Source organism: Acinetobacter sp. 25-47-122 (assembly GCF_056779695.1).
On the sequence record NZ_JBWYIJ010000011.1, the window covers coordinates 57,672 to 115,342 of the forward strand.

Consider the following 57,671-nt stretch of genomic DNA (forward strand, 5'->3'; position numbering starts at 1 on the left):
TTCAACTTTTAGGCCCGAATACTGTTTTAGGTCATAACTCTGTAATTTTTATGATCGAATCTCAAGTGAATTACATTCTACAACTGATTGAAGCTGTAGAAAAATCCAAAACCAAAGCAATCGTGGTCAAAGATGTAGTCCAAGAAGAATTCAACCGTAAAATCCAAGAAAAATTTGCAGGCACAGTTTGGCAATCTGGCTGTGTGAGTTGGTATCAGCAAGAAGGCGGAAAGAATTTTTCACTTTGGCCGAGTTATACATGGAAGTATTGGCTAGAAACCAAAAATGCAAATCTAGCCGATTACCGTTTCTTGAATTAAATGAATAAAAAAATCAGCTCAATTGAGCTGATTTTTTTTACTGAGCCAGCGCTTTTTGAATATCATCTTCAATGCTTTCTGGTTTAGTTGTAGGTGCATATCGATTAAGCACTTTGCCATCTTTTCCAATCAAAAATTTGGTAAAGTTCCACTTAATTCCACTTCCTAAAATGCCTTTGCTGTTGTTGGTGAGATACCGAAAAATCACATGGGCTTCAGGACCTTTTACATCCACTTTAGCGAACATCGGAAAGGATACACCGTAATTTCTCTGGCAAAAACTACCAATTTCTTCGTGCGTACCCGGATCTTGCCCACCAAATTGATTACACGGAAATCCTAATACCTCAAAACCTTGATCTTTATACTTTTCATACAGCGCTTCCAACCCTGCAAATTGTGGCGTAAATCCACATTTGCTGGCTGTGTTGACTATCAATAGCACTTTACCTTCATAGTCCGAAAATTGCTTATTTTCCCCTTCTAGCAATTCTGCCTCAAATTGATAAATATTGGTCATGGATAGGTTTCCTCATCATTTTTTTCTTGGGTTTTTAATTCTAATGAAGCTGAGTTTACACAATAGCGAAGACCTGTAGGTTCAGGTCCATCCTCAAAAACATGACCTAGATGTGCGTCACAATGATGACAAACAATCTCAGTACGAATCATGCCATGTGAGTGATCGTCATGTTCTTCAATGACTGTTTGGTTGATTGGACGATAAAAACTAGGCCATCCACAACCACTGTCATATTTGGTTTCTGAAGTAAATAAAGGTTCGCCACAGCAACGACAAACATAAGTTCCTTCTTGTTTGGTATTCCAATATCGCCCTGTGAAAGCAGGCTCAGTTCCCTTTTGACGGGTAATGCGATACTCCTCTGGTGATAACTCTCTTTGCCATTCTCGGTCTGTTTTATTGAGTTTTCCCATGATTAACTCCTTTAAATCTTTGACATTCAATGTCATGCTTCAGTACCTTCATATTTACGCTAGAGCTTGAAAAATTTCTAGCTAAATTTCTACATAGATTGTGATATTTAGTAATCTATTTTTATTCACTCAAAAATAATTGGATGGGAATATGTCCGTTTTAGGTAACACTACTCCACGCGAAATTAAGAAATCGTCTAAGCTCGAGCATGTATGCTATGACATTCGTGGACCTGTGTTACGCGCCGCCAACGAAATGGAAGAAGCCGGACATAAGATAATTAAACTTAATATCGGCAACCCAGCGCCCTTCGGTTTTGAAGCACCTCAAGAAATTATCAATGATGTTGCGTTGAACTTACCAAATGCAATTGGCTATACAGACTCAAAAGGGATTTTCCCTGCCCGCAAAGCGGTTTGTCAGTACTATCAACAAAAAGGTATTTTCAATATGCATGTCAATGACGTTTATATTGGGAATGGTGTTTCTGAGCTGATTGTAATGGCTATGCAAGGCCTGTTAGATGACGGCGATGAAATGCTGGTGCCAATGCCAGATTATCCATTATGGACTGCTGCCGTTAATCTTTCTGGTGGTACTGCAATCCATTATAAATGTGATGAAGAAAACAATTGGTATCCTGATATTCAGGATATGGAAAACAAAATTACGCCTAATACTCGTGGGATCGTGATTATCAATCCGAACAACCCAACGGGTGCTGTTTATCCACGTCATGTCTTAGAAAAAATTGTCGCTCTTGCAAAAAAATATGACCTGATTTTATTTGCTGATGAGATCTACGATAAGATCGTTTACGATGGAATCGAACATGTATCGGTCGCTGCCCTTGCGGGTAATCAACTGTGTATTTCATTTAACGGATTATCTAAATCCTATCGAATTGCTGGATACCGTTCAGGCTGGATGGCAATTACGGGTGATAAGACACGTGCAGCAGATTATATTGAAGGTCTAGACATGCTCGCGTCAATGCGCCTGTGTGCTAACCATCAAGCTCAATATGCTATTCAAACTGCATTGGGTGGCTACCAGTCTATCAACGATTTAATTCGTCCAGGTGGTCGTTTGTATGAGCAACGCAATATTGCTTGGCAAATGTTGAATGAAATCCCAGGTGTAAGCTGTGTTAAACCTGAAGGTGCAATGTATTGTTTCCCTAAACTTGATCCTGAAATTTATCCGATTCAGGATGATGAACAGTTTATGCTTGACTTCCTCAAAGCAGAAAAAGTGTTATTGGTTCAAGGTACAGGATTCAACTGGCCTACCCCTGATCATTTCCGTGTGGTGTTCTTGCCTGCTGAAAATGAACTTCGTGAAGCGATTAACCGTCTAGGAAGATTCTTGGCGAAAATGCGTTAATTCAGTCGTTTTATGTGAATGATGTATTTAAAACCCCCAGATTTCAATCTGGGGGTTTTATATTTAATATTTTGATTATTTCATGATATTAATTTCATTTTGATTATATACAAGCACCCTTCTTTTCCTTTATCGTGATTAAGCATTATCCATGCACAATACTATAAAAAACATTTAGGAAAAAAGATGAAAAAGACGCTAACCGCACTGACTCTATCGATTGGCTTGTTATTACCCCTAACGAGCTTTGCTAAAAATAACGTTGTCGTCGTTGCAACTGGGGGAACGATTGCGGGTGCTGGTGCAAGCTCAACCAACAGCGCCACTTACACTGCCGCAAAAGTTCCAGTGGATGACTTACTGAATGCCGTTCCTCAAATTAAAGATTTAGCCAATGTGAGCGGCGTACAAGCAATGCAGGTTGCTTCTGAAAGCATTACAGACAAAGAATTACTTTCCCTTGCCCGCCAAGTCAATGATTTGGTTAAAAAGTCAGATGTAAATGGCGTTGTCATTACACATGGCACAGATACTTTAGAAGAAACCGCTTTTTTTCTTAATCTAGTCGTACAAACGGAAAAACCTATTGTTGTTGTCGGCTCAATGCGCCCATCGACGGCTTTATCTGCGGATGGCCCACTAAATTTATATAGTGCAGTTGCTCTGGCAGCAGACCCGAGTGCAAAAAATAAGGGGGTGTTCGTCCTTATGAACGATAGTATTTTTGCAGCTCGAGATGTGACTAAAGGCATTAATATTCATACTAATGCCTTTGTAAGCCAATGGGGAGCTTTAGGGACGTTGGTAGAATCTAAACCTTACTGGTTCCGAAGTTCTGTTAAGCGATTTAATCAGCGGTCAGAATTTAATATCGAGAATATTAAGGGTGATACACTCCCATTAGTTCAAATTGTCTATGGCTCTGGCAACATGATTCCTGATGCTTATCAAGCGTATGCCAAGGCTGGGGTTAAAGCGATTGTCCATGCAGGTACAGGAAACGGCTCAGTCGCGAAAAATATTGTTCCCACGCTGAATCAACTTCAGCAAAGTGGTATACAAATTGTACGTTCTTCACGAGTGCCACAAGGATTCGTTCTCCGTAATGCCGAACAGCCAGATGACAAATATGGTTGGGTAGTTGCACATGACTTCAACCCTCAAAAAGCTAAAATTTTAACCGCGCTTGCTTTAACCAAAACCAAAGATGCAAAAGAAATACAACGCATGTTCTGGGAATATTAAGCCCAATTTTCATGTTATAAAAAAGTGCCGAATGGCACTTTTTTTGATTGATATAAAATCGCCTTTATTCAAATCGAAGATAATTTGTGCGAATCATATAAAATATCGTGGATTCTCAGCTCTAAATCACTTTGCATGATAAAATACGCTCTGCTCTTGTAAAGGACTCATCTATGCAGTTTGTTCATCTCGGTGTTCATACAGAATTTTCTATTACTGAATCAATCGTACGTATACCTGATCTAATGAAGTCTGCTGTACAGGATTCTATGCCTGCACTCGCGATGACAGATTTATCGAACTTACATGCAGCAGTGAAGTTTTATACCTCGTGTCTTAAAAAAGGGATTAAACCTATTTTAGGAAGTGTGATTCGTTTGAATGATGAATCACATCGTATGACTTTACTGGCGATGAATAATGAGGGTTGGCGTAGTTTAACTGAAGTAGTATCGCGCGGCTTTATTGAAGGACAACAACTCAGTATCCCGTGTGTAAAAAAAGAATGGGTGTTAGAACAAGCGCCGGGCATGATTGCACTTTTAGGGATTAAAAGTGATGTTGGAGAAATGCTGTGTTCAAGTAGCCCTGAAAAAGCTGAACCCTTACTTGAAGCTTGGATCGAAAAATTTGGCAATCGTGTCTATTTAGCACTCACGCGCACCAATCGCCCACAAGAAGAAGATTTTATTATTGAAGCTGTTAAATTAGCCGCAAAATATCAAATCGGTGTTGTCGCTCATAATGATGTTCATTTTATTAGAGAAGAAGACTTTGAAGCCCATGAAGCGCGCGTCTGCATCGCAGATGGCTATGTTTTAGGTGATAATCGTCGTCCACGTACTTACAGCCCTGAGCAATATTTCAAAACAACAGCGCAAATGGTGGAGTTATTTGCTGATATCCCCAGTGCTATTCAAAATACAGTTGAAATTGCTAAACGCTGTAATGTGACACTTCGCTTAGGTAAATACTTTTTACCTGACTATCCAATTCCTGAAGGTCATACAATTGATACCTTCTTTGCCCATTTGTCTAAAGAAGGATTAGAAGAACGTCTTAATCACCTTTATCCTGAGGAGAAACGTGGAGAAGACTGGCCTGAAATTCGCAAAGAATATGACGATCGATTAGATTTCGAAATCAAGATCATTAACTCGATGGGATTCCCAGGTTACTTCTTGATTGTCATGGACTTCATTCAGTGGTCCAAGAACAATGGCGTACCTGTAGGCCCGGGCCGTGGTTCAGGTGCAGGCTCATTAGTTGCATACAGTTTAAAAATTACAGATTTAGATCCACTACCATACGGACTTCTTTTCGAACGTTTCTTAAACCCTGAACGTGTTTCGATGCCAGACTTTGACGTGGATTTTTGTATCGCAGGTCGTGATCGTGTAATTGATTATGTAGCACGAACTTATGGGCGTGACGCTGTATCTCAAATTGCAACCTTTGGTACGATGGCAGCGAAAGGTGCAATTCGAGATGTTGCACGAGTTTTAGGTAAGTCTTACGGCTTAGCAGATCGTATTTCTAAAATGATCCCGACTAAACCTTTGGGTTTAAGTTTAGAAGAATCTTTAGAAGCCGAACCACAACTTAAAGATATTGTAACCAACCCATCCAACCCAGATTATGAAGATGCATCAGAAATCTGGGAAATGGCGCTTAAACTTGAAGGAATAACGCGTAACACTGGTAAGCACGCAGGTGGTGTTGTAATCGCACCGACCAAGATTACGGACTTCTCAGCTGTACTGTGTGACGAAGATGGTACCGGTCGTGTCGCTCAATTTGATAAAGACGATGTTGAGGCGGCAGGACTTGTTAAATTTGACTTCTTGGGATTGCGAAATCTTACTGTAATTGAAGATGCTATTCAGCACATTAACCAACGATTGAAGTTTGATATACCTCTAAAGATTGAGAATATTCCGCTAAATGACAAAGCTGCATATTCGATATTTGCCGAAGCAAATACCACTGCGGTATTCCAATTTGAATCCGTGGGCATGAAAAAAATGCTCAAGGAAGCACGCCCAAGTAAATTTGAAGAAATTATTGCTTTCGTGTCATTGTACCGCCCGGGCCCAATGGATCTAATTCCAGACTTTATTCATCGTATGCATGGTGGAGAGTTCGAATACTTACATCCCCTATTAGAAGGTGTCTTAGAACCTACCTATGGGATTATGGTATATCAAGAACAGGTTATGCAAGCAGCTCAGTATTGTGCCGGATATAGTCTAGGTGGTGCGGACTTACTTCGTCGTGCGATGGGTAAAAAGAAACCTGAAGAGATGGTTAAACAACGCCAAATCTTTATTGAAGGTGCTGCAAAAAAAGATATCGATGAGCAAACGGCGAACCATATCTTTGACTATATGGAAAAATTTGCAGGCTATGGTTTCAACAAATCACATGCTGCAGCCTATGCATTGGTGGCTTATCAGACGGCTTGGTTAAAAGCACACTATCCTTCAGAGTTTATGTCCGCTGTACTTACTTCGGAAATGCAAAACACAGACAGTATTGTATTCTTGATTGATGACTGTCGTAACAATGGTCTCGACGTGTTACCACCTTCCGTTAATATGTCGATTTATCAATTCCATGCAATTGATGAAAAAACCATTGTGTATGGTCTAGGTGCAATCAAGGGTGTTGGTGAAGCAGCAATGCAATCTGTGATTGATTCACGTAAGCAGCTTGGACCATATAAAGATTTATTTGATTTCTGCCATCGCATTGATCTGAAAAAAATCAATAAACGTACACTTGAAGCTTTGATTCGCTCAGGAGCATTAGATTGTCTCGGACTTGAACGCGCGACTTTAATGGCTCAATTGCCTGAAGCTGTACAAGCTGCCGAACAAGCTCGTTCAAACCGTGAAACAGGCATTATGGATTTATTTGGTGAAGTTGAAGAAGTTCAACGTAAACCTACTAAACCTGTAAAACCTTGGTCTGATGAAGTCCGTTTAAAAGGTGAAAAAGACACCTTAGGTTTATATTTAACGGGACACCCAATCGATGTGTATCGCCCCGAGTTAAAAGCGTTTATTTCTAACAAAATTAATGAGCTGACTCCAACACGTCGTGGAGTAACTACTGTATTTGCAGGCTTGGTTGTGGATGTCGCAAATTTCCCTAACCGCATGATGATCACACTCGATGATGGTACTGCTCGAATCGAAGTCTCAGCAAATCATGAACGCTTCCAACGTTTTAAAGATATTATTGTGAATGAAAGAGTGATCGTGATTGAAGGTGAAATTTATGAACGTGAAGGCTTCGACCGTCCGATGGGACGCCTTACTAAGGCGTTTACATTAAACGAAATTCGTCAAAAACGTGCAAATCACATCCTCATCAAATTACAACCTGAGCATATTCAGCCAAATCTTGGTCAAGAGCTTTCACAGATCATTCAACCGTTTTGTAATGTAGATATGTGTCAGCATGTGCCATTACAAGTACAACTCGACTTTCCATATGCAACCGCTGATTTTCATTTACCACCGCAATGGAATGTCGCACCACTCGATGACTTATTGTTCAAACTGCGCGACTATTTTGGTAAAGAGGCCTTACATGTGGAGTATCATGTCAAGTCAAAAGCTGCACGTTCCCACGCCGCAGAACCAAAATCAGAACCAGTCATCACATCACATGCCTCTCCACCTGACCAGATCAGTATGGATGAAGCAATGGATCAATACATGACGGAAGTCAGTCAATACTCTTAATTTTGGAAGATTTATGAATTTAATTGATAATGCTGCTGTTTCAGCGCATTTGTCTCATGTGCGTATTGTCATGGTGAATACTACCCTGCCTGCGAATATCGGTAGCGCACTTCGAGCAATGAAAACCATGGGGCTTTCAAAATTGGTTTTAGTTGCACCTAAAATTTATCCTCATCCTGATATTGATGCACTTGCAGCCGGTGCAACCGATTTAATTGATCAAATTCAGATTGTAGAAACGCTTGAAGAAGCCATCGCAGATTGTCATTTAGTCTTTGGTACAAGTGCTCGTAGCCGAACTATTCCATGGCCTTTATTAGATGCTCGACCTGCTGCTGATAAATCTATGCAAGCGGTGATCAAAGAACAACAAGAAATAGCCGTAATATTTGGGCGTGAAGATCGCGGATTAACCAATGAAGAATTGGCTATGGCGAATTACCATGTGACCATCCCTGTGAATACAGACTATGGCGTACTCAATGTCGCTCAAGCCATTCAAATTATTTGCTATGAAATGCGAATGGCGACCACGGCTCTCATGGAACAAGTTGAAGATCCTCAAGCTGTTATGAAAGTGACTGATGAAGATTCTATGCATTGGGATGAGCCGTTGGTAACACATCAACAGATGGAACAATTTTATCCTCATTTTGAAAAAATGTTACACGAAATCGAGTTTTTAGACCCAGAAAATCCACGATTATTGCCTTTACGCTTGCGTCGCTTATTCGGACGTATACAATTAGATCGTATGGAGTACCATCTTCTTAGAGGTATTTTTAGTCGTGTTCAGGCATTGAACAATGGCACATGGAAAAAGTCAGATTCTAAAGAGAAATCAAAAGATGCTTAAACAGCTTAAAGAAGATATTCAAGCTGTGTTTGCCCGCGATCCTGCGGCGCGCAACACATTTGAAGTTTTAACCACTTATCCAGGAATTCACGCACTGATTATGCATCGTGTTGCGCATGAGCTTTGGAAAAAAGAGTGTAAAACTTCAGCCCGCATGCTGTCTTCTTTTAGTCGTTTTGCAACTGGTATCGAAATACACCCAGGTGCCAAAATTGGCAAACGTTTTTTTATAGATCACGGTATGGGTGTGGTCATTGGGGAAACAGCTGAAATTGGTGATGATGTGACGCTCTATCATGGCGTGACATTAGGTGGCACCACTTGGAATAAAGGCAAACGTCACCCAACGCTAGAAGATGGCGTAGTCGTTGGCGCAGGTGCGAAAATTTTGGGACCATTTACCGTACATAAAAATGCGAAAGTGGGTTCAAATGCTGTGGTCACCAAAGAAGTCCCTGAAGGTGCTACTGCCGTAGGTAATCCAGCGCGATTTATTATTAAAAATCAGCAAAAAGATTTGGACAAAGAATCAGAACGACGCAATTATGCAGAAAGCATCGGGTTTCAGCCTTACGCGACAACCCAAGATCAATCTGATCCAATGTTAGAAGGTATGCGGGTATTATTGGATCGTATACAGCACAATGAAAAGCGCATGAACACTCTATGTCAGCGACTTTCATTACTTGATCCAACATTTAATAACGCTCAAAGTAATGGACAACCATTTAGTGCTGAAGAGTTAAAAATCATTGACGAAGTTCGTCGTGAGTGCGAAGCTCAAACTGCACAATCAAAAGCTTAATGTATAAGTTTGACTAAGTTAGGTGAATCTGAGTTGCATGTTGTTTCGACTTTTCATAGACTCAGATACAACCTGAACTAGAATTTAAAAACATAATATTGGAAGAAAATATGACGATTAAGCCCCTCATTGCCACCATGATCGCTGTTTCATTATTGAGTGCTTGTAGCTCTCCAGCAGTAAAAAAACAATCTAAAACAAACGATCCAATCGTCTTTTCTGAGCCTGATTTAAGTGCGCCATTTTATGCATTAAATCCTTTTAATTATAGCCAACCACCAGTATTCGAGCTTGAACTAAAAAAAGCTGCTGCTGCACCACTTCAAAAACTTGAGGTGACTGATCCAAATAATCCAAACAGAAAGATGATCCTCGAACACAACAAATTAATCGTACCGACTGTGAATAGTTCACAACGTGCGATGAAATACACGGTTTTAGCGGGTCAAAATGAAATCGATATTACAGAAATTGATGACTTCCTCCAGATGGTTGAAGGTAAAGCACGTCACTATCCTCCTCGCTTTACAGATCGTCAAGAACGTCGCGGTTTTGAAGCTAAATTACGTGAAGTTTCAGCTCAACTAGATACTTTAGCAGCGAAAGATAACGCGTCATTCGATATCTTAATTCGTGCATTTAAAGCAAGTATATTGGGTCGTAACCTTGATCTTGGTTCTGCTTACACCACTAAATCTTTAAAATATGCACAACAAATCCTGAAGATCAACAAAGAAGACGCTGAAGCGAACTTCTGGTTTGGTTTCTCTTTGTCTGAAGGTGGTGGTCAAAAAGAAGCTATTCCATATATCGATAAGGCCATCAAAGCAGGTGTTCAAGAAGCTTATCTCGTAGCTGTTAACAACTACCTCGCATTGAGTCAAAAGAAAAATGCAATCACAACTTTAAAAAATTACAAAGTGAAATATCCTGAAGAAACTGAAGTTGCTGACCGCTTAATTCAAGAAATTGAGAAACAAGGTCGTTACAATGTTTGGCAGATTTTAAACAATCCAGCGAAATCATAATCTTATTTCATAAAAAATAGACTGATTATTCAGTCTATTTTTTTTAGCACTTATTTTTATCTCCCTAAAAATAACGTATGCTCAGCGTTAATGATTCATGCTGACAGTTGAAAATATGTTTATGATGAACAATAAATACATCGGCGCCCTACTGCTCGCAACACCACTATTTATGACAGGTTGCCAAGTCGTCAGTGTAAAAAATCAAGCGCTTAATGTCTCGATCGCGAATGAACGAGATAGCATATTAACGCGTAAAAAAATGAGTGAAGCGAGTCTGAATGTCCTCTCCATGACAGGCAGTGAGGCTGAAAGTTGTTCTAATGATCCCGATAAATGCGTATCTGATCTAAAAAAAATAAAACAAATTCAAGATGAACAACTTTATTCAACTGCAAGTGAAGCATATTTGACACGGGCATTAGCCCTCAGTAATTCTTCTGCTTGTAATACCAGTTTAATTAGTAAATATCAGTCAGAAGAAAAGAAAAAAATTCATCAAGAAAACTATAGTCAATGTCTTGACCAACAGTTAGCAATGCTTGATAAAAGTATTCGTTATAGTTATGCCTATCTATTCAAGACAAAACGCCAACCAAGCGACCGTATTTTCGATAATAGACAAGTTCAAATACGAGATTTCTACAATCAAGCCATGGCGAAAATGGTGATGACCTATGGTATGCGCTATACCGGTGAAAAAGTTCCCAAACAAATAAAAATTGGTGAAAGCATTTATACCATCAACTATGACCATTACCCTCAGATTGCTAATCAAAAATTAGATAGCCTGCTTTCAAGCTACAATCTCAATTTTAGTGGCTTGCGTTCGATTAACCGTCGGGATGGTTTCGGTGCGGAATTTGTCGCAACGCTTCCAGCGCCAGAGCGAAATAGCGATTCAGGTAAATATATTGTAGATCCATTAAATCACGCTTATAAAAATGGTCGTAATCCTAACATTCATCCACCACGTTATCTTTCAGTCACAATGACCGCTGAGCCTGCGCGTCAAAGTAGTCTAGAAGATATTCTGAATCACCCACATTTCACTCTGAATATTTATGATCCTTATGGATTAGATCAATTAAAAGTAGGTGGAAAAGTTTATCCCTTAGCTGCGAATTACTCTGCACCGTATGGTTTATGGCTTGCCGAAAATAACTTAGGTGCTGCTGCATATTTGAGTTTGATTGATCGTGACAATACAATCACAATGCCTCATCTCTTTATGCTCGAACCCTATAATCCAAACAAAAAAATTATTGTTTTGGTGCATGGACTTGCAAGCAGTCCAGAAGCTTGGATTGCATTAACCAATGACATTATGGGAGACAATGTTCTAAGAGAACATTATCAAGTTTGGCAAGTGTTTTACTCCACCAATATGCCAATTTTAGAAAGTCGCTTTCAAGTGAATGCGATCATTCAACAAGCATTTGATTCACTTGATCAATCGACGGCATCAGCTAAAGATGCAGTTCTGATTGGACATAGTATGGGTGGTATTATTTCAAGATTATTGGTGAGCCAAGCTGATTTAACACAACCTGCTTTGTCTCAATTAAAAAATTCTCAAATTAGCCGCTTTAAGAATGAGCCTTTATTTAAAGCTCGTTTACAAATCAAACCTGTGCCACAGTTTAATCGTGCAATTTTCTTAGCAGCACCTCATCGAGGGACAGATTATGCTGATCGTTGGTTTACACGAGCTGCTCGTAAAGTGATCAAGTTACCAGGTGCATTTTTGGGTGCATTTGCTGAATCGCTCTCAGATAAAGATATTAATATTAAACATTTTGTCAAAGACTTAGGTCATGGACTGATTCAAAATGGTCCGAGTGATCTGAGTCACAACTCTCCTTTCACCAAATTAACCTCACCTGTGACGCCGGTTAAAGGGTTTAAATTTCACTCCATCATGGGGAATGTGACTGAGAGTAAAGATCCTACTGTTATGTCAGATGGGATCGTGCCTTATCAGAGTGCGCATCTTAAAAGGGCACAATCTGAGATTATTATCAAAGGTGGGCACTCAATTCAGGAAACACCAGAAGCTGTGTTGGAATTAAGACGAATCCTCAGACTTCATTTGACAGAGCTTGGAATTGCCAAATAACGATTTCCTTTAGCTTTAATCAGCCGATGTATCAAAGATGCATCGGCTTTTTGTTTTTCTAGTCCCAAATGACGACTTTTGAATCCCACTCATATTTTTAATTACCTTCTCCATAAAATATTTGAGAAAAAATGGATAACGATTAGAACAAACTGGATAGCCTGACTCCCTTAATCACTGTTCAATAGATTCAAAGATAAATGAAATCAAGTGATATAAGGAGTTAGACCATGGGATCTCGTAGCAGCATCGAATGGCATGATTTTATTGAAGGATGTATCGATTTTCGACCAGAGGATGGCGTCTATCGTATCGCACGTGACATGTTTACTGAACCAGAACTTTTTGATCTAGAAATGGAAATGATCTTTGAAAAGGTGTGGATCTACGCGTGTCATGAAAGTGAAATTCCAAAACCAAATGACTTTGTCACTGTTCAAATTGGTCGCCAACCGCTCATCATTAACCGTGATGGTCAAGGTAATTTAAATGCAATGGTCAATGCCTGCGAGCACCGTGGTGCTACATTAACCCGAGTTGCTAAAGGTAATCAATCCACATTTACCTGCCCGTTCCATGCTTGGTGTTACAAATCGGATGGTCGTCTCGTAAAAGTTAAAGCTCCTGGTGAGTATTGTGATGACTTTGATAAATCATCACGAGGTCTAAAAAAAGCACGTATTGCCAGTTATAAAGGATTTGTCTTCGTTAGCTTAGATACAACAGCTACAGACACTTTAGAAGATTATTTAGGTGATACACGTGTTTTCCTTGATCTTATGGTTGAACAATCACCTACAGGTGAATTAGAAGTTTTACCGGGTAAATCAGCATATACCTTTGCAGGAAACTGGAAGCTGCAAAATGAAAATGGTGTAGATGGCTACCACGTAAGTACTGTTCACTATAACTATGTATCTACAGTTCAATATCGTCAGCAACTGAATGCACAAAAAGGGACAGGGCCAAAAGACACACTTGATTACAGTAAATTAGGTGCTGGTGATGACACAACTGATGATGGTTGGTTCTCATTTAAAAATGGTCATAACGTTTTGTTTAGTGACATGCCTAACCCAACTGTACGTCCTGGTTACGCAACTGTAATGCCATATCTGGTTGAGAAATATGGTCAAAAACGTGCTGAATGGGCAATGCACCGTCTCAGAAACTTGAACTTATACCCAAGCCTTTTCTTTATGGATCAAATCAGTTCGCAACTTCGTATTATTCGTCCAGTTGCGTGGAATAAAACTGAAGTCATTAGCCAGTGTATTGGTGTTAAAGGTGAGTCGGCTGAAGCACGTCGTAACCGTATTCGTCAATTCGAAGATTTCTTCAACGTATCGGGCTTAGGCACACCTGACGATTTAGTCGAATTCCGTGAACAACAGCGTGGTTTCCAAGCTCGTTTAGAACGCTGGAGTGACATTTCGCGCGGTTATCACAAGTGGAATTATGGCGACAGCCCGAATGCTCAAACATTAGGGATCAAACCAGTCATCACGGGTACTGAAATCACTCAAGAAGGTTTATATGTCAATCAACACCAAGTTTGGCGCGATCTCATGTTAAAAGGCTTAAAAAATAAAGCACTTAAACTCACTGAAGATACTTCTGAACCACACGAATGCCCTGCATCACAAGCGACAACTGAGGAGGCTTAATCATGACACAAGCTCTTGTACATCAAGTTTCTCAATTTTTATATGAAAAATCTGCGCTTTGTGACAACTATGAATGGGACGCATATCTAGAACTCTATGACGAAGACAGCGAATACCACATTCCACAATGGATTAGTGACCATGAATACGTCACTGATCCAAACCAAGGGCTTTCATATATCTATTATGAAAACCGTGCTGGCCTTGAAGATCGCGTATTCCGTATAGGAACTGGTAAAGCTGCATCAGCTACGCCCCTTCCGCGTCTCATGCATGCGATTCACAACATCCGTGTAAAAACACTTGAAGACGGATTATTAGAAGTTAAAGCGGGTTGGTCGACATTCTATAACCGCCAAGGTTTAGAAGGCTATTTTTACGGTCATGTCACTTATATCCTTCGTCAACATGAAGACACTTTCCGCATTCGTAAACAGCACACCATTTTGTTGAATGACAAAATTGATTCTGTGCTCGACTTCTACCACGTTTAAGGAGTAAAAGAATGAGTCATTCTGTTGCACTCAACTTTGCAGATGGTAAAACGTTCTTTATCTCTGTGAATAATGATGAGCTTTTACTTGATGCTGCGTTCCGTCAAGGTATCACATTGCCTTTAGACTGCCGTGAAGGCGTTTGCGCAACCTGTCAAGGGCAATGTGAAAGTGGCAATTACACTCAAGATTATGTCGATGAAGAAGCATTAACCGAACGTGATCTGGCAGAGCGTAAAATTTTAGCTTGTCAAACACGAGTGCAATCGAATGCTGCATTCTATTTCGATCATGACTCAAGTTTCTGTAATGCTGGTGAAACACTTCAACTCGAAACCAAAGTGACTCACGTAGAATTAGTCTCTGAAACTACGGCAATCATTCATGTAGATGCCAGTCAACATACGCAGAAAATTGATTATTTACCGGGTCAATATGCTCGATTAAAAATTCCTGGTGCAAATGATTGGCGTTCTTATTCCTTTGCCAATTTACCCAATGAAGGTAATCAATTACAGTTTTTAATTCGCTTACTCCCGCAAGGTCTCATGAGTGACTATCTGCGAGATCGAGCAAAAGTTGGGGATACAATTTTACTCGAAGCACCTTTAGGAAGTTTTTATCTTCGCGAAGTGGAAAAAGAAAAGCCATTAGTCTTTGTCGCAGGAGGTACTGGATTGTCAGCATTTTTAGGAATGCTAGATCAAATTGTGAAACAACCTCAAATTCCACCAGTACATCTATATTATGGTGTAAACAAAGAGCAAGATTTGTGTGAACAAGAAAGGTTAAAAGCATACTCAGCTAAGATTCCACACTTTGAGTATCATCCCGTAATCGGACAACCTTCTAATGATTGGACTGGAAAAAAAGGATTTATCCACGAACATTTAGATCAATCGCAATTAAGCGAATCAGCATTCGATATGTATTTGTGTGGTCCGCCACCAATGATCGATGCTGTCAAAAATTGGTTAGCTGATCACCAGATAGACAACGGACGTGTTTACAGTGAGAAGTTTATTCAAAGTCATAGCTCAAGATAATTAAATGAGCTGATGACAATCACTAAGGACTATCGTTAATATTCTTTGCAAACGATAGTCCTTTTTTGTTCTAACGTTTGAATATATGGAAATTTTAAATGCAAAAAATAATTGTAAATGACGTTATTGATCGGGAAAAAATGTCCCCTTTACAATGGACAGTTTTCTTTCTGGGGTTTTTGGTTTTTTTCTGTGATGGATTAGACACTGGCATCTTAGGCTTTATTGCACCAGCATTGTTAGATGATTGGGGTATTTCAAAACCAGATCTAGCACCTGTGCTCAGTGCGGCCTTAGTAGGCATGTCGATCGGCGCCATTATCTCAGGACCATTATCAGATAAATTTGGACGCAAGGGTGTCATCGTAATGACGACTTTGTTGTTTTCAATTTTCACCATCATGTGTGGATTTGCTTCTAACACGCAAGAACTTATGATCTATCGTTTTATTACAGGGGTCGGACTTGGTGCGGCTATGCCGAATATCAGTACAATGGTATCCGAATACATGCCTCTAAAACGTAAAGCATTCCTGACCGGATTAGCAGGTTGCGGATTTATGTTAGGGATCTCAAGTGGCGGTGTCTTATCTGCGTTCTTATTAGAGAATCAAGGGTGGGCAAATGTCATTATTATTGGCGGTGTAATCCCACTTATTGTATTGGTATTTTTGATTACCAAGTTACCTGAATCACCTCAATACCTCATCAAACAAAATCGTCAAGAAAAAGCAAAACCAATTCTTGAGAAAATTCACGGTCAAACATTTGATCAAAGTACTGTATTTGTTCTACCTGAAGCAGAAGTATTAGATCCTAAACAAAGCCCTGTTAAAATTTTGTTTAGCAAATACTTTTGGGGTTCGGCAATGCTTTGGCTGTGTTGCTTTACCAGCCTAATGGTGTTTTATCTGTTAACCAGCTGGATGCCAACTATTCTTAAAACCGCTGGATTCACAACAGAACAGTTTAGTTTAATTGCAGCGATTTTCCCATTCGGCGGTGTAATAGGTGCATGCTTTATGGGGTGGTATATGGACAAAGTCAATCCAAATACTGTGATTAAATATTCTTATCTCGCAGCATTTGTATTGTTCTTCGTTGCAGCATTTGTGAGTCAAAGTATTGTTTTACTCGGTATTGCAATTTTCTTAATCGGCGCATTATTAGTGGGTGCTCAATCATCATTACTTCCGCTAACAGCGCTGTTCTATCCTTCAGTTTGCCGTGGTGTAGGTGTATCATGGATGCATGGTATTGGTCGTATCGGTGCGATCTTAGGTGCATTCTACGGATCACTGATTTTTACATTTGAATTATCTCTTGCAGGTATTTTCTATGTCCTAGCAATTCCGACATTTATTTCATTTATTGCGCTTGCATTAAAAGGATTAAAAAAACCTGAATCAGCTAATACATCAACTGCTGAAATGACGCAGTAATTTAAAATCAGTCATTAAAAAGCCCCCAATAAAGGGGCTTTTTTTAAACCATAATTTTAAGAGTTTCACTCGGGAGAACCCCATATTTGGCTTTGTATTCTTGAGAAAATCGTCCTAAATGTCTGAATCCCCAGTCATAAGCCAATCTTGAAATGGAAATATTTGAATTGTTCTGCAGCAAAGCATGATGAATCTGTTCAAGTCTATAGTTTTTTAAATAATCCATAGGACTCATATGCAGCGCTTGTTGAAACTCACGGTATAAAGTCGATTTTGAAGTCCCCGATATCATGACTAAATCTGATGCATCCAACTCTTGATCAGCAAAACGATGAATAAACTCTCTGACCACCATGACTGGCTTCGGAAGCTGATACTCTTGGAGCGATCTTAATTCATTGGAATAATTATTGTGCTGGGTTAAAAGCAAAGCCTTAATCAAAAAACTTTCATAATCTTGAGAAAGCAGATTTAAACCATCAAAACGAGAATAATCTTGCCTGAGCGATAAACATTGTTGAATATTATTCCACCACAATCTTAGGAAGTTATCTTCACTAAATGGCATATCTGGCTCAAAAATCACACGCTCTTTAACAGGTTTAGAAAGCAAATTGGAAAGTACAGATTTGACACTTTCTTCAGGAATCACCACTTGAAATTTTTTACAATTACGGTGAATGATGAGTTCTTGCTGATCCTGACTAGAAACAATGATTCCATTATTACTATGTGATAAATGTGTTTCTCCATTCATACGCAATGTTTGCTGTCCATGAATAGGCAAACTGATACTATATGCACCTAGCTGCTGAATTTGAATAGACACATCTGTGCCATAACTGATACAGCCAATTGCCATTTTTTTACTCGGCAAGCGTATACCTGAATAATGAAAATCAAGCTGATCTTTACGAGCAGTTTCTAATTGATGTGAACCACAAATAAGGCTCATTAATCGTTGAGCAACATTCAATTCACGCGATGCGTGACTAAGATCCTTATGTTGGCTGAGTGTGATCATCCTGTTCACCTAGCTATTTTGAATCATGATAAATACTATAAAACATTTTTAATAATAATGTCGAAATAAAGTCTCTTTGCTTCGACTAAATATTTAAATATATTTTTGAACACAGATTAGTAAATTAAAAAATACTAATTTGGTATCTTATATTACTTAATAGGTATTTTTATTTTTATAATATTTTCATTAACTTATATTAAAATCATAATGGTAAAAAATTCGGTTTTATTTGACATTCAGCGATTATAGAGATAGATTTTTAAATAACGTCCTAAGGATAGGACTGATATAAATAAATGTAATTTTTTCAATTATCACTATAGCTATTAAATTTTAAAATTATTATTTCTGGTCTGAATATTGCTTCATTTATTTATATCGTAAATCTCATTCCATGATATCAATTTAACACTACTGTCATGGTACGGACTACTAATGAGCCAAAAGGATTCACAATGAACCAGCTTCATTCCTCTCAGCTAACTGGGCAAAATTTTAGTAATGAATCAATTTTCAACAGTCAAAACTTGGTCTTCAATCAAGCAGATTTGAGCGAAACTTGTAAAAATGTAGGGCAAATTTTTAAGCCTCATGCTCTAAAAGTGTTAAAATCAGCTAAAAATTTTAGTGCAAGCATGCATCATGTTCAAACTGGGGCTCTTTCTATCAGCCGCTTGGAATATGGCGCAGATGTATTGATCGAACCAGATCAACTTGAAAAGTTTTATCTTATTCAGATTCCTACTCGAGGCTATGCTGAAATTGAATTTGGTCAAGATAAATTTATTTCATACTCAGAAGTAGCGTCAATTATCTCACCTGACCAATCATTCAGAATGCGCTGGCGTGCTCACTCCCCTCAACTCATTCTCAAAATTTCAAAAGATGATTTTGCACATCATTGTCAGCAACATATCGTGAAATCTGAACAAAAAAATGTAATTTTTAATCCTCGACTTGATTTTACCACCCAATCTGGTGGTTATTTTCTGCAACTTTTGAGAACCATGATCGATGCACTTAAATGTGAGCATCATCCTCTCCACCACCCACTTGCATTTAAGCAGTTTGAATCAAATCTATTTAATGCTCTTATTTATGGACAACCAAATAATGCTTTTTTTAAAGCAAATTCTCATCATGAGAAAAAATTAGCGCCCTACTTTATCAAACGTGCTGAAGCATACATTCACCACCACTTACATGAACCACTCAACATAGAAGTCTTGGCTGAACAATCAGGTGTAAGTGCACGAACACTCTTTGCAGGATTCAAAAACCATTTTGGCATTACCCCTATGGCATATTTACGTGAGCTTCGTTTTGAACAAGCTCATCTTGAACTGATGAATAATGAACATGCCACGGTCACTGATGTTGCATTTAAGTGGGGCTTTACTCATTTAGGTCGTTTTTCACAAGAGTACAAACGTCGTTATGGCGAGCTGCCATCATCAACGCGTAAGATTACACAAAATTCACTCTTCTCTTAATTTTATGTCTGCCAATAAAAAAGCCTGTGAAATCACAGGCTTTTTTGATTAGAAATGATGAATGTATCGAATTTGGAATCGATCGCCTTCAGTTCTATTTTTTGCATCATGCTCAAAATATGCATTTGCGACTACATGATTTTTTGGCGAGTGGCTATACATAAGTCCAGGTCCAACTGCCCACACACTTTCTTTGCGACCATCGACTTTTACACCATCAACTTTAGTATCGGTAAGCTGTTTTAAGTAGTATCCACTTAGACCCAACCGAATCTGATCATGTACAGCATATTCAGATGCTAGGTTAATGTGTACTGCTTGCCCCGCTTGGATGTCATCAGCAGCACCAAAACCATAAGTTGGATCATCATTTTTAAAATTATACAAATAATGAGCGCGTGTCGAAGCTGTCCATTTCGGATTAAACCAATACGTTGCAGCCCAATATGGATTGAAGGAAAATGCATTATTACCCGGATTAATATCACGGTTTTGCTGATATTCCCCTGTTGGCAAATTTATCTGTAATTCTATTCGATGGACAAACTTTGGTCCCTGTTCACCCATGACTGGATCAAACTGGAGAAATGGACCAATCATCAAATCTCCAAATCCACTTTTAGCTTTTAAGGCTTGATTATTTAAACCATCGTCAACACTGATTTTACTTAAATAAGGGATAAGTAAATTCAGACCTAGACTTGAATGAGCAGTCGGTTTATAGGTCGACATGTAACTTAATTGCTCGACAATCACTTGATAATTTAAATCTGTTTTGGGCAACGGAAGCTTTTGTCCACTCGCATCTCTCAACTTGTCACTGTCATAATGTTGAAAATACGTTTGCGAATACCAACCAGGTCCAGCTGGTAGTCCACCATCTAGAAAACTGGTCATACCCAAATTCACAGTCGGTAAATCATAAGCAAGAACATGTGATGAATTTGCTGTAGTAAACAAGGTTAAAGCACTTAATATGATTTTATTTTTCATGTGTATTTCCCATAAAAAACCACGATTATTCATCGTGGTTTTTAAAGCAATGATTAAAGGTCTGGATGGCTCGCTGCAATTTGGTAACGACCAGCATGAAACACTAAGGGCTCACCAGCAGTTTGTTGATATTTTTGAATTTCACCGATAAAAATTAAGTGATCGCCACCTTCGTATTGCTGTACATTTTTACAGACAAGTGTAGCAAGTGCTTCGTTCAGTAATGGAACACCTGTATCACATTCACCATGATCAACTGTGGCAAACTTATCTTGTGCACCACGGGCAAAATGGGTAGAAAGCTGATGCTGCTCCTTCGTTAACATATGAATTGCAAAGTGCTCAGCTGCAACAAAATCGGGCAAACTTGGTGCTGTTTTCGACAAGCTCCACAATACCAGCGGTGGATCTAATGACAACGAAGAAAATGAATTGGCTGTCATACCCACTTTTCGTCCATCCGTTCCACGTGTGGTGATTACGGTAACACCTGTGGCAAACTGACCAAGAAGATTACGAATCTCGCGAGGATTACTGATGTCAATCTCTTGCAGATTAATTTTATCTAATACATCCATTTTTAACACCTCAGTTCCATCAAGCCACTTGAGAAACTTGATCTGTTTCTAATAATTCTTTCGCTGCGTTTTCGTCAAACCACCACGGTGAAAAGTTACGTGGATCATCAAAATTATTAACGATCTGAGAAGCTAAATTGTGATTTTGAGAGGCTGCACCTAGTAGCTCAACAACATGAGGTTGAGGTGGAACCAATAAACTATTTGTCCAGCTCACGACTTTTTCAGCATATGACCAATATTTCTCAAACGTTGACTCCATCCAATCTTCAGTAAACGCTTGATTACCGTGTGCTAAGATCGCATCGAAATAAACCTTGCTACACTTAGCTGCATTATTTGATCCTTGACCTGTGATTGGATCATTCACCACCAATGCATCTGCCATACCAAATATTTTTTTACCAGAAGCCAATGTCATGACAGGTTTACGTACTGTTGGCGGGAAACGTCCTGCTAAATATCCGCCATGATCTGTCAGCGTCACGTCTTGACAACGCTCATATTCCCACGGCAAATGTTGTTTCAGAATTTCTAAGCTTTTATTTAAATGTTCTTCTGGTGTTTTAACTTCAGCCCAGCAATCCATAGGACCATTAGGAATCCCTTCAAAAACCATAATGTCACATGGACCATTTACTGTAAGCGCAGGAAAACAAAAATACTCACCCACCCCAGGAATAATATTAAAGCTCACTCTCGAGTATGGCGAAATTGGCTTCATTCCATTCACATAAGTCAAAGCCAATGCACGCTGAGGTTTGTCAAAAGTGCTACGTTCTGCGTCACGTACAAACTCTTTAACCACTTCACCTTTACCCGCAGCCAAGAGCACTAATTCATACTCGTCAGCCAAATGTTCTAATTCGTTTAGACCGACGTCTTGGAGAACAAACTTGCCTCCACGGCGCTGAAACTCTTCAAGCCAATAAGGCATCTTGACACGTTGATCAACAGATTGAGCATAACGCTCTAATCGCGCACTCCATTTAAATGCTCTTTCACCACTTGCTGGATCAACCAAAGCAAAACTAATACCTTCTACCGCTGGACAATGCTCTTCCCAAAAATTTAATCCTAAATCACGCTCAGTCTGTAACGCAGTATGGAACATACATTGACTAGACATGACTTTACCTTGACGAATCTCATCAGGAGTTTTATTCGACAAAATCGTGATGTCATATCCCTTATCAAGCAGTCCTAATCCAAGTTGAAGTCCTGACTGACCTGCACCAACAATTGCAATTTTTCTCATCTTTATTCTCCAATATTTAATTTATTCTGCTAAACGTGGTATTGCGGGTTGATTCGTTTCAGGCCCCATGACTGAATACCCACCATCTACTGCATAGTCTGCGCCAGTCACAAAACTTGCAGCATCCGACAATAAGAATGTCACTACATTTGCCACTTCTGCCGGATTACCCAAACGTCCCAAGAGATGATAATCACTTGCTACAGCATCAGCTTTCGCACGATTTTGTCCACTCACTTCAGAAATCACTCTCGACCAAGTCCAACCTGGTGAAACTGAGTTGACACGGATACCATCTGGCGCAAAATCCATTGCCATCGATTTGGTCAGTTGTAAAATTGCCGCTTTAGAAACTGGATATAACCAACGTCCCGTTTGAGCACATTGCGCTGAAATCGAGGTGAAATTCACCACTGACCCTTTATTTTTTTGCAAATCTTCATATACGGCACGCGTTAGCTCAACAATAGACACCAAATTGATATCTAATGCTTTTAACCAATCTGACCTTGGTGATTTGAAGCCATCATCAAGATAGGTACATGCCAAGTTCACTAAATAACTGACTTCACCTAGATGATTTCTAATGCTATTCACCGCTTCCTGAATTGCGATGTCTGAAGTTAGATCAGTTTGTATAAACATCACTTCATAAGGATGTTGCGCAGCTATGGTTTTTCCGTAATCATCAATGTCTAAAATGGCAACTTTAGCCCCTAAATTCACGAGACTTTGAACCACAGCCTGTCCAATCAACGTTGATCCACCACTGACAATGGCAACTTTATCTTTAATATTTAATACCATTTTTTGCCCCATTTTTTTTTGATTATTCGATTGGCTTACCAACACTCGACTCCCAACTTGGCATCAAGCCATTTGAAGGAATATCTTCATCTAAAAGTTTTTTCGCTGTTTCTACACCTGCAACAGGCAATCCTTCTGGATTAAGTAGTCCGATTTGGACAAGTACAGAAGCTTGATCCCAATAAATATGTTCATGACAAAGTTTTGGACCTCTAAACTGAATGACCCCTAACATCGGAATTTCGACATATTTTCCAGTCGGTTTTACACCTGGTAATAACCAATCAATTTCAGTGTCGTGAGTGAAACTCATGATGAATTCATCCACAACCTGAGTAGATCCCACGGTTCTTGAAATTGAGGTGATTTTCATATCTTGAGGATTTTGATGTACAAAATGATATCGATAGAATCGTGCTAACTGGCTATATCCCACACCACCTGTCAATGTTGGAATGTGATTCACATATGGTTGAGCGACCATCGTTGCCATGGTTGCTGGTACATCGCGCGTGTCGAACTCATGTCTAATATGCTCTTCCCACAATGCAACTAAGTCATAGTGAGGGCCAACCGTTTCATGTAATGCTGTTACGGTACGTTCATGGGCAAATCGCGCCGATGGTTTGTGATAATGATCGCTGTTCGGTCGTGCAAATGCGTGATCAACACCTTCATAAACATAGGCATGAATGTGTTTAAATTGTGCGCATACTTCAGTGATTTGATTTCGCGCTTCAGCTGGACAGAATTGATCAAGTTCAGCCATGTGTAACACAAGCTTACCCTTCGCATTCGAGAGTTCATCGAGCGCTTTTTCAATGCCTACGCCGTAGTAAGCAACCGAACACGCTAAGTTATCAATACGGCATGCAGCCAAATATGCAAGTTTTCCACCAAGACAATATCCGACCACTGACTGACCCGTAGTCGTGTCACACGCATCTAAAGTCGTTAAAAAATCTAAACTTTCACGAATATCATTTACACCCTGATCTTCATCATATTGCTGATAAAGTTGAAAAGCTTTTTCAAAATCCTCAGGTGTATAACCTAGCTCAATGTTTGGTGCAGTACGCCAAAATAGATCAGGGACTAAAACGGTATAGCCTTCCTCTGCGAGAAAGTCAGCTTTTGCTCGCATCGCTGCATTAATACCAAATATTTCATGGCACAATACAATCCCTGGACCTTTCTTCGCTTCTGGGACTGCCAAATACCCTGAATAACGATTCCCCGATTTGGTAGTGATCTCAATCGTTTGACCTGTCATTTTTTCTTCCCTAAGACATCGAATATGATCTGATCATGAAAGGAAATGCGATAACAAACTGTCCAAAAGATGCGGAGACTATCCAGAGACTGCTGATTCTTTACACAAAGAATTTGCATAAATGGATATCGAATTTAATTATTCAATGAACGAAATTGAGTCGTTGGTTATAATATTGGTTCGACTCATTTTTCTTTTGCTAAAAATAGATCTTATAATCGATTTACGCACTTTTTCTCATGCTAAGCTTGAGCAGTACTTCTTCGTTTCAAAATTTAACTACAGGTTTTTTTCACACATGACTTTAGATCAATCCAATATCGATCTTTCAACATTGACGCCAATGATGCAGCAATACATGACGGTGAAATTACAGCACCCGCATTCGTTAATGTTCTATCGTATGGGTGATTTCTACGAGTTATTTTTTGACGATGCGCATAAAGCCGCCAAAATTTTAGGGATTACGTTAACCCACCGTGGTAAAGCGAATGGACAACCGATACCGATGGCTGGGGTTCCTTATCATGCAGCAGAAGGATACTTAGCGCGTTTAGTAAAAAAAGGTGAAACCGTTGTTATTTGTGAACAACTTGGGGAAGTCACTGGTAAAGGACCTGTCGAACGTGGTGTAGTCAGAATTATTACACCGGGGACATTGACAGACGACGCATTGCTGAATGCCCATCAGAGTTCAAATTTAGTATCCATCTGTATTAAATCTGATGAAATTGGTATCGCCCTATTAGATCTCAGTGCAGGTATTTTTAAAGTCCAACAACAAAGTTTTCAAGCTGAACAACTTCCTCTGGAACTTGCGCGTCTTATGCCAAGTGAAGTTTTGATTGATGAAGATTTCAAGTATCCAGAAGTGGTTGAACAGATTAAGCAAATTCTTGATTGTCCCGTTACAAAACGCCCAAATGTAGACTTCAATCTGAATAATGCGCAAAAAACTTTATGTGATCAATTTGCCGTAAGTACTTTATCTGGCTTTGGAATTGAACATCTTGAGTTAGCGAAAGCAGCCGCGGCAGCTTTAATTCATTATGCTAAAGATACCCAGAAAACAGCTTTGCCACATATTCGTTCAATTCGACTTGAACAAAGCTCCGATTTTATCGCTCTTGATCCTGTGACGCGACGAAATCTAGAGATCATTGATCCTTTGTTTGAGCATGGCACTTCATTATTTGATTTGACCAACCAATGTCAAACGGCTATGGGTAGCCGACTACTTAGTCGAACCTTAATGCAACCGATTCGTGATACTGCGTTGTTAGATCAGCGTTTAGATGCGATACAAACAATACTCTCTGGCTATCATGAATCTCCGATTCGTCTGGTATTAAAAGAAATCAGTGATATCGAACGCGTACTCAGCCGTGTGGCATTAGGAAGTGCGCGACCACGTGATTTAGTGCAACTACGTCAAGCCTGTGCTCAGATTCCGTATTTACGCCATGCATTAGCACCGATGACCTCAACACCGCAATCCGCTTTAATCAATCAATTGAATGAGGAATTGGGTGACTTTAATGGTTTACATCATCGCCTCATGTCAGCCATTGTGGAAAACCCACCTGTTCTACTCAGAGATGGTAATGTCATTGCAAATGGTTTTGATCATGAATTGGATGAACTTCGTCAAATACGCGATCATGCAGGACAATTTTTAATTGATTTAGAAATCAAAGAAAGAGAAACAACAGGTATAAACACACTAAAAATCGGTTATAACCGAGTGAGTGGCTACTATATTGAATTAACTAGAGCGCAAGCAGAACAAGCTCCTGCCCATTATATTCGTCGTCAAACATTAAAAAATGCTGAACGTTATATCACCCCTGAATTGAAGTCTTTCGAAGATAAAGTGCTTTCAAGCGAATCACGTGCATTGGCTCGTGAAAAACTTTTGTTTGAAATGTTATTGGATGAATTACGTCAAGATATCGCCAATCTTCAAATGATGGCGAGCGCTATTGCTCAACTGGATGTTCTTACAAACTTCGCACATCTATCAAGATTATATAATTGGAATCGTCCGGAATTTAGCCCTGAAATTGGAATACACATTCAAGCAGGACGCCATCCCGTTGTTGAATCACTGATTAAAACGCCTTACACCCCAAATGATACTTATCTAGATGTACAGCATCGTATGTCGATTATCACAGGCCCCAATATGGGTGGTAAATCCACATTCATGCGTCAGACGGCGTTAATTACGCTCTTAGCATATTGCGGTAGTTTCGTTCCAGCGAAATCTGCCAAATTGGGACCTATTGATCGGATCTTTACGCGTATCGGTTCAGCAGACGATCTTTCTTCTGGCAAATCTACATTTATGGTGGAAATGACGGAAACTTCTCAAATTTTACATCATGCCACTCAACAATCTTTGGTATTGATGGACGAAGTAGGTCGTGGCACAAGCACTTATGATGGTTTGTCATTAGCTTGGGCTTGTGTTCTTGATTTGACGCATCGCATTAAATGTTTATGTCTTTTTGCAACGCACTATTTTGAATTAACAGAATTAGACATGGATCCGTATATTGATAATTATCATGTCACTGCGCAAGAAGTGAATGGTCATCTCATCTTATTGCATAAGGTTCAAAAAGGTCCTGCAAGTCAAAGTCATGGTTTACAGGTCGCTAAACTAGCAGGTATTCCTCAAAACGTGATTAAAGAGGCTCAAGCTAAACTTAAAAAACTGGAGAAACTCCAACTGCAAACTCAACCTGTGCAAAAAGATCTGTTCTCTCAAGATTTATTTTCAAATAGTGAACCTGTAGAAAAAATTATTGAAGTTGAAAATGTGGTTGAAATTCATCAACCTTCTCAAGTTGAACAACTCCTTTCAGAAATTATTGTAGATGACTTAAGTCCAAGACAGGCTTTAGACCAACTCTACCAACTCAAACAATTACTCCAAAAATCTTAGTTCAAGCACACTCAATCAATAAGCCAGTCAACTGCTGGCTTTTTTTATTCATGATTTTTGAAATTCAGAGACAAAATGCCTAAGAATTTGGAAATCCAAGAGGTCTCATCATAAATATTACTGATTTAGTAGCATCCCCTATATTAAATATCAAGAAAAGGAATTGTTAGTTTCGTTCAATTTGCCTAAAATACAGCATTCGTTATTAGAACCATATTTTTTAGGTAGCTGACGCCATGACCTTTGTTGTCACTGAAAATTGTATTAAATGTAAGTATCAAGACTGTGTAGAAGTTTGCCCAGTTGACTGTTTCTATGAAGGTCCAAACTTTCTAGTCATTAATCCAGATGAGTGTATTGACTGCGCGTTATGTGAGCCTGAATGCCCTGCAAATGCCATTTTCTCGGAAGATGAACTACCTGAAGGTCAAGAAGTCTTTATCGAACTCAATGCTGAACTTGCAGAAAAATGGCCAAATATTACTCAGATTGGTGATCAGCCAGCTGACCGTGAAGAATGGAATGGCAAACCAAATAAATTGCAATATTTAGAAAAATAATCCAATGAGAGATCAGCTTCGGCTGATCTTTTTTATACCCAATTGGTACATTTATTTGCAATTTATACGCATTCTTGATAATCAATTAGCATAAAATAGAAACTTATTTGCTTTAGTAAAATTTATTTATAATGAAATTAATTTTGAAGGGCTTGTGCTCAATCAGTGCAATATCGTTGATATTGATTGGATGTACGTCCTCCCCTCAAAAAGGACGAACAATCGTCACCAATGATGGTCAACGCATATATATTCCACAAGAAAAAATAACCTATGAACGTCCAGCGCGACCAAAAGTCATGCCGAATTCTTATCGTGTTTGGCTGATGCAAGGAAATAACCAAGCTGAAGCACGAGAATATGAACAATACTTAGAACGTAATAATGTTGGCAATATTATCCCAAGTTTTGAACTCTTTAAATCAGCACGTGCTTGGCAGAAATGTGGTAAATCTGAATATATGGTTCCAAACCGTGAGCTATGGTCGAATCAGTTACCGACATTGAAAGTATTTAAATATCTCGTTGCAGCAAGGATTCTAACTGATTTTGAGGTTACATCTGTATATCGTGACCTTCCATTAAATCAATGTGCTGGTGGTGCAGGTTCGTCTCGACACTTGTATAACTCAGCCATTGATTTCAGAATTGGTCCTGAATTTCCTCAGGCTGAAGATTATGCCTTCATCGAAAATTCTAAATTTAAATTATGCCAATTTTGGCAAAATTATGGTCAAAGCTTAAATATGGGCTTAGGTTTGTATGCGACTGGTCAAATACATATTGATACTCAAGGTTACCGTACTTGGGGACCTGATCTGACTCGAAATACATCTTTATGCCATTATTAATTTTAGATGATCACATTTAATTAAGAGGTCTTTGACCTCTTTTTTTTGACTGATTTTTCAGCATCAAAGCATCAGAAATTTGCACATTCACTCGAAACGATTACAATGCACTGAACTCCCTAAAGGTACTCAGTTATGCAACAACAATGGTCAGATATTGATGCTTATATTGAATCTCATCTGATGCCAGAAGATCCAATTTTAACTCAGACTCTACAAAATACAGCTGATAAGGGTTTTCCTGACCATCTAGCAGTTGCTGCTAACCAAGGCATGTTATTACAAATGTTGATTCAAATGAATCAGTGTAAGCGTGTGTTAGAGCTTGGAACCTTTGCGGCTTATAGCACCATGTGGCTAGCAAGAGCTCTTCCTGAGGATGGATATATTCTCACGATCGAGGGTCGTGATACACATGCAGCACTCGGTCAAGAAAATATCGACAATGCGAAATTAAAGCAAACGGTTGAATTAAAAGTCGGTCGCGCTGCGGATATTCTCAAATCTTTACCTGAAAATTTTGAGCCATTTGACTTTATATTTATTGATGCTGATAAACAAAGTTACCCAGAGTATTTAGAACTATCACTTAAATTTTCACGCTCAGGTACCATTATTTTTTTAGATAATGTGATTCGCGCTGGTGATATTCTGGATGAAAAAAATGTCAAACCAAGCATCGAAGGTATTCGTGAAATGTACCGCCTTATGCAGAATCATCCTCGACTACTGTCGAGTACAGCCTTACAAACCGTCGGCAGTAAAGGACATGATGGTTTTGCACTGGCGATTGTCAAATAAATCTTAATACTAGTCATTAGTATCACCTAAAGGAGTATTCATCAATTTGAATACTCCTTTTTCTTGCACTAAAGCCCTGAAAAAGTTATCCCCGATTCCTGTTTGTATTCCTGTGGATAAAAATAAAATATTATGGCAAACACCTGATTTTCATACGTTTTAATCAAAAGATTATAAAATAATCAAACCATAAAACCCTATTATTCTAAAAATTTATCCACCTTCTACCAGTTAAGTTGACCGAATATTTATCAAGTAAAATTAATCAAAACTGATTGATCATTTAGCAACCAACAATGGAACGACTGAATTTCTAAATATATTGGTCGTAATACTGCCCAAGAAAAATTGTTTTACTTTACTGCGACTATAAGCGCCTAGCACAATTAATTGAATTTGATGTTGTTGCTGATAATCTAAAATATTCTCAGCGACATCTCCAAAACGATATTCAACAACCACATCCAATCCAGCTTCACGTAAATACTGAGCTGGGATATCAAGAATTTCAGGATGATCACCCACATAAAGCAAATGACACTGAAGTGTTCTTAATAAATCACTTTTAGCAACACGATGCATCATTTCTTTACAAGTCTGAGAATCTTCATAGGCGAAAATAAAACGTGTTGGTGGCTTAAAGGTTTCACCAACAGTTAAAACCGTACAACGAGCACCACGAATAAAATTCTCTACATTACTCCCTAAGCTTTTGTGTTTTTCCGCGGAGCGCTCACCTACTCGACCAATAATCGCAATATCATTTTCATTTAAAACATTGAAACTCTGTTCGAGGAAATCGCCTTTTTCTTGAATTTTTATCGGCGTAATACCATATTTTTCTTCAATCACTTCTGAAATATGTGAAAGAAGATTATTACTATAATCTAAAGCTAATTCACTTTGTTTTTGTTCTAATTCCGCGAGTTCTTTTAAGAGCATCGCATTACTTTCAAATCCAATCACACCACTAATTTCACCCAGATGATAACTTGCAGGATAGTAATCTAAAACCTGTAAAAGGACTAACTCACGTTTAGTTCGATCCGCAATCCAGGCTGCTGCTTCAGCTAAGGCATGAATACATGGGGATGAATCAATACACGCAATTACACGGTTCATGATTGCCTCACTTTGACATGATGTCTGATTGTTCTTTTCTTTAAACTATCATAGCTTTCGGGCAAATGAACATGGTTTATGTAATTTAATTCAATCTTTCGCGTTACGAATTATTCACGCATTCGTATAAATTGAGCTGGATTCCCTGCAACAACTTCTCTTGCCTGAATATCCTTAGTAACCATACTATTCATACCTACAATCACCTGTTCATGTATGGTCACGCCATCTTTAATGCCCACATGCGCCCCTAACCAAACATCACGATGAATCTCAATGCCTTTTGAGCGTACTGCTTGCTGGTAAATAGGTTGATCTAAACTCATGCCATGGTCAAATGCATAAAGATGACAATAAGCTGCGATCCGTACTTGGTCATGAATCTTAATCCCAACGCGTCCACCATCTAAAATACAATGATGATTAACGGCGACTTCAGACCCAATTTCTAAAGGACCATGCAAGGTACAATCCGCGGCAATAAAAGTATTATCTCCAATAATGATCTTCCGACCACGCTCAGCAAAAATATGGGCTAAAGGGGAAATGAAACAATTTTCTCCAATTTCAACAGTCTCCATGTCCATTAAATAGGCTTGATAATCTTTTTGCCAAGCTTCAGCCCATTCACGATGCTTTGCCTTGAGTGACCAATATAACCAAGGCATGTAATTCAAACGATGTTTATGCTGTTCTCGGTACTTGAGTAAAGGATCATGTTCCGTCACGTTCGACATCCTCTATATTCAATTGCTCACGTCCACGAGTCACATCTTGGATTTTCAGTTTAAACGGCTCAATTTCATGAATTTGCATACGTGCAGTAATCAACACCCCAGAGTCAACATATTCCTCAATATATTCAATTTTTTGTTGATTTAACTCATATTGAAAAATCGACCACTCATTAAATTGGCATTTAAAATTTACAGTTTTCTTTTCGATGAGTTCAATTTTTTCGACCTGTAATAAGCATTGCCCTGCTACACCTCCGTATGCTCGTACCAAGCCTCCAGTTCCGAGTTTGATACCACCATACCAGCGGTTTACCAATACAATAATATTAGTGAGCTCATTCCCTTCAATCGTTGCAAGTATAGGTCTTCCAGCTGTTCCTGAAGGTTCTCCATCATCATTAAAACGGACTTGCTGCCCAATTTTCCATGCCCAGCATTGATGGGTCGTCGAGGCATCAAAATACTGGTTTAAAAACTCTTTTACATCCTGTTCATTTTCCACAGGTGCGGTGATCGCCTGAAAACGGCTTTTCTTAATATCTTCTTCATAGATATAAGTCTGAGCAAGAGTAAATGGCATGGTAAATTACAACAATTGAACTCAAATACATTATGCGTGATTCAATCATATTAAAAAACCCAATCAAAAGATCATTGATTGGGTTTTAAACAGACTGAAAAAATAAAGATTATCGTTCGCGTAACGCTTCCTTCGCCTTATTGAATGGTTTCAACAGGTATTCAAGAATCGTTTTTTGACCTGTCTTAATATCAACCGTTGATACCATACCCGGCGTGATTGGGAAAGCTTGCCCAGCTTTGTTATAAAGTTTGTCTGAATCAGTACGAATATACACACGATAATAAAACTGATCTTGTTTAACTTCATCACGTAGCGTATCAGGAGAAATGACTGTTACCTCTCCTTTTAAGCCACCGTAAATTGAATAATCGTACGCAGTGATTTTAACTAAAGCTTCCTGTCCAGGATGAATAAATGCAATATCACGCGGTGAAATTCGCGCCTCAATTAAAAGTTGTTCATCCAATGGAACAATGGTCATCAACTTACCATTCTGAGGAATAACTCCACCCAAAGTCATCACATCAATTTCTTTCACTACACCGCGGACTGGTGCTTTAAAGATTGTACGATTCAGACTATCCGATTTACCTTTGATCACTTGTTGTTGAGTTTCGACATCCGTGCTCGCCTTAGATAATTCTTCACGTGCCTGAACATAGTACTGGTTACGAATATCGTTAATTTGGTTGGTCAATTCATTTGCTTGACGTTTTAAACGTAAAACTTCAACTTCACTCGCAGCACCTTTGGCAACAAGCGGTTCTGTCATTCTCAATTCTTGCTGAACTAACGTAAGTGCTTGCGTTAAGCCAGCAATGGATTCTTCCATATTGGCACGTCTAGAACGATAAAGCTGAGTTTCCTCAGCAACCAATTTTGGAATTTTTTGAACTGATTCTGGAAATACCAGTGGACCACCATTCACTTCCGCACGTAAACGCGCAGCTGTTGCTTGCGATGACAGTAGTAACGATTCTGATTCACCCACATTTGAAGCAAATCGTGTCGGATCAAGTTGAGCAAGGGTTTGCCCTTTTTCAACAATATCACCTTCTTTAACTTCAAGTTTGGTTAGAATCCCGCCCTCTAAAGATTGAATCACTTGTTCCTTAGAAGTTGGAACCACTTTACCTGTACCATTAGAAACTTCTTCAAGTTTGAAAATAGCTGCCCAAATAATGAGTGCAAGCAAACCCAGACCAATAATCCAAATCGTAATACTGACCTTCGGTAATGGTGGCTCTAACTGAGACACTTTTAATGAACGTTGTTGTTTTAATTCTTCGCTCATGATTTAGCCCCTGAATTTGCTTGTTGCTGGCCAGAATTATTTAAAATTTGATCACGTGGGCCATCCATAACGATACGACCATCATTCACCACAATAATACGATCCACTAACTCTAATACTGCACGGCGGTGGGTTGCCACAACCAATGTGCGATGTCCAAGCCAGTTCTTCATATGATCAATTAATTGTTTTTCAGATACATCATCAATCGCAGCTGTAGGTTCATCTAACAACAGAATATTTGGCTGACAAATGAGGAGTCTTGACAATAAAAGTGCCTGACGTTGTCCACCTGAGAAGCCGACACCACCTTCTAAAATAATATGATCCAATCCTTCTTTCTTTTCTTGAATGAAGTTAAGTGCACCGGTTACAGCAAGTGCTTTTAATAAATCATCATCGGTAGCTAAGGGTGCACCTAACGTTAAATTTTCTCTGACTGTACCAAAGAATAGGTGCGCATTTTGATTCAACAAACCTACGTCACGACGAACGTCCGATGGATCTAACAAGGTAATATCAATATTATCTAATTGAACCTTACCTTGAACTGCAGTTTGCATACCTGAAAGTAATTGAAGAATGGTCGATTTACCTGCACCGTTACGCCCAAGAATCGCAATTTTTTCACCTGGTTTAATTTCAAGTTTAGGAATAACGACACTTGGTTTAGGATCTTCTTCGCCGTATTTAAAGACCACACCATTTAATTCATAATGACCATCAAGTACTGATCGCTGAATCAATTGTGAACGCTCAGGATGGTCAACCTGTTTACTCATTAATTCATCAAGACTTTCTTTCGCTGTTTTAGCTTGCTGATAACGACCAAGAACACCTGTAACCTGTGCAATTGGCGCTAACATACGTGATGATAGAATCGAACATGCCACCAACGCACCGGTGGTCATTTCTCCATCCATTACCGCAAAACAACCCACCAATACTACAATTGCAAAGGTCAATCCCTGTAATTTTTGTGTCCAAAGATTCAATACGCCTACAATTTTACGTTGTTTCATGCTGATAGAAGCTGAAACATCATTCATGTGATTCCACTGATTTTGAAAGCGAGACTCTGCACGTAGCAGTTTAATATCTTCAATACCTTGAACAGCTTCAACGAGAATCGCATTTCGTATTGATGACTCACGCATACCCTCTTTAGCCAATTGCGCTAATTTTTTTTGCGCCAAAAGCCCTGGAATAATCATCAGCGGTACAACCACCAAAATTACCCAGAAAAGATTGCCACCAATAAGCCAAAAAATACCAAGAAACAGGAAGAAGAATGGTAAATCAGCAAAGGCGGTAATTGTTGTAGATGTTACAAGCTCACGCACACCTTCTAATTCACGAATTTGTGAAATAAACGTTCCCGTGGATTTAGATCGTTCACTATTTTTAATACGTAAAGCATGACCAAAGACCCGATCTGAGACTCTTAAATCCGCACGCTTACCAATCATATCTGAAAGAATTAATCGTGAGTATTTCAATGCGAATTCAAAGATTGCAGCAAGTAATACACCACCTGCCAGTACCCACAAGGTTGGAATAGATTGTGCTGGAATAACGCGGTCATACACATTCATCGAGAATACGATTGTCGCGAGTGCTAATACGTTTGCAAGCAATGATGCAAACATAATATCGATATAGCGTTTCCAATCGCGTAATACAATTTCCCAAAACCAATTTTTTTCGTACGGTTTAATGTATTCGTCAATACGCGCATCAGGTACTGAGGTTTCTGGTCTTAAAATATAGACTGAGTCGATGACATCTAACAATGTATCTACTGAAAATGTCTGTGCTAACCCTTCATCACCGCTCAGTTGAACACTTGCGTTACCTTGTGCATCTGCACGATCAATGACCCCAACTTGCCCATCTTTAAATCCGACCAATACCGGTAAACGCCACGGATTTAAAATATCGGGGCTAAAATCCACTTTACGGACATGCAAACCTACTTGGCGTGTCATAATTGCCAAGATGTCATCGACTGACTGGTTCTGATTCCAGTTTAGTTCTAAGCGAATACGTTCAGCAGAGGTTTCAATTCGATAATGACGTGCAACCGTCAGGACACCTTGTAACCATGGTTGATAATTTATTCTTGTATTCATGGTTTCAATTCTACCCCTTGAATGGTCAAATTATTAAGTTGATATACATCGCGGCTCTTACCAGAAGCGGCAATATATTGAACTAAGTTTTCATAAATATCATAACGTGCCGTTTCAATATCTGAATTTGAACGGTGAATCGCTTGTTCAGCATTTAAAAGATCAACAGCTGTACGAGTGCCAAGTTTATATTGTTCTTGATATAACTCTTTTGTTCTGACTGATGTCGCTTGTTGATCAATTAATACTTTCATTTGTCGCTGTTTATTTTCAACTTGTTCTTGAGCACGACGAATTTCATCAATTGTTTCTAAATAAACTGCATTTACTTTTGCTTTAGCAGCTTCTTCTGCAAACGATGCCGCACGACTGCGTGAACTAATTGCACCACCTTGGAAGAAAGTACTATTTGCTTCAAGCATAATAGAACTATCTGTTCCATCGTCTTGATTGTTATTCGGATTACGTCCGTTGACTGCTTGACTCAATGTACCTTTAACATTTAACGTAGGATAACGACTCAATTGAGTTTGTTTTTTTTCCAATTCTGCAACATCAACTTCAGCTTTGGCAGCCATCATTTTCGGAATTTCGTTAAACTTTGGCTCTGAATAAATATCTGAAGCCTTAATTAAACTCTCAGGTATCTCCCAGTTATATTTTGATATATCTGTTCCCATCAAAGTTCTAAGACGTTGTTTAAATACATTGAGCTGTGTTTCTTGCAGAATTAAATTTGATTGTGCAGATTCATAATATGATTGCGCTTGGATTGGATCGGCCTGACTGCTGATACCTGCCTCTGCACGTAAATTAGCAATTTCTCGGATTCGTGATATACCAGCAATTTGCTCACGTGCAATACGTGTAATTTCTTCATATCGCTTAATATTCACGATGGCAGAAGCCACTTCAAGAGCAATTTGGTCAATTGTGACAAGAACTTGAGCTTGGCTAAACTGCAACTTGGCTTCTTCTGTACTAACTAGTGATTTTTGTTTACCAAAGTCAAAAAGTAGTTGTGTCGCATTGACATTAAATAATTGACGCCCTCTTTCTCCTGAAGTCATATCTCCAGTTGAAACACCTGCACTCAACTGTGGGTAATAACCGGCTTTAGCAACATCAATAAATGCATTTTGTGATGCGAGTGAAGAAACACTTTGTGTCACTTCAGGATGTCTAGCTACTGCAATCTTAATCGCATCGTATAAGCTTAACGTTTGTTTATCAGCCGTACCATTCACAAGTGGCATCAAAGATACTGGAGCACTAGGCGAAGCTTGTGTCGTTATCACAGGCAATTGTTCGACCTGTTTAGGATCAAAGCTAAAATCACTCAGTTCATTTAACTTAACTTGTCTAAAGTCATCATCAGCTTTAGGTTTAAAAAACTGATCCATATTTGATTTTAATGCAGTTAAACTGAATTTTTTCTTTGCTTGAGGTTCAGCATTCACCGTATTGTATTTTTGTTCAGAGACGACTTGATCAGCTTTAGGCTTAATATTTACAACTGGCTTAATCGACTGCGATTGTTCAGATATTTTCGCTTTCTGCTCTATTGGTTTTGAATAAACAATTGTAGGTTTATTTACAGCCAAAGCACTAGTCGGTTGCTGAACGATCAAGTTTGGACGCTCAATTACATTCTGTGTTTCTAACTTATTATGAGAACCTGATTTAAAAGGCCAAAAAGCTTTGGCTTTAGATACAAGACTTTGACGATGTTCAACTTTCGCTACAGTTGAAGGTGGAGCTTGTAGCAAGTTGTTTTGGCTGTTGATTTGTTGATCATTAACAATCTTCGGTTTTGGTGTACTAGACACTTTCAATGAAGATTCACTCACCGATTTTTGTAAAGTAGGTGTCAAAACTTTTGTATTTGAAACATTGCCAGTAGCTTGGTGATGACCCTCATCCAACTTAGTTTTATCTTTGCCTATATTCCCAATAAATGTAAAGAGTTTACTTTTTGGTTTTTCTGTTTTGTCTTCTGAAACCGATGTTTCATTTTCTAGTAATTTTGCGTGTTGCGCGTCAATTAAAGATTCTGTTAGTTGATTTTGGATCTTTGGTTTAAGCGGTTTTAAAACCTGACGAGTGTCTTTAGTAGCGGGTTGTACAGTAGATGAAATAGTAGGTTTTAGAACATTTGGAGCTGAAGCCTCTTCAATATCCTGCTTTACCTTTGGCAGCAATACTTTTGGTTCAGATGCCGCTTTTTCACGCTTAACAAATGCAAAGAAAGATTTCTTTTGAGTCTTTTCCTTCGACTCATTCTGAGACTGCGAATTAGATAAAGGTATAGTGTTAACTTTAGCAATTTCATTTTCGACTATGTCGTCTAAATCAGGAACTTGTTCAATAACTTTAGGAACAAGAACCTGTTCTTTCACTTGCTCTTTCGAGATTTTGGATTTCGATTGGAATAATTTAAAACGTGGCTTTTCAAGCTGTTCAGGTATATCTTCAACAGTCTTTTTTTCCAAACTAAAATTGATTTTGGGTTTTTGTAATTCTGCTGATAGTGCACGTTGGGTATCGTCAATTGCTAGAGGAGCGATTGCATCTTCAGCATGTACTTGTGTCGCACATAAACTGATCGCAAACAGCGTGATATACCCCATATCCTTCTGACTTAATTGATGTTTAGCCACTTGTAATCTCTATTAAAAAGTGTGAACTACGTCACATAAAATCAATCGTATTCTACAATGATTTTTATATTATTTCTGCGTCAATTGTAAACTTACGATTTGTTTGAGTTAATTTACAGTCTAAATATCTATAAAACAACATTATTTTATAGATATCACACTATTTTTTTAAACTGTGAAATCATCACCTAAATAAACTTTACGGACAGTTTCATCCATAAGTACTTGATCTGGGGTCCCTTCTGCAATGACGGATCCTTCACTAACTATATAAGCATGCTCACAAATCGCGAGCGTTTCGCGAACGTTATGATCTGTAATAAGCACACCTATTCCTCGTTCTTTTAAATTGCGAATGATATCTTTGATATCACCTACAGAAATTGGATCTACCCCAGCAAAAGGCTCATCAAGGAGCATAAACTTAGGATCGGCGGCTAATGCTCGAGCGATTTCAGCACGGCGACGTTCCCCCCCTGACACACTCATCCCCAAAGAATCTTTAATATGTGTAATTTTAAAGTCTTCTAATAACTCTTGAAGTCTCTCTTTACGTTGTTGCTTATTAAGATCCTTCCGCGTTTCAAGAATCGCCATAATATTATCTGAAATACTCAATTTACGAAAAATTGAAGCCTCTTGTGGCAAATAACCAATTCCATGACGAGCACGCTCATGCATTGCAAGGTCCGAAAGATCAAGATTATCTAAGTGAATTTCACCTTTATCCATTCGAACCAGTCCGACTACCATGTAAAAGCTTGTCGTTTTTCCGGCCCCGTTCGGTCCAAGCAAACCAACAATTTGACCACTCTGCATGCTAAATGAAACATCTTTCACCACCCAGCGTTTACTATAAACTTTGGCAAGATGTTTAATTTTTAATGTTTGGATTGGTGATTCATCGACACTCATTAATCACGTACTCCAGAGAATGATTTTGAAGCAGAAGGAGGAATTATAATTTGTACGCGACCTTTTGAACTACCCGTTTCACTACTGCCACCGCCTACAACTTCGATATCACCCTTATTCATACTATAACGCAAAGTATTCCCACGAATACTTGCGCCATCTTGATACAAATATGCATTACCCGACAAAGTAATAATGCCTGTATCAGCGTTATATACAATTTTAGAGGCTTCACCACGTGCAATGCCACGTTTAGACTCTAATTGCTGTTGGAACTTTGCAGGAGAACCTGACGCATTTACTGAGCTAATTTGGCGATTGGCATTGAGATTAGCAACTATAGAGGCTGCATTTAACTTGAAAGTACCTTGTTCAACAGAAACATTCCCAATATAGGTCGTTATACCTGTTTTGTCATTATAGGTCGCACGATCAGCTAAAAGCATGATAGGTTGATTACGATCACTGGGCAATGCAAATGCCATAACAGAAATAGAACTGAGTGCCACCATTGCTATTGCTTTAAGCATTTTCGAACCTGATAAATAAGAAGGTTTAGTTTGGTGCATACTTTCCTCGAATATTTTTAAAATCGTACTGACCTTCATTCAAATCTGCTTCTAAGCCTTGGCTGACAAAATCTGCTTTTGGTGTTTGTACAGTAACTTGCTCAGATGTTTCAAGCTTTCTTGTTTTTGGATATCCTGTAAGCGCATCGGTTCGAAAAACCATTTTGCCCATTTCTCCTTGCTTGGTTGCAACAACATCTCCAGATAACACAATCTTCTCATTGTCATTGTAACCATGCGCTTGTTTAGCATAAAACGTAGCGTCTTCTACATTATCAGTAAACATGCTGGCATTTAAATTCTGCAAGCTTGATGTTTTCTGTTTCATATCTTGGTTCAGCTCATCCACTGTAGCCTTAACATAAAGCATGCCTTTTTCATCAGTTTGCAAAAGATTAATATTCTTTGCTGAATATGTCATCGATTGAGCGGATGAACCCTCTAATTTTTTCCCTTTACCGCTGTAATAATAATAGCCACCACTTATAGCAGCAACAATAACAGCAGTAATGTATAAAACTTTAGTATCCATAAATCATCAACTATATTCAGCGTTCATATCAACTGCATATTAATGCGTTACAGCCAAATATTTTTCAAGAAGTTCATGGTAAACCCCTTTTGACAACAATAACATGTCACAAATTTCACGCACAGCGCCACGACCACCATAAGCTTGGGTTACAAGGTCTGCACGACGACGAACTTCAACATGACCATTTGGCACTGTTACTTTCATTCCCGCAATCGCAAAAGCTGATAAATCTGGCCAATCATCCCCCATATACAAGCAATCTTCTGGTTTTAAACCCAGTTGCGTACAAGCTTGCTGTAAGGCAGTCCCTTTGTCTTCACGCCCCTGATAAACTAAGTCTACACCTAGATCATTCATACGCTTTGCCACAATATTGCTTTGGCGACCGGTAATAATGACAACTTTAATTCCAGCTTGCTGAACAAGTTTCATCCCAAGTCCATCACGAATATCAAATGACTTAATTTCATCACCTGAGTTCGTCAACGTTACAAAACCATCACTTAGAATACCATCCACATCCAAAACCAACGCTTCGATATGTCGTGCTTGTTCTAACAATACATAAGATGCCATGAATTAATTTACCCCAGCTTGAATTAAATCGTGCATGCTAATCACACCAATCACTTGTTTGGCATCATTGACTACTACAAATTGATTGATTTTTTTAGCATTCATTTGCTCTAGCGCTTCAACCGCTCTTGCTTCTTGTGAAATGGTTAGAGGATTTTCAATCATAACCTTTGATACAGCAAGATTAACATCAAAACCTTGTTGCTTATCAATGAGACGTCGCAAGTCACCATCCGTAAATATACCTAACAGAACATCATTTTCATCCACAATTGTGGTTAATCCGAGACGTTTGTTTGATATTTCGTATAAAACTTTATTCATTGGTGTATCTGGTGAAACTTTTGGTAGAGAGTCACCCACGTGCATCAGATGTTTAACATGCAACAGTAATCGCTTACCGAGTGCACCAGCTGGATGCGACATGGCAAAATCATTTGCAGTAAATCCACGCGCTTCAAGTAAAGCAACAGCCAAAGCATCACCTAAAGCTAAAGTCGCTGTCGTGCTTGAAGTTGGTGCCAAACCTAATGGGCATGCCTCTTGAATATGACCAAGTGTAAGCGCAACATCAGCGTTCTGTGGCATTGGTCCACGGTCATCACCTGAAATTGTTATCAATGGCACACCCAAATGTTTGATGAGTGGCATTAACATCATGATTTCATCACTTTTACCAGAGTTTGAAATCGCGATCAGCACATCTCCACGCACTAACATCCCGAGATCACCATGACCAGCTTCACCTGGATGCATAAAGAAAGACGGAGTTCCTGTTGATGCAAATGTTGCAGCCATTTTTCGACCGATATGACCAGATTTCCCCATACCAGTGACCACTAAACGACCTTGACACTGTAGGATAATTTGACATGCTTGGGAAAAACGATCATCAATCTGACTGGATAGTACCGATAAAGCTTGACGCTCAATCTCTAAGGTTTCTTTTGCAACCTTTTGAAAATCAATTGGATATGTAGTATTTTCAGAATTCAAATCTGGGCACCTTGAGGCTGGATTCAGCCACAATTTCAATCATTAAATTATTCTTCATATATTAACATAAGCATGCAAGTATCTTTTTCTTAAATGTATAAATTTCATTTGCATAGATTTTTTACGCATAAAACTTTGTGAAAGATAAGCCTTAGGTTAAGATGAACCACCATTTTTTTAGCTTTTTGAAGACCTATGCAACCATTTGTTCTATATAACTCAGAGCAACGAAAAAAAGTTGAGTTTGTACCACGCAAAGCAGGACATATTGATATGTATGTCTGTGGGATGACAGTTTACGACTACTGTCATATTGGTCATGCTCGGGTTATGGTTGCATTTGACTATATTATTCGTTTTCTTCGTAGCCAAGGTTGGAAAGTTAAATATATTCGCAATATTACTGACATTGATGACAAAATCATTGCACGTGCAAATGAAAATGGTGAAAGCATTACAGCACTCACTGATCGCTTTATTCAGGCAATGAATGAAGATGCTGCTAATTTAGGATGCTTGGCACCTGATGAAGCACCTCGTGCGACAGAGTATATCGATCAAATGCAAAATATGATTGGTACTTTGGTCAATAATGGCACTGCATATCCTGCGTCAAACGGTGATGTGTACTTCGAAGTTGAAAAATTTAAAAAATACGGGCGTCTATCTGGTCGTAAACTCGAAGACATGCAAGCAGGTGCTTCCGAACGAGTCGATGTTGAAGTTGAAAAGAAACATCCTTTCGATTTTGTGCTATGGAAGCATGCAAAAGAAAATGAACCTTCTTGGAAATCTCCTTGGGGGAATGGTCGTCCAGGTTGGCATATTGAATGTTCAGCAATGTCTACATGTTGCCTTGGTAATCATTTTGATATTCATGGTGGTGGGTCTGACTTGACCTTCCCCCATCACGAAAATGAAATCGCACAAAGTGAAGCTGCAACTGGCGAACAATATGTAAACTATTGGATGCACGTAGGCTTTATCAATGTCGATGGTGAAAAAATGTCTAAATCTTTAGGCAATTTTTTCACGATTCGCGATGTCATGGAAAAATTCCATCCTGAAGTTATTCGTTACTTTATCGTTTCATCACACTATCGTAGCCCTGTGAATTTTTCTGATACTGCGCTTAAAGAAGCTAAAAACACATTAAGTCGTTTTTATCATTCATTTAAAGCATATCAACAGATATATGGTGCCGAAATTAATTCGCAATACGATGAAGCACTCGTTGAAAAGTTTAATGCAGCAATGCGGGATGATTTCAACACATCAGAAGCGATTGCCGTACTTTTTGAAATCAATAAAGAATTAAATCGTGCCGTAAAAGACGAAATTGCTGAACAGGCGGCCATATATTATGCCACCTTGCGCCATCTGACCAATATCTTAGGTCTTGTTCAACATAATGTTGATGAATTCCTAAAATCAGATATTGGTCAAGAAAGCTTATCTTTGAGTAATGATGAAATTGAAGATCTCATTCAACAACGCAAAGATGCCAAGAAAGAGAAAAACTTTGCACGTGCAGATGAGATTCGCCAAAATCTTCTTGATCAAGGCATTGTACTTGAAGATACGCGTCAAGGAACTTTATGGCGGCGTGCTGATTAATTCATCAATTAAATTTTGGAAGTGTTGACAGGGTGTGCAAAATCACTATAATTCACACCATATTGCGGGAATAGCTCAGTTGGTAGAGCACAACCTTGCCAAGGTTGGGGTCGCGAGTTCGAGTCTCGTTTCCCGCTCCAAAATTTTAAAAGCTTCATTCGAAAGATTGAGGCTTTTTTTTATTGACTTAGATTCTCAAATAAAGTCGACCTAGATTAAATTATTGGAAAGAGTCAATTGAACACTTCAACAATACATGTAACAGACAAATTATTTTAAAAAATGAGATTTAAATGAAAGGTTAGAAACCAAAAATTTAGAAATCGATTACTGTATTAATGCAAAACAATAGTTTCAGCTATTATAGTTAGTAATAGTCTTGCACATATTAATTTTAAGGCACTGAAAAATTAGGTCCAAACACGGAATCAGTTCTTAGTAATGCTAATGCATGGTAGGGCTACCCTAATGAAACTGAAATGTTCTGTCAGGCAAGCATTTTCTTTTTAAAGTCTAATCACCAACTAAATAGTTCAACCGTGATACTTACTCATATATGGAAACACGTAGCAAATACAAATAAGCTAGAATACACATTAGCAATTCGTTTTGGATTAGAACATGATGTTCACCACATGAGAATCTATTATCTGCAATAAGCTACCACACAAGAATTTACGTTCTCTTTCAGGAATATTTAAAAAAAGTGTTGTGAAAGAAGCAGCATTAATCGTTGCAGAATTTAAAAGTCATGAGTTTAAAACTAGGTTTGGAACAACTTTCGCTATTCAAGATCTGATTGGACTCAAGGGTACTTTAGATGATCTTAATATTAGTGTTGTAATGGCTTGTGCGGCAGTTTTACAGATGAAAAATAGTGGTGAGAAAATCAACCGCTCAATGTACAAATTACTCTTCAACCAAGATTATAATCCAAAAATGCTAAAGGTTTTAGCTGAACAAGGAATTTATCCTGATGCTTAAAAATTCACATTTATTAATAGTTACTATTTTAACTGCTGCATTGTTTTCTACTGGATGTAATTCATCGCCTTCACTTCAACAAGAAGTGGATATTCAAGCAAGTTTTTTACCTACAATGTTACGTATTGATGGAAATATTTTTGCTTTAGCTAATCAAACCTCCCCAAATAATTTAACAATGGAGTTATTCGAATCTACTCTTTTAAAAGCAACTATGCTTCGTAAGTATGAAAAAGAAGCCAAAAATAACTTCAGTCTAGAAAAAGATCGTAATCCTGTAGAGCTTAACTCAATGTGCTTAATGACTAAATTTCTACTCAATAAATCTTACATTGAAAAAGCTAATTTTAACTCGGAGTTCTATGAAGATATTTATGGTTGGATTAATACCAAAAATAAACTTTGGTCAAATTTATTGAAAGATACTACCGCTGGAACGTTTGAATATCCATGTATCGTAAAACAATCAAATATCCCGAACTAGTTCATTCTTATGTTGCAATTAAGCACTTATAAAGTGCTTTTTTATTGACTTAGATTCTCAAATAAAGTCGACCTAGATTAAATTATGAGAAAGAGAAAAGAGGAACTAACTGACCAAAGTCAAAGTTGCTCCACGCCCAATCACTCTCGAACTAGCAAAGGTTTTCATCTTAAATTCACGCTTTTTTTGATAAAATTAATCACTTTAATGTACTTTTTTAGGCTAAAAGCATGAGATTAAATGCTGACTTCTCTCAACCTGTGATGATTACTCCAGAGGATTATCAATGGGTTCAATCCCCAAGAGGCGAAGTTAAACGAATGATGTTCGATCGTGTTGGCCTAGAACAAGCAAGAGCAACCAGCTTAGTTGAGTTCCCTTCAAATTCTCAGTTCCCAGAGCATCAACACCCCTTTGGTGAAGAAGTTCTAGTGTTAAACGGGACTTTTACTGAAGATGATCATCAGCACTATCCATCTGGATGGTATATGCGAAATCCTCACCTTTCTAAACATATTGTCTCGAGCGTAGATGGATGTCTGATCTTGGTGAAACTCATGCAAATGTCTGAAGAAGAAAAATTAGCTACCCGAATTGATACTCGTGACGAGCGAAACTGGACCTATTTAAACAACAGAAAGATTTGCTGCATATTCCTGCATAAACCTACCACCTATTCCTGTTCGTTCCCTACCACTCATTCCTGTTCCAAGTCGGCCACTTAGGGTTTATTCAGTAATAGAATTACAAGAAGAATGAACCTCATAAAAAGTATTCAAATGCCAATATTGTACAACAGCGCTACTCATATCATTTAGCGATGAACTGATTTACGATTACGTTCGATGATCGATTAAAAGATCATTTATAAAAAATCGAACTTACACAAAATAATTTACAGGCTCTTTCCTGACCACTGCTGTTGAGGCTAATGGTCGTTGAACCTTTTGGTACAGTAGAGGCTTCTTTGGTCCCATTTTGTGAGTAATCCCCCGCAAACCAATGGGATCTGCGAGCGTTTCCATAAGACGATCCTGCAGGAGTTTTATCAGATTACTTTTCGAAAGAAGTTGTATAGTACATTAGAGGAATTACAAGCTGATCTAGACATTTGGCTAAAATTCTATAATACTGAACGAACTCATCAGGGAAAAATGTGCTGTGGTCGCACACCACTAGAAACGCTATTTGATGGGAAGCGGATTTGGGCTGAAAAGAATTTAGCTCAAATTTAACCTGACAGGCACACTAAAAAAATGGGTAACTGTCAGATCGGGTTTGAGCTAGTACATTTTAGTCATAAATAAATTTTGTATGCGCTTTACCATTCTCATCTAAAGTTAATTTGAATTCTTTCCAATTACCGCCTGTTTGCTCTTCCATAAGACTATGTAGCTCCTTAACCAAATTTGGCACTTCTTTGTTTTCATAATTTAAAAAAACTGATTTCAATTCGCCATTTTTTTTGAAAAAAAACTTTTCACCTATAGAAATAGAGCCATCATTCTCATCTTTAAAATAATCAAAAGTACAATCTAGGTATTCATAATACGAGTTAACACTATTATGCATAATTTGTAATAGATTATTCAAAATTTCCGTTTGTTTTTCCAATGGACTACTCATTTAAAACCTCATTTTGAACTTTTATTTTCAAAAGTTTTCCTTAGATTTACACCATTAATATTATACTCAACAACTAAAGAATTTGGTCTAATATTTGCTGCATTTGATCTATCAAATTTTACTGTAACTTTCCCTATTTTATTACCATTTTTTAATCCAGTACGAATCTCATTTTCCCACGTTTTGTAAGCAGAATTGTTAAAGTTTTTATTCTGTGGGAATAAATTAAAGTTATCGCAAGTCCCACCCAATGAACAAGCCTGAATATGCCCCCCAACATCCTCTGGTAATCCTTTCTTACCAACGGCAGTCTGCCTCGAATCACGTGAATTTTTAGTTAAACTAGGCTGAAATTCAATTTCTTCTACATATCCATATGCATTAGTCTTAAATTCGACACCATTATTTAGCTTCACATGACTATTTGCTGGAGGATTATTTAAAATTTCATATTCTTTTGTCCCTCTCTTTGAATTCTCTACTTTAACTTCAATTGTATTAATTTTAGATTTTTTAGCAGCACTAGGCCCATTCGTTTGGACATTCAGATTCGGATCAAAATCAGCTTTAAGTTTGATCTTCTTAACAGCATCAATAGCTTTTGCACTAACTTTTAGTGTTGTTCCCGCACCTCCTAAAATCAGTCCACCGATCTCAACTTTTAATTCAAGTTCAGCTTTTCCTGCCGCCTCAAACTCTGCTTGCGTTTTTGCAGTTAACTTTGCTTTAGCTATCTTTTCAGCTTTGTCTTTATACTCTGCGGGTAATTCTTTTAATCCCTCAATGATCGCTGATCCAAAGGCTTTTGGATCTTCTGTTAAAAGTATAAGAGCATCAAGTGTATTTTGAGGTAAATTCTTAGCATTATCGACCATTTGATCTATTGCTTTTTGATAACCCAGTTGATATGCCGCTGTTTGAACATTATCTAATTTTTTATAATTATTATATTTATCTCCAACACATGCTGCTGAGGCTTTTAAATTACCTCCAGCACACCCCAGAATACTTGTGGCAAAATCTAAATCTTGTACTAACGATGTTTTAGTATCTATCTCATCTGGATGATCAGCAACATTATTTATAAATGTTTGATTATCTTTCTTTAGGATTTCTTGATTCTGAGCCTGTGTAGCCTCATCTTTACCATCACCGAGCTGATTTTTATATTGATTAATTGTACTTTGGTTATTTTTAACTCCTGAATCAAAGGCCCAATCTACTGTTTTTCCAATTAAATCGGCTGATGTTTCATTTTTAATGCCCTGACCATGCGCTATTTCATGACCAAAGGTGTCTACAACTCCAGAACGATTGTCTTGGTTGACATCGAGCACAACCGTATTAGTTTGATGATCAAATGCACCTTTTACCCCTAAGAATGAAGTAATTGATGTAGTTAAAACATCAATATCTTGTCCAAGAGCTTGGGCTAATAATTGAAGACTGCCTTTGGTTTTTAACAAACCGTCATAATCACCACTCTTGAATTGTTCAATAACAGTCGCTGCTTCTGGATTTTTTTGTATAAAGTCAAATGTTCTTGCAGGGTTCATGACTGTGTCATACGCTTGCTTAAGATTTTGATCCTTACTTGCCAATGCAGCAGTTGCTACCCCTAGGCTTGTGACACCAGCTGCGGTCATTTTTCCAATAATTTCAGCATTCTGCGGCAAATCTTTCTGCTCTTGAACGATTTCAGCACGGCCACTTTCTGTTAATAAACGGTGATCAACCGTCACTGAACCATCCAGCATGCCTGTAGTTTGGTCCCGGGTGATTTCTTGCGTGTTGTTAATGTCTCGATTGGTCATATCGGTCACATTTTTTACAGTGCCTTGACCCATCGTCGCTTTGGTCAGCTGTTCTGTTTCTTGTCCACTGCTGTTGACGCCAATGGTCGTTGAACCTTTTGGTGCAGTAGAAGCTTCTGGTGTACCTTTTTGTGGAATACCAATACTCGTTGATACATTAAAACCGCTGCTACTGTTATAGTTGTGGTCTTCGATATCTTTGAGTTCGAGCTCACCGGAGTAGTTCAGTTTGCCATGGTCGGTCAATGTGCCATCACTATTCTTCGTTGCATTGGCAATTACACCACCGATATTGGTGACGTTCTTAACACCCATCGCATCCAAGTCTGCATCGTTTTTTGCATTACCTATCAGCAGCTTACTGGTGCCATTCACCCATGCACTATCGCTCTTTCCTTTGCCTTGGTTGTATCCCGCTGTAACATTGCTTAAGCCACTTGAACCATAACCCGCACCGATTGATCCGCCTTTACTGCTATTGCTGCTGGATGCAGTATCCTGCAAACTTTCTACATGAATTTCCTTAACTTGCAGGCTACCTCGATCAGCAATGCTCACCGTACCGCCTTGGATATTCAATTTATCAATAGCACCTTCAGTACGATTCAGTACAACTTCACTATTTACGTGGGTGAGGCTTTCGTTTTGTGATTGGCTGGTTTGCTTGCCTATTGAAGCACTGCCGCCACCGCCATAGGTATAGCTCACACTTTGGCTATTGGTTTTACTGCTGTTGTCCTGTTTACTATGCTCGACGCCTGCAGTCACATTCAGGTCTTTGCTGCCATCGAAGGTCGTAGTGCCTGCCGCATTCACGCGACTACCTTGAATATTGATGTCTTGACCTTCTGATTTAAGCTGTCAGATGGGATACAGCCTCTGATTAAAATTTACTTATCAATAAAATAGACTATATCATCCTCAATTAAATCATCATTAATACGAACTGATTGAATTAGACTATTACCAATTTTCAAATAATCATCATCAATATTTTCTACAATAATAAACCCATCCCAATTATTACATAAAAAGAAACTCTTTACTCTTTCAATCATTATTTTTGGACTTTGATCCTCAATTCTATATAGGTCAATAATTAAATTTACATCACCAGTTAAATATCTATAAGTACAAAGACATTTAATATGATCATCGACCTCTAAATACCCATTTTCAAAAAAATAATTTTGCTCAAATATTTTTACCTCATCTTCTTTAATATTAAAAACATATATTAAAAATAATTTAATTAACTCTAAACTTACTTTCTTTTCAAAATAAACGCTCATTTTCCATTCTCCTTTAAAACTTTTAATGCAGCACTTCTAGCTTGTGGATTAATATTCATACTTTTTAAGATAGCTTCAGCTTTTTCTGTCCTACCAAATTTATTATAAACTCCCAATGCATTATATGCTCCTCTATCTAATGCATGAACACCGGGCCCTGAATGAGGGTATAATTGCCCATCGCTTTTCTGAGCATAAATTCGACCATTAGGTAATTTATGAAGCAAGTCACCAGTTTTGGAATCTCTGCCTATATTTTTTGCACCGCCATTACTTATCACTCTTGTATCTTCTTTCATATTTACTGATCGAGTAACAACGGTATTATTACCTTTTGTTGTAGAATTCTGTTTTACTGATTGGCTATTATGTCTTGGGTTTGGCTCTCGTATGTTAATTTTTTCATCGTCATCCCCATTAGGAGGCATCCCCGTAGCCGAATTACCAGATGTCGATGGAACACCCTTTGGTGGAGTCTCTTTCTTTTCCTCTCCACTCATGCCTATAGTAATACCTATTGCAGCTAGGGCCGTTGCCGTCTTTTCAATAACCTTGGCGCACCCCACAGGATTTTTCGCACAATATGCTGCAACTGCTCCACCAACCACAATTGGTGCCGCATTACTCTCTAAATTTGTTGATCGATTATCTTCTACTTGAGCTGCTATTAAATCTCTGAATATTGCTTGTTCTTGTATATCTAAGGTTGAAGCTATTCCATTTACTTCATTCACAAACTTTTGTACATCATATCCAGTGCCCAGCTTAACTGCCGTATTCACTCCTAAAACTAAGATGTCTTCAGCTGCTGATTTTAGATTATCAGGCAAATCTTTCTGCTCTTGAATGATTTCAGCACGGCCACTTTCTGTCAGTAAACGATGATCAACCGTCACAGAACCATCAAGCATGCCTGTAGTTTGGTCTCGGGTGATTTCTTGTGTGTTATTGATATATCTATTGGTTGTATCTGTAGCATTTGTAACTGTACCTTGACCCATTGTCGCTTTGGTCAGCTGTTCTGTTTCTTGTCCACTGCTGTTGAGGCCAATGGTCGTTGAACCTTTTGGTGCAGTAGATGCTTCTTTGGTCCCACCTTGTGGAATACCGATATTGGTCGAGACATTAAAGCCGCTGCTACTGTTATAGTTGTGGTCCTCAAGATCTTTCAGCTCAAGTTCGCCCGAGTAATTTAACTTACCATGATCACTTAATGAACCATCAGTTTTCTTTGTCGCATTCGCAATCACACCACCAATATTAGTGACATTTTTCACACCCATTGCATCCAAGTCTGCATCGTTTTGTGCATTACCTATCAGCAACTTACTGGTGTCATTCACCCATGCACTATCGCTCTTTCCTTTGCCTTGGTTGTATCCCGCTGTAACATTGCTTAAGCCACTTGAACCATAACCCGCACCGATTGATCCGCCTTTACTGCTATTGCTGCTGGATGCTGTATCCTGCAAGCTTTCTACATGAATTTCCTTAACTTGCAGGCTACCTCGATCAGCAATGCTCACCGTACCGCCTTGAACATTCAATTTATCAATAGCACCTTCAGTACGATTCAGTACAACTTCACTATTTACGTGGGTGAGGCTTTCGTTTTGTGATTGGCTGGTTTGCTTGCCTATGGAAGCACTGCCGCCACCGCCATAGGTATAGCTCACACTTTGGCTATTGGTTTTACTGCTGTTGTCCTGTTTACTATGCTCGACGCCTGCAGTCACATTCAGGTCTTTGCTGCCATCGAAGGTCGTAGTGCCTGCCGCATTCACGCGACTACCTTGAATATTGATGTCTTGACCTTCTGATTTAAGCTGAAGGTTGTTTAAATCTAAGTTGCTACCTTGCCATTGGCTTTGTTCTGTATTCGTGGTCGTCGTAGTTTCAATCCTTTCACCATTGGCACCAATACCTCAACAACTTGAATAGAAATCACTCTCAAATTTACTAAAATGCGTTCAGGACTGCTGAATGAGGAAAACTCACTTCCAGAAGCTGATTTAACTTAACTCATTCAAAGTGTGAATATTGTTAGACGATATAATGCCGAACCATATAGCGCGTTAACAAAAAAAGAATATTATTTAGGTGATCAATCAGATGAGTGCGTAATTATTATTTTTACTCATCTCTAAATCAGATTCAGTGTTACAACTTTTGAGTAATCGCAAAAAAAAGACTCGGACTTAAAAGTCCGAGTCAGGTTGTAGTCAAATATTGAGCATTTTTTAAGAAAGATTTACTTTTTGAATACCATTTCTACCTGGGAAATCCTTGGCTAAAGATCGGGCATTAGGCATTTTTAACCATAATCTTAATAATTTTCTTCGCTTTGAGATGTCTTCATCATCTATAAATGACGATCGTGAATGCATTACACAATAGTTATTACAGAACTGCATATCACCCGGTTCAAGCATCATATCTAGTCTGAGATCAGGATCTTGTATGTACTGATCGAAAATATCAAGCGCATCGACTTGAACTCTGGATAAAGGTATTCCTTTTCGCTCATGTCCTAGTTCAATATATGCTCTTAAGTATCGGCAACTTAATTTATTGTCATAAAAGCTAAATATAGGCGTGAGTGTTGGTTCTGAGTCACCAAGATGATCACAATAAGTCGGATGATAATAATAACCTAGATATTCAGGATAATTTTCTAAAATTCTATTGTAGACTGTGGCAGCACTGACGAGACTACTCAATCCTCCACTCATTGCTTTTCTAATTGATAGCAATCCAACTACGTCAGATAAGTCAGTGTGGTAAGGGAGATATGCGTTTGTTTCATAAACTCGCGTTGATTTGTTGTTAAGATCACCAACGTTTTCTACTTTACCCAATAAATCGCCTTTAGGATTTTGGGTAACGGGTTGACCCATATACATGCCTATTAAATAGTAAATAATCGCCAATTGGCGTTCACTAAATTTAGAGACATCCAAACCTTTTAATAGAAAGAAACCATATCCATTCTCAAGCTCATCGGCATATTTTTTAAATTCAGATAAAACTTGTGAATTATTAATCGTTAAATGCGTGTTATTCAATTGATCAATTTCTAGATCTTGTTGTTCTATCAATTGCAAATTTTGGCTTAATTCATGAAGCATTTCTGCGCTTAAATAATAAATCCAATCTGTCTGATTTTTTAGGTCTTTGCCCACCCATGCCGACTTATGACTGATTTTCTCTTTTAATATCGTATTCATCGCAATTTATCCCTGAACTAGTGTTTGTTTTCCTGCATTTTTCGAACCATCGCATTAAAAAACTTATCTGCGAAAGCACTTTCTTGAATTAACATTTGAGTTAAGTCTGCACACTTCTGTTTTACGATATGATCTAATTCAACATCGTCACCACGCATTGAATCCGCTTGGCATTGTATTTCTGCCGCTCGTTGAACTGTCCAGAGTAGGAAAAAAGCTTTTTCAATCGTACTCTCTCCCACAGCTACACCATGATTTCTAAGTACCAGAATGTGATGATCACCTAAACTTTTGATCATTCTTTGTTTTTCTTCTTCGAATAGGGTAATGCCTTCAAAGGCATGATAGCCTACCCGACCATATAACTGCGCACCATAAAAATTGTCATTTTTAAAGCCATCTTTCTTTTGTGCAATGGCACTGATTGGTGTGGTATGTGTATGTATTAAACATCGAATATCATCACGAGCACCATGAACAGCACTATGTAAAGCAAATCCTGCAGGATTGGCATCATATTCAGAATGAATCACTTTATTACCGTTTAAATCAACTTTTAATAAATTTTCGGGTGTGATTTCCGTATAGTTCAAGCCGAAAGGATTTACTAAATAATAGTGTTCAGCTCCTGGTAAGCGCGCTGAGACATGATTAAAAATTGTTTCCGTCCAACCAAAATAATCAATAAGGTGATAACAATTCGCTAATTTAACTCTGAGCGCCCATTCAGCTTCAGACACATTCAATACATTATTTTTCATCTTCATTATTCCTTGTTCTGGCTTGTTCGCTTAAATAGACCGTTAATTCATATATAAGTTTGGATGTCGGCATCGGACATTCATAAGCATCTGCCAATTCAAATACAGCTTCTGCAATGGGTGCTAACTCTAAAGGGCGATGATTTTTGTAGTCATGCCACATTGATGTATATGTTTCCCCCATCTCTGAACCCAATTTTAAAAATGTGTTTGGGTCGATATTGATACGAGCGCCATAGCAAGCCGCAACAGCTCGAACTTCATATAAAATTTGTTGCGTAATTCGAGTTAAATTGTGATCAGAATAAATTTTACTTAGCGGAGCATCAGCCACAACCGATAATGGATTGGAGCTCAAGTTAGCCATAACCTTGGTCCAAATTTGATCTCGGATGTTCTCTACGGGTCGTGCTTCGATACTTGTATTTTCAAACAATTCAACAAGAGCATGTAATCGTTCAGTCATTTGATGACTCGGCTCACCAAAGATCAACAAATATGGATTGTCTGATTTGACCTCATTTCCATTGACACTTTGCGCTGTAATAAATACGACAGCGCCAATTAAATGTTCTAATGGAAAATGGTCATTTAAAACGCCCTGTTGATCTAAACAATTTATGCTTGAATGTTCAGAGTTATTCTCTAAACCGTAAAAATACCAAAAGGGTATGCCATTCATTAACGGCACGATGACTGTCGCGTTATGCATATAACGCTTCAGCTGAGTTGAGATTTCGTATAAAGCGTTAAACTTGGTTGCTATAAATATAAAATCCTGTTTTTCAATGCATTCTTCAGTATCCACAATTCGAGATGGATGTACTTGAAATTCACCCAGTACATCTTTTAAATGAATCCCTTTTTGCTTTAGCGTTTCGACTTTTTCCCCTCGCGCTAAAACAGTGACTTGGTGTCCTGCTAGCGTTAATCTAGCAGCAACTACACAGCCTATGGCTCCAGCACCATATACCAAAATTTTTTTTGACATCCATTCAAAACCCTGAAAAGCGTATAAGTAGTTATGTTCTAAATAGCTAATACGTCTTGATGCTTACTATTAATTCCTAAGTAACTTTCGATGATTCTTGGATCTTCAACTAAATCAGAGCCCTTTCCTTCCATTGAAAGCTCTCCCATTTCTAAGACATAAGCATAATCTGCAAGTTGTAAAGCAGCTCTAGCATTCTGCTCAACTAACAAGATAGACACGCCATGTCCTCTTAATTGGTCAATCACCTTAAAAATTTCTCGGGTGATGAGTGGCGCTAATCCCAAACTCGGCTCGTCAAGCATCAACAATTTAGGTTTAGCCATGAGTGCACGACCTACTGCAAGCATTTGTCGTTCACCACCAGAAAGTGTTCCTGCTTGCTGTGATCGTCTTTCTTTCAAACGAGGAAAAATGTCATACACTTCATCTAAAGTGCTCAAAATCTCTTTGTCTCTTTGGCGATAGCGTTGAAAAGCGCCAAGCATAAGATTGTCTTCAATAGACATTGTTCCAAATAACTCTCGTTTTTCAGGCACTAATCCAAGCCCACGAATGACCATTTGCTCAACCTGTGGACATTGCTCCACATGTCCATCGAAATCGACGTGTCCTTTAGAACCCAGCACCCCCATAATTGCAGACAATAAAGTTGTTTTACCCGCACCATTTGGACCAACAACAGAAACAATTTGGCCTTGATTAACACGCATATTAAAATTTGAAAGCGCTTCGACTTTTCCGTAAGCAACACTCAAATTATTTACTTCTAGCAGAGGCGTGCCCTCTTGATTTCCAAGCATTGTGATCATGCAGCACCTCCTAAATAAGCTTCCAATACAGCTTCATTTTTTTGAATTTCTTCTGGTAATCCTTCAGCAATTTTTTGACCGAACTCCATGACCACAATTCGGTCTGCGAGATTCATGACAAAGTCCATATCATGCTCGACCAAGAGAATCGCCATACCTTCAGCACGTAATTTAGATAGAAGTTCAGCTAAGGCTTGTTTCTCTTTAAATCTTAATCCTGCTGCGGGCTCATCAAGTAGTAATAAGCTTGGGTTCGCACATAAAGCACGTGCAATTTCTAAAATACGTTGCTGACCGAGTGCTAAACTGCCAGCTTCGACATACAAATATTCTCCAAGCCCTACACGTTCTAGTTGATATTTAGCCTCATTGAGAAGTTCATTTTCTTCAACTCGATCAAGAAGTAACATGGATGAGATGACACTTTTTTCTCCGCGCAAATGTGCACCTATGGCTGTATTTTCTAATACAGTCATTTCAGGCAAGATTTTTACGTGTTGGAATGTGCGACTTAATCCTAATTTGGCAATTTCTCTGGATGGTATGCCATTTATTTTTTTACCTTTAAATAAAACTTCACCACTTGTTGGAACATCTACACCTGATATTTGATTGAACATGGTACTTTTACCAGCACCATTCGGACCAATTAAAGCGAGAACCTCTCCAGCGTGAATTTTCAGATTCATTTCATTGTTCGCAACTAAGCCCCCAAATTTTTTCGTGATGTTCTTCGCATCTAATATCAATTCACCCTTGTTGATTTGATTTTCTACTTTGTCCATTTGAGGAATGGGGTGGATTGAAGGATATAAATCTACAGGCTTATATTTATTTGGGATCAACTTAGTAATAAATGACCAAATCCCTGATGGTGCTTTTTGCATCAATACAACAATGATTAATCCAAATACGATTGTTTCATAATGACCTTGTCCGCCAAAAATAATAGGCAAAGCATCTTGCAACCATTGGCGTACCATGGTGAATATGCCTGCACCTAATATTGCACCCCAAATACTACCGACACCGCCTAACAACGCCATAAACAAGTAGTCGATACCCATTTGGAGTCCAAAAGGTGTCGGGTTAATAAAAGTTTGCGTGTGTGCATAAAGCCACCCTGAAATTGATGCAAAAATTGCAGCAATCACAAAGATAATCATTTTTGCTCTAAACGTATTTACTCCCATAGACTCAGCCATTACTTGTCCGCCTTTCAAAGCGCGGATTGCTCGACCCTCTCGAGAATTTAAAAGATTTTTTGTCAAAATAATGGCAATAAATACAATGAGCCATATGAGGTAGAACATTTTATTGCCATTATCAAAGGCAAATCCTGCGATAGAGATAGAGGGAATATTCGAAATTCCAGAATGCCCACCTAAAGTTTCAATGGTCGAAAAGAAATAATAAAGTGAAATGCCCCAAGCGATCGTACCTAAAGGCAGATAATGCCCTGAAAGTTTTAGTGTTAAGCCACCCACCAAAATCGCAGATGCGACTGTAATGACTATTCCGAGCAGAAGTCCAAACCAAGGATTGCCACCTGTCCATGCGAGGAAACTTGGTAATTGTTCAGTCACAGTTAAGTAAGCAGTTGCGTATGCGCCAATTCCTACTAAGGCTGCTTGACCAAATGTAGTCATGCCTCCAACGCCTGTCACCAATACAAGACCTAACACGACTAATGCATTTAGACCAATATAGTTCAATAAAGTGACTTGATAGGTCGGTAAAAAAAATGGGCTGATGAATACAATTAGCGCAAATATAAAGAAATAAGTTTTTGATTTCATTCTTCATCCTCCTCAACATGACGAGTTGTGAGTGATTTCCAAAGTAAGAAAGGAATAATTAATGTAAAGACGATGATTTCTTTGTAATCACTTGCCCAAAACATGGAGAAAGACTCAATAACACCAACAATCACGGCACCAATTGCTGCGACTGGGAAGCTGATTAGTCCTCCAATGATTGCTCCTACAAATCCCTTCAGACTTAAAATAAATCCTGAGTCGTAATACAGGGTTGTGATCGGTGCAATTAAAATGCCTGATAAGGTTCCGATAAATGTAGCTAAAACAAAAGTCAGTTTGCCCGCAAAAATTGGAGAAATACCCATGAGCTGTGCACCGACTCGATTGACAGCGGTTGCATGCAATGCCTTACCATAGAGTGTTTTTTCAAAGAAATACCAAAGCACTAAAATCATCACAAAGAATGAAACGATAATGATCAAAGTTTGACTGCTTA

The 57,671-nt window shown here is 38.5% G+C and carries 47 protein-coding genes, 1 tRNA gene and 4 pseudogenes (2 of these 52 cut by a window edge); 23 read left to right on the top strand and 29 right to left on the bottom strand.

The genetic code is table 11. The features are described from left to right. Positions 1–320: the end of a flavin-containing monooxygenase gene (locus AC1M9P_RS11300; RefSeq protein WP_481587654.1), read on the top strand. The gene continues 1,201 nt to the left of window position 1, outside the view; the window shows 320 of its 1,521 coding nt (coding positions 1,202–1,521); its start codon lies off the left edge, out of view; its stop codon occupies positions 318–320. A gap of 37 nt (positions 321–357) precedes the next feature. Here AC1M9P_RS11300 and AC1M9P_RS11305 read toward each other — a convergent pair whose 3' ends face one another. Then, positions 358–840: a glutathione peroxidase gene (locus AC1M9P_RS11305; protein WP_035266096.1), complete on the bottom strand. Its 483-nt coding sequence runs from the start codon at positions 838–840 to the stop codon at positions 358–360. Next, complete coding sequence (msrB, locus tag AC1M9P_RS11310) at positions 837–1,256, bottom strand: peptide-methionine (R)-S-oxide reductase MsrB (RefSeq protein WP_035266138.1); 420 nt, start codon at positions 1,254–1,256, stop codon at positions 837–839. The genes AC1M9P_RS11305 and msrB overlap by 4 nt, the downstream gene beginning before the upstream one ends. A gap of 151 nt (positions 1,257–1,407) precedes the next feature. Between msrB and AC1M9P_RS11315 the strand changes: the two genes are divergently transcribed. From AC1M9P_RS11315 to AC1M9P_RS11365, 11 genes are all read left to right on the top strand, one after another. Then, the gene (locus tag AC1M9P_RS11315; RefSeq protein WP_481587655.1) at positions 1,408–2,643 is read left to right on the top strand and encodes a pyridoxal phosphate-dependent aminotransferase; all 1,236 of its coding nucleotides are present in this window, start codon (positions 1,408–1,410) and stop codon (positions 2,641–2,643) included. A gap of 186 nt (positions 2,644–2,829) precedes the next feature. Continuing rightward, positions 2,830–3,888 (top strand): type II asparaginase, encoded by a 1,059-nt coding sequence (locus AC1M9P_RS11320; protein ID WP_035266107.1) that lies wholly within the window; start codon positions 2,830–2,832, stop codon positions 3,886–3,888. A 173-nt stretch (positions 3,889–4,061) separates the two neighbouring features. Beyond that, the gene (gene dnaE, locus AC1M9P_RS11325; RefSeq protein ID WP_481587656.1) at positions 4,062–7,640 is read left to right on the top strand and encodes a DNA polymerase III subunit alpha; all 3,579 of its coding nucleotides are present in this window, start codon (positions 4,062–4,064) and stop codon (positions 7,638–7,640) included. A 13-nt stretch (positions 7,641–7,653) separates the two neighbouring features. Then, entirely contained in the window at positions 7,654–8,496 is an 843-nt protein-coding gene (locus AC1M9P_RS11330) for an RNA methyltransferase (protein ID WP_481587657.1), read from the top strand. After that, a complete protein-coding gene (cysE, locus tag AC1M9P_RS11335) occupies positions 8,489–9,301 on the top strand; it encodes a serine O-acetyltransferase (RefSeq protein ID WP_035266113.1) in 813 nt (270 codons plus the stop codon). The genes AC1M9P_RS11330 and cysE overlap by 8 nt, the downstream gene beginning before the upstream one ends. 110 nt (positions 9,302–9,411) lie before the next feature. Beyond that, positions 9,412–10,329 (top strand): ABUW_2363 family tetratricopeptide repeat lipoprotein, encoded by a 918-nt coding sequence (locus tag AC1M9P_RS11340; RefSeq protein ID WP_481587658.1) that lies wholly within the window; start codon positions 9,412–9,414, stop codon positions 10,327–10,329. Positions 10,330–10,444: 115 nt separating this feature from the next. Continuing rightward, positions 10,445–12,448, top strand: coding sequence for an esterase/lipase family protein (locus AC1M9P_RS11345; RefSeq protein WP_481587692.1), 2,004 nt, complete (start codon positions 10,445–10,447; stop codon positions 12,446–12,448). A gap of 230 nt (positions 12,449–12,678) precedes the next feature. Beyond that, a complete protein-coding gene (antA, locus tag AC1M9P_RS11350; protein WP_035266117.1) occupies positions 12,679–14,115 on the top strand; it encodes an anthranilate 1,2-dioxygenase large subunit in 1,437 nt (478 codons plus the stop codon). Positions 14,116–14,117: 2 nt separating this feature from the next. Further along, a complete protein-coding gene (gene antB / locus AC1M9P_RS11355) occupies positions 14,118–14,609 on the top strand; it encodes an anthranilate 1,2-dioxygenase small subunit (protein WP_035266119.1) in 492 nt (163 codons plus the stop codon). Between the two features lie 11 nt (positions 14,610–14,620). After that, a complete protein-coding gene (gene antC / locus AC1M9P_RS11360) occupies positions 14,621–15,655 on the top strand; it encodes an anthranilate 1,2-dioxygenase electron transfer component AntC (RefSeq protein WP_180028207.1) in 1,035 nt (344 codons plus the stop codon). Between the two features lie 98 nt (positions 15,656–15,753). Next, positions 15,754–17,097, top strand: a complete 1,344-nt coding sequence (locus AC1M9P_RS11365) for an MFS transporter (protein ID WP_481587659.1) — start codon at positions 15,754–15,756, stop codon at positions 17,095–17,097. A 43-nt stretch (positions 17,098–17,140) separates the two neighbouring features. On the opposite strand, the gene AC1M9P_RS11370 is transcribed toward AC1M9P_RS11365, so the two are convergent. After that, positions 17,141–18,121 carry an AraC family transcriptional regulator gene (locus AC1M9P_RS11370; protein ID WP_481587660.1) on the bottom strand — a complete coding sequence of 327 codons (981 nt, stop codon included), beginning with the start codon at positions 18,119–18,121 and terminating at the stop codon, positions 17,141–17,143. A 458-nt stretch (positions 18,122–18,579) separates the two neighbouring features. Here AC1M9P_RS11370 and AC1M9P_RS11375 point away from each other — a divergent pair, with 458 nt between their 5' ends. Continuing rightward, positions 18,580–19,617: an AraC family transcriptional regulator gene (locus AC1M9P_RS11375; protein ID WP_481587661.1), complete on the top strand. Its 1,038-nt coding sequence runs from the start codon at positions 18,580–18,582 to the stop codon at positions 19,615–19,617. A 48-nt stretch (positions 19,618–19,665) separates the two neighbouring features. Here AC1M9P_RS11375 and AC1M9P_RS11380 read toward each other — a convergent pair whose 3' ends face one another. Genes AC1M9P_RS11380 through AC1M9P_RS11400 form a run of 5 tightly spaced genes read right to left on the bottom strand, consistent with a single transcriptional unit; the run spans position 19,666 to position 24,526 of the window. Continuing rightward, complete coding sequence (locus tag AC1M9P_RS11380; RefSeq protein ID WP_481587662.1) at positions 19,666–20,610, bottom strand: SphA family protein; 945 nt, start codon at positions 20,608–20,610, stop codon at positions 19,666–19,668. A 53-nt stretch (positions 20,611–20,663) separates the two neighbouring features. Further along, positions 20,664–21,188 carry a flavin reductase family protein gene (locus AC1M9P_RS11385; protein ID WP_035266396.1) on the bottom strand — a complete coding sequence of 175 codons (525 nt, stop codon included), beginning with the start codon at positions 21,186–21,188 and terminating at the stop codon, positions 20,664–20,666. A 19-nt stretch (positions 21,189–21,207) separates the two neighbouring features. Then, a complete protein-coding gene (locus tag AC1M9P_RS11390) occupies positions 21,208–22,446 on the bottom strand; it encodes a styrene monooxygenase/indole monooxygenase family protein (protein WP_481587663.1) in 1,239 nt (412 codons plus the stop codon). Positions 22,447–22,467: 21 nt separating this feature from the next. Next, positions 22,468–23,253, bottom strand: a complete 786-nt coding sequence (locus AC1M9P_RS11395; protein ID WP_481587664.1) for an SDR family oxidoreductase — start codon at positions 23,251–23,253, stop codon at positions 22,468–22,470. Between the two features lie 22 nt (positions 23,254–23,275). Then, positions 23,276–24,526: a dienelactone hydrolase family protein gene (locus AC1M9P_RS11400; protein WP_481587665.1), complete on the bottom strand. Its 1,251-nt coding sequence runs from the start codon at positions 24,524–24,526 to the stop codon at positions 23,276–23,278. A gap of 298 nt (positions 24,527–24,824) precedes the next feature. Between AC1M9P_RS11400 and mutS the strand changes: the two genes are divergently transcribed. The 4 genes from mutS to AC1M9P_RS11420 all read left to right on the top strand — a co-directional run bounded on the left by mutS (position 24,825) and on the right by AC1M9P_RS11420 (position 29,688). Continuing rightward, the gene (gene mutS / locus AC1M9P_RS11405; RefSeq protein WP_481587666.1) at positions 24,825–27,476 is read left to right on the top strand and encodes a DNA mismatch repair protein MutS; all 2,652 of its coding nucleotides are present in this window, start codon (positions 24,825–24,827) and stop codon (positions 27,474–27,476) included. Between the two features lie 236 nt (positions 27,477–27,712). Continuing rightward, a complete protein-coding gene (gene fdxA / locus AC1M9P_RS11410; RefSeq protein WP_035266386.1) occupies positions 27,713–28,036 on the top strand; it encodes a ferredoxin FdxA in 324 nt (107 codons plus the stop codon). A gap of 131 nt (positions 28,037–28,167) precedes the next feature. Then, a complete protein-coding gene (locus tag AC1M9P_RS11415; RefSeq protein WP_481587667.1) occupies positions 28,168–28,887 on the top strand; it encodes a peptidase M15 in 720 nt (239 codons plus the stop codon). Between the two features lie 135 nt (positions 28,888–29,022). Then, complete coding sequence (locus AC1M9P_RS11420) at positions 29,023–29,688, top strand: O-methyltransferase (RefSeq protein ID WP_035266381.1); 666 nt, start codon at positions 29,023–29,025, stop codon at positions 29,686–29,688. A 279-nt stretch (positions 29,689–29,967) separates the two neighbouring features. On the opposite strand, the gene AC1M9P_RS11425 is transcribed toward AC1M9P_RS11420, so the two are convergent. The 11 genes from AC1M9P_RS11425 to AC1M9P_RS11475 form a co-directional block, all read right to left on the bottom strand. Then, on the bottom strand, positions 29,968–30,810 hold the full coding sequence (locus tag AC1M9P_RS11425) for a universal stress protein (protein WP_035266378.1): 843 nt from the start codon (positions 30,808–30,810) through the stop codon (positions 29,968–29,970). A gap of 110 nt (positions 30,811–30,920) precedes the next feature. Beyond that, positions 30,921–31,538 carry a DapH/DapD/GlmU-related protein gene (locus tag AC1M9P_RS11430; RefSeq protein ID WP_092767727.1) on the bottom strand — a complete coding sequence of 206 codons (618 nt, stop codon included), beginning with the start codon at positions 31,536–31,538 and terminating at the stop codon, positions 30,921–30,923. After that, positions 31,525–32,127, bottom strand: a complete 603-nt coding sequence (locus AC1M9P_RS11435) for an IMPACT family protein (RefSeq protein WP_481587668.1) — start codon at positions 32,125–32,127, stop codon at positions 31,525–31,527. Before AC1M9P_RS11435 ends, AC1M9P_RS11430 begins: the two co-directional genes overlap by 14 nt. A gap of 109 nt (positions 32,128–32,236) precedes the next feature. Then, positions 32,237–33,424 carry an HlyD family type I secretion periplasmic adaptor subunit gene (locus AC1M9P_RS11440; protein ID WP_035266373.1) on the bottom strand — a complete coding sequence of 396 codons (1,188 nt, stop codon included), beginning with the start codon at positions 33,422–33,424 and terminating at the stop codon, positions 32,237–32,239. Next, positions 33,421–35,556, bottom strand: coding sequence for a type I secretion system permease/ATPase (locus AC1M9P_RS11445; protein ID WP_481587669.1), 2,136 nt, complete (start codon positions 35,554–35,556; stop codon positions 33,421–33,423). Before AC1M9P_RS11445 ends, AC1M9P_RS11440 begins: the two co-directional genes overlap by 4 nt. Then, the gene (locus tag AC1M9P_RS11450; protein WP_481587693.1) at positions 35,553–36,959 is read right to left on the bottom strand and encodes a TolC family outer membrane protein; all 1,407 of its coding nucleotides are present in this window, start codon (positions 36,957–36,959) and stop codon (positions 35,553–35,555) included. The genes AC1M9P_RS11445 and AC1M9P_RS11450 overlap by 4 nt, the downstream gene beginning before the upstream one ends. 1,425 nt (positions 36,960–38,384) lie before the next feature. Beyond that, positions 38,385–39,131 (bottom strand): LPS export ABC transporter ATP-binding protein, encoded by a 747-nt coding sequence (gene lptB, locus AC1M9P_RS11455; RefSeq protein WP_481587670.1) that lies wholly within the window; start codon positions 39,129–39,131, stop codon positions 38,385–38,387. Further along, entirely contained in the window at positions 39,131–39,661 is a 531-nt protein-coding gene (gene lptA, locus AC1M9P_RS11460) for a lipopolysaccharide transport periplasmic protein LptA (RefSeq protein ID WP_481587694.1), read from the bottom strand. The genes lptB and lptA overlap by 1 nt, the downstream gene beginning before the upstream one ends. A 25-nt stretch (positions 39,662–39,686) precedes the next feature. Next, positions 39,687–40,232: an LPS export ABC transporter periplasmic protein LptC gene (gene lptC / locus AC1M9P_RS11465; RefSeq protein WP_481587671.1), complete on the bottom strand. Its 546-nt coding sequence runs from the start codon at positions 40,230–40,232 to the stop codon at positions 39,687–39,689. Between the two features lie 39 nt (positions 40,233–40,271). After that, positions 40,272–40,811 (bottom strand): KdsC family phosphatase, encoded by a 540-nt coding sequence (locus AC1M9P_RS11470; protein ID WP_481587672.1) that lies wholly within the window; start codon positions 40,809–40,811, stop codon positions 40,272–40,274. Positions 40,812–40,814: 3 nt separating this feature from the next. Then, complete coding sequence (locus tag AC1M9P_RS11475) at positions 40,815–41,807, bottom strand: KpsF/GutQ family sugar-phosphate isomerase (protein ID WP_481587673.1); 993 nt, start codon at positions 41,805–41,807, stop codon at positions 40,815–40,817. A gap of 195 nt (positions 41,808–42,002) precedes the next feature. On the opposite strand from AC1M9P_RS11475, the gene cysS reads away from it, so the two are divergent. The 6 genes and pseudogenes from cysS to AC1M9P_RS11505 form a co-directional block, all read left to right on the top strand. Then, on the top strand, positions 42,003–43,424 hold the full coding sequence (gene cysS, locus AC1M9P_RS11480; RefSeq protein ID WP_481587674.1) for a cysteine--tRNA ligase: 1,422 nt from the start codon (positions 42,003–42,005) through the stop codon (positions 43,422–43,424). Positions 43,425–43,488: 64 nt separating this feature from the next. Then, positions 43,489–43,564, top strand: a tRNA-Gly gene (locus tag AC1M9P_RS11485). Positions 43,565–44,135: 571 nt separating this feature from the next. Next, positions 44,136–44,408 carry a hypothetical protein gene (locus AC1M9P_RS11490; RefSeq protein ID WP_481587675.1) on the top strand — a complete coding sequence of 91 codons (273 nt, stop codon included), beginning with the start codon at positions 44,136–44,138 and terminating at the stop codon, positions 44,406–44,408. Beyond that, positions 44,401–44,892, top strand: coding sequence for a hypothetical protein (locus tag AC1M9P_RS11495; protein ID WP_481587676.1), 492 nt, complete (start codon positions 44,401–44,403; stop codon positions 44,890–44,892). The genes AC1M9P_RS11490 and AC1M9P_RS11495 overlap by 8 nt, the downstream gene beginning before the upstream one ends. Positions 44,893–45,122: 230 nt before the next feature. Further along, positions 45,123–45,548, top strand: a pseudogene (locus AC1M9P_RS11500) (cupin domain-containing protein); the annotation flags it as partial. Positions 45,549–45,884: 336 nt separating this feature from the next. Continuing rightward, positions 45,885–46,127, top strand: a pseudogene (locus AC1M9P_RS11505) (integrase core domain-containing protein); the annotation flags it as partial. A 58-nt stretch (positions 46,128–46,185) separates the two neighbouring features. On the opposite strand, the gene AC1M9P_RS11510 reads toward AC1M9P_RS11505, so the two are convergent. From AC1M9P_RS11510 to AC1M9P_RS11555, 10 genes and pseudogenes are all read right to left on the bottom strand, one after another. After that, entirely contained in the window at positions 46,186–46,518 is a 333-nt protein-coding gene (locus AC1M9P_RS11510) for a hypothetical protein (protein ID WP_368779696.1), read from the bottom strand. Positions 46,519–46,526: 8 nt separating this feature from the next. Then, positions 46,527–49,190 (bottom strand): annotated as a pseudogene (locus tag AC1M9P_RS11515) (hemagglutinin repeat-containing protein); the annotation flags it as partial. A gap of 32 nt (positions 49,191–49,222) precedes the next feature. After that, positions 49,223–49,624, bottom strand: coding sequence for a hypothetical protein (locus tag AC1M9P_RS11520; protein WP_253116122.1), 402 nt, complete (start codon positions 49,622–49,624; stop codon positions 49,223–49,225). Between the two features lie 791 nt (positions 49,625–50,415). After that, positions 50,416–51,546, bottom strand: a pseudogene (locus tag AC1M9P_RS11525) (hemagglutinin repeat-containing protein); the annotation flags it as partial. 318 nt (positions 51,547–51,864) lie between these two features. Beyond that, a complete protein-coding gene (locus AC1M9P_RS11530) occupies positions 51,865–52,851 on the bottom strand; it encodes a TauD/TfdA family dioxygenase (protein WP_481587677.1) in 987 nt (328 codons plus the stop codon). A 17-nt stretch (positions 52,852–52,868) separates the two neighbouring features. After that, a complete protein-coding gene (locus AC1M9P_RS11535) occupies positions 52,869–53,612 on the bottom strand; it encodes a class II aldolase/adducin family protein (RefSeq protein ID WP_228143120.1) in 744 nt (247 codons plus the stop codon). Beyond that, a complete protein-coding gene (locus tag AC1M9P_RS11540) occupies positions 53,602–54,603 on the bottom strand; it encodes a ketopantoate reductase family protein (protein WP_481587678.1) in 1,002 nt (333 codons plus the stop codon). Before AC1M9P_RS11540 ends, AC1M9P_RS11535 begins: the two co-directional genes overlap by 11 nt. Before the next feature lie 38 nt (positions 54,604–54,641). After that, positions 54,642–55,415 (bottom strand): ABC transporter ATP-binding protein, encoded by a 774-nt coding sequence (locus tag AC1M9P_RS11545; RefSeq protein ID WP_481587679.1) that lies wholly within the window; start codon positions 55,413–55,415, stop codon positions 54,642–54,644. After that, positions 55,412–57,214 carry a branched-chain amino acid ABC transporter ATP-binding protein/permease gene (locus AC1M9P_RS11550; RefSeq protein ID WP_092767697.1) on the bottom strand — a complete coding sequence of 601 codons (1,803 nt, stop codon included), beginning with the start codon at positions 57,212–57,214 and terminating at the stop codon, positions 55,412–55,414. Before AC1M9P_RS11550 ends, AC1M9P_RS11545 begins: the two co-directional genes overlap by 4 nt. Beyond that, positions 57,211–57,671, bottom strand: the end of a protein-coding gene (locus AC1M9P_RS11555; protein WP_035266350.1) for a branched-chain amino acid ABC transporter permease. 577 nt of this gene lie beyond the right edge of the window; the window shows 461 of its 1,038 coding nt (coding positions 578–1,038); its start codon lies beyond the right edge, outside the window — the gene reads right to left on this strand; it ends in the stop codon at positions 57,211–57,213. The genes AC1M9P_RS11550 and AC1M9P_RS11555 overlap by 4 nt, the downstream gene beginning before the upstream one ends.

Bases quoted from the DNA above. Each gene is read 5' to 3' on its own strand.
- cysS (WP_481587674.1), top strand. From the start codon at position 42,003: ATGCAACCATTTGTTCTATATAACTCAGAGCAACGAAAAAAAGTTGAG.
- lptA (WP_481587694.1), bottom strand. From the start codon at position 39,661: ATGCTTAAAGCAATAGCAATGGTGGCACTCAGTTCTATTTCTGTTATG.
- AC1M9P_RS11385 (WP_035266396.1), bottom strand. From the start codon at position 21,188: ATGGATGTATTAGATAAAATTAATCTGCAAGAGATTGACATCAGTAAT.
- AC1M9P_RS11450 (WP_481587693.1), bottom strand. From the start codon at position 36,959: ATGGATCAGTTTTTTAAACCTAAAGCTGATGATGACTTTAGACAAGTT.
- AC1M9P_RS11530 (WP_481587677.1), bottom strand. From the start codon at position 52,851: ATGAATACGATATTAAAAGAGAAAATCAGTCATAAGTCGGCATGGGTG.
- AC1M9P_RS11495 (WP_481587676.1), top strand. From the start codon at position 44,401: ATGCTTAAAAATTCACATTTATTAATAGTTACTATTTTAACTGCTGCA.
- AC1M9P_RS11365 (WP_481587659.1), top strand. From the start codon at position 15,754: ATGCAAAAAATAATTGTAAATGACGTTATTGATCGGGAAAAAATGTCC.
- AC1M9P_RS11315 (WP_481587655.1), top strand. From the start codon at position 1,408: ATGTCCGTTTTAGGTAACACTACTCCACGCGAAATTAAGAAATCGTCT.
- AC1M9P_RS11380 (WP_481587662.1), bottom strand. From the start codon at position 20,610: ATGAAAAATAAAATCATATTAAGTGCTTTAACCTTGTTTACTACAGCA.
- AC1M9P_RS11425 (WP_035266378.1), bottom strand. From the start codon at position 30,810: ATGAACCGTGTAATTGCGTGTATTGATTCATCCCCATGTATTCATGCC.
- AC1M9P_RS11320 (WP_035266107.1), top strand. From the start codon at position 2,830: ATGAAAAAGACGCTAACCGCACTGACTCTATCGATTGGCTTGTTATTA.
- AC1M9P_RS11445 (WP_481587669.1), bottom strand. From the start codon at position 35,556: ATGAATACAAGAATAAATTATCAACCATGGTTACAAGGTGTCCTGACG.
- AC1M9P_RS11420 (WP_035266381.1), top strand. From the start codon at position 29,023: ATGCAACAACAATGGTCAGATATTGATGCTTATATTGAATCTCATCTG.
- AC1M9P_RS11470 (WP_481587672.1), bottom strand. From the start codon at position 40,811: ATGGCATCTTATGTATTGTTAGAACAAGCACGACATATCGAAGCGTTG.
- AC1M9P_RS11540 (WP_481587678.1), bottom strand. From the start codon at position 54,603: ATGTCAAAAAAAATTTTGGTATATGGTGCTGGAGCCATAGGCTGTGTA.
- AC1M9P_RS11345 (WP_481587692.1), top strand. From the start codon at position 10,445: ATGTTTATGATGAACAATAAATACATCGGCGCCCTACTGCTCGCAACA.
- AC1M9P_RS11520 (WP_253116122.1), bottom strand. From the start codon at position 49,624: ATGAGCGTTTATTTTGAAAAGAAAGTAAGTTTAGAGTTAATTAAATTA.
- AC1M9P_RS11535 (WP_228143120.1), bottom strand. From the start codon at position 53,612: ATGAAAAATAATGTATTGAATGTGTCTGAAGCTGAATGGGCGCTCAGA.
- antC (WP_180028207.1), top strand. From the start codon at position 14,621: ATGAGTCATTCTGTTGCACTCAACTTTGCAGATGGTAAAACGTTCTTT.
- AC1M9P_RS11375 (WP_481587661.1), top strand. From the start codon at position 18,580: ATGAACCAGCTTCATTCCTCTCAGCTAACTGGGCAAAATTTTAGTAAT.
- dnaE (WP_481587656.1), top strand. From the start codon at position 4,062: ATGCAGTTTGTTCATCTCGGTGTTCATACAGAATTTTCTATTACTGAA.
- AC1M9P_RS11400 (WP_481587665.1), bottom strand. From the start codon at position 24,526: ATGACAGGTCAAACGATTGAGATCACTACCAAATCGGGGAATCGTTAT.
- AC1M9P_RS11340 (WP_481587658.1), top strand. From the start codon at position 9,412: ATGACGATTAAGCCCCTCATTGCCACCATGATCGCTGTTTCATTATTG.
- msrB (WP_035266138.1), bottom strand. From the start codon at position 1,256: ATGGGAAAACTCAATAAAACAGACCGAGAATGGCAAAGAGAGTTATCA.
- antA (WP_035266117.1), top strand. From the start codon at position 12,679: ATGGGATCTCGTAGCAGCATCGAATGGCATGATTTTATTGAAGGATGT.
- AC1M9P_RS11305 (WP_035266096.1), bottom strand. From the start codon at position 840: ATGACCAATATTTATCAATTTGAGGCAGAATTGCTAGAAGGGGAAAAT.
- lptC (WP_481587671.1), bottom strand. From the start codon at position 40,232: ATGGATACTAAAGTTTTATACATTACTGCTGTTATTGTTGCTGCTATA.
- mutS (WP_481587666.1), top strand. From the start codon at position 24,825: ATGACTTTAGATCAATCCAATATCGATCTTTCAACATTGACGCCAATG.
- AC1M9P_RS11550 (WP_092767697.1), bottom strand. From the start codon at position 57,214: ATGAAATCAAAAACTTATTTCTTTATATTTGCGCTAATTGTATTCATC.
- lptB (WP_481587670.1), bottom strand. From the start codon at position 39,131: ATGAGTGTCGATGAATCACCAATCCAAACATTAAAAATTAAACATCTT.
- AC1M9P_RS11415 (WP_481587667.1), top strand. From the start codon at position 28,168: ATGAAATTAATTTTGAAGGGCTTGTGCTCAATCAGTGCAATATCGTTG.
- AC1M9P_RS11370 (WP_481587660.1), bottom strand. From the start codon at position 18,121: ATGATCACACTCAGCCAACATAAGGATCTTAGTCACGCATCGCGTGAA.
- AC1M9P_RS11510 (WP_368779696.1), bottom strand. From the start codon at position 46,518: ATGAGTAGTCCATTGGAAAAACAAACGGAAATTTTGAATAATCTATTA.
- AC1M9P_RS11545 (WP_481587679.1), bottom strand. From the start codon at position 55,415: ATGATCACAATGCTTGGAAATCAAGAGGGCACGCCTCTGCTAGAAGTA.
- AC1M9P_RS11330 (WP_481587657.1), top strand. From the start codon at position 7,654: ATGAATTTAATTGATAATGCTGCTGTTTCAGCGCATTTGTCTCATGTG.
- cysE (WP_035266113.1), top strand. From the start codon at position 8,489: ATGCTTAAACAGCTTAAAGAAGATATTCAAGCTGTGTTTGCCCGCGAT.
- fdxA (WP_035266386.1), top strand. From the start codon at position 27,713: ATGACCTTTGTTGTCACTGAAAATTGTATTAAATGTAAGTATCAAGAC.
- AC1M9P_RS11390 (WP_481587663.1), bottom strand. From the start codon at position 22,446: ATGAGAAAAATTGCAATTGTTGGTGCAGGTCAGTCAGGACTTCAACTT.
- antB (WP_035266119.1), top strand. From the start codon at position 14,118: ATGACACAAGCTCTTGTACATCAAGTTTCTCAATTTTTATATGAAAAA.
- AC1M9P_RS11440 (WP_035266373.1), bottom strand. From the start codon at position 33,424: ATGAGCGAAGAATTAAAACAACAACGTTCATTAAAAGTGTCTCAGTTA.
- AC1M9P_RS11395 (WP_481587664.1), bottom strand. From the start codon at position 23,253: ATGGTATTAAATATTAAAGATAAAGTTGCCATTGTCAGTGGTGGATCA.
- AC1M9P_RS11435 (WP_481587668.1), bottom strand. From the start codon at position 32,127: ATGCCATTTACTCTTGCTCAGACTTATATCTATGAAGAAGATATTAAG.